Annotated in this window: 49 protein-coding genes (2 of these 49 only partly in view); 31 read left to right on the forward strand and 18 right to left on the reverse strand. The window is 47.8% G+C overall.

All coding sequences use genetic code 11. The annotated features are described in order from the left end of the window. The 9 genes in view from LQ567_RS11900 to LQ567_RS11940 are tightly spaced (at most 51 nt apart) and all read right to left on the reverse strand, a layout consistent with a single transcriptional unit that may run on beyond the window. Positions 1–114 carry the 5' end (the start) of a cell envelope integrity protein TolA gene (locus LQ567_RS11900; protein ID WP_231004732.1) on the reverse strand. The gene continues 1506 nt to the left of window position 1, outside the view, so only the first 114 of its 1620 coding nucleotides appear in the window; the start codon lies at positions 112–114; the stop codon falls past the left edge of the window. A 51-nt stretch (positions 115–165) separates the two neighbouring features. Next, positions 166–1503 (reverse strand): DUF5458 family protein, encoded by a 1338-nt coding sequence (locus LQ567_RS11905; RefSeq protein ID WP_231004733.1) that lies wholly within the window; start codon positions 1501–1503, stop codon positions 166–168. Between the two features lie 24 nt (positions 1504–1527). Next, the gene (gene tssD / locus LQ567_RS11910; RefSeq protein ID WP_231004734.1) at positions 1528–2007 is read right to left on the reverse strand and encodes a type VI secretion system tube protein TssD; all 480 of its coding nucleotides are present in this window, start codon (positions 2005–2007) and stop codon (positions 1528–1530) included. Positions 2008–2026: 19 nt separating this feature from the next. After that, the gene (locus tag LQ567_RS11915; RefSeq protein WP_231004735.1) at positions 2027–2476 is read right to left on the reverse strand and encodes a type VI secretion system contractile sheath small subunit; all 450 of its coding nucleotides are present in this window, start codon (positions 2474–2476) and stop codon (positions 2027–2029) included. Positions 2477–2512: 36 nt separating this feature from the next. Beyond that, positions 2513–3169 carry a hypothetical protein gene (locus LQ567_RS11920; RefSeq protein ID WP_231004736.1) on the reverse strand — a complete coding sequence of 219 codons (657 nt, stop codon included), beginning with the start codon at positions 3167–3169 and terminating at the stop codon, positions 2513–2515. Positions 3170–3180: 11 nt separating this feature from the next. Further along, positions 3181–5160 carry a hypothetical protein gene (locus LQ567_RS11925; protein WP_231004737.1) on the reverse strand — a complete coding sequence of 660 codons (1980 nt, stop codon included), beginning with the start codon at positions 5158–5160 and terminating at the stop codon, positions 3181–3183. 15 nt (positions 5161–5175) lie between these two features. Beyond that, positions 5176–5802, reverse strand: coding sequence for a PAAR domain-containing protein (locus LQ567_RS11930; RefSeq protein ID WP_231004738.1), 627 nt, complete (start codon positions 5800–5802; stop codon positions 5176–5178). Positions 5803–5811: 9 nt separating this feature from the next. Then, entirely contained in the window at positions 5812–6414 is a 603-nt protein-coding gene (locus tag LQ567_RS11935) for a DUF4123 domain-containing protein (protein WP_231004739.1), read from the reverse strand. Between the two features lies 1 nt (position 6415). Further along, complete coding sequence (locus tag LQ567_RS11940; RefSeq protein ID WP_231004740.1) at positions 6416–8329, reverse strand: type VI secretion system Vgr family protein; 1914 nt, start codon at positions 8327–8329, stop codon at positions 6416–6418. Between the two features lie 310 nt (positions 8330–8639). Between LQ567_RS11940 and LQ567_RS11945 the strand changes: the two genes are divergently transcribed. From LQ567_RS11945 to LQ567_RS11975, 7 genes are read left to right on the forward strand one after another with little or no spacing between them, the layout of a single operon-like run. Then, entirely contained in the window at positions 8640–9509 is an 870-nt protein-coding gene (locus tag LQ567_RS11945) for a hypothetical protein (RefSeq protein WP_231004741.1), read from the forward strand. A 40-nt stretch (positions 9510–9549) separates the two neighbouring features. Next, positions 9550–10401: a TssN family type VI secretion system protein gene (locus tag LQ567_RS11950; protein ID WP_231004742.1), complete on the forward strand. Its 852-nt coding sequence runs from the start codon at positions 9550–9552 to the stop codon at positions 10399–10401. Positions 10402–10424: 23 nt separating this feature from the next. Next, positions 10425–11576, forward strand: a complete 1152-nt coding sequence (locus LQ567_RS11955) for a hypothetical protein (RefSeq protein WP_231004743.1) — start codon at positions 10425–10427, stop codon at positions 11574–11576. Positions 11577–11630: 54 nt separating this feature from the next. Then, on the forward strand, positions 11631–12152 hold the full coding sequence (tssO, locus tag LQ567_RS11960; RefSeq protein ID WP_231004744.1) for a type VI secretion system TssO: 522 nt from the start codon (positions 11631–11633) through the stop codon (positions 12150–12152). 26 nt (positions 12153–12178) lie between these two features. Then, entirely contained in the window at positions 12179–13270 is a 1092-nt protein-coding gene (locus tag LQ567_RS11965; RefSeq protein ID WP_231004745.1) for a PKD domain-containing protein, read from the forward strand. 11 nt (positions 13271–13281) lie between these two features. Next, a complete protein-coding gene (locus LQ567_RS11970; protein WP_231004746.1) occupies positions 13282–13710 on the forward strand; it encodes a GPW/gp25 family protein in 429 nt (142 codons plus the stop codon). 36 nt (positions 13711–13746) lie between these two features. Beyond that, positions 13747–15579, forward strand: a complete 1833-nt coding sequence (locus LQ567_RS11975) for a hypothetical protein (RefSeq protein ID WP_231004747.1) — start codon at positions 13747–13749, stop codon at positions 15577–15579. Here the strand turns inward: LQ567_RS11975 and hemW are convergent. Next, complete coding sequence (gene hemW / locus LQ567_RS11980; RefSeq protein ID WP_231004748.1) at positions 15576–16694, reverse strand: radical SAM family heme chaperone HemW; 1119 nt, start codon at positions 16692–16694, stop codon at positions 15576–15578. The genes LQ567_RS11975 and hemW overlap by 4 nt on opposite strands. Before the next feature lie 91 nt (positions 16695–16785). Between hemW and LQ567_RS11985 the strand changes: the two genes are divergently transcribed. From LQ567_RS11985 to LQ567_RS12010, 6 genes are all read left to right on the forward strand, one after another. Next, the gene (locus LQ567_RS11985) at positions 16786–18591 is read left to right on the forward strand and encodes a POTRA domain-containing protein (protein WP_231004749.1); all 1806 of its coding nucleotides are present in this window, start codon (positions 16786–16788) and stop codon (positions 18589–18591) included. A 117-nt stretch (positions 18592–18708) separates the two neighbouring features. Further along, the gene (locus tag LQ567_RS11990; RefSeq protein WP_231004750.1) at positions 18709–20616 is read left to right on the forward strand and encodes a S9 family peptidase; all 1908 of its coding nucleotides are present in this window, start codon (positions 18709–18711) and stop codon (positions 20614–20616) included. 442 nt (positions 20617–21058) lie between these two features. Continuing rightward, the gene (locus LQ567_RS11995) at positions 21059–24160 is read left to right on the forward strand and encodes a SusC/RagA family TonB-linked outer membrane protein (protein WP_231004751.1); all 3102 of its coding nucleotides are present in this window, start codon (positions 21059–21061) and stop codon (positions 24158–24160) included. Between the two features lie 10 nt (positions 24161–24170). Continuing rightward, positions 24171–26042, forward strand: coding sequence for a RagB/SusD family nutrient uptake outer membrane protein (locus LQ567_RS12000; RefSeq protein WP_231004752.1), 1872 nt, complete (start codon positions 24171–24173; stop codon positions 26040–26042). An 857-nt stretch (positions 26043–26899) separates the two neighbouring features. Beyond that, on the forward strand, positions 26900–28189 hold the full coding sequence (locus LQ567_RS12005; RefSeq protein WP_231004753.1) for a MutS-related protein: 1290 nt from the start codon (positions 26900–26902) through the stop codon (positions 28187–28189). A gap of 151 nt (positions 28190–28340) precedes the next feature. Further along, positions 28341–28880, forward strand: coding sequence for a GNAT family N-acetyltransferase (locus tag LQ567_RS12010; protein WP_231004754.1), 540 nt, complete (start codon positions 28341–28343; stop codon positions 28878–28880). 78 nt (positions 28881–28958) lie between these two features. On the opposite strand, the gene LQ567_RS12015 is transcribed toward LQ567_RS12010, so the two are convergent. Beyond that, positions 28959–29654, reverse strand: coding sequence for a basic secretory family protein (locus tag LQ567_RS12015; protein ID WP_231004755.1), 696 nt, complete (start codon positions 29652–29654; stop codon positions 28959–28961). Positions 29655–29876: 222 nt separating this feature from the next. Between LQ567_RS12015 and LQ567_RS12020 the strand changes: the two genes are divergently transcribed. From LQ567_RS12020 to LQ567_RS12050, 7 genes are all read left to right on the forward strand, one after another. Continuing rightward, complete coding sequence (locus LQ567_RS12020; protein ID WP_231004756.1) at positions 29877–31205, forward strand: DUF4271 domain-containing protein; 1329 nt, start codon at positions 29877–29879, stop codon at positions 31203–31205. A gap of 61 nt (positions 31206–31266) precedes the next feature. Beyond that, the gene (locus LQ567_RS12025) at positions 31267–32019 is read left to right on the forward strand and encodes a uroporphyrinogen-III synthase (RefSeq protein WP_231004757.1); all 753 of its coding nucleotides are present in this window, start codon (positions 31267–31269) and stop codon (positions 32017–32019) included. 100 nt (positions 32020–32119) lie between these two features. Then, the gene (locus LQ567_RS12030) at positions 32120–32938 is read left to right on the forward strand and encodes an outer membrane protein assembly factor BamD (RefSeq protein ID WP_231004758.1); all 819 of its coding nucleotides are present in this window, start codon (positions 32120–32122) and stop codon (positions 32936–32938) included. Then, entirely contained in the window at positions 32913–33254 is a 342-nt protein-coding gene (locus tag LQ567_RS12035; RefSeq protein ID WP_090393568.1) for a DNA-directed RNA polymerase subunit omega, read from the forward strand. Before LQ567_RS12030 ends, LQ567_RS12035 begins: the two co-directional genes overlap by 26 nt. A 210-nt stretch (positions 33255–33464) precedes the next feature. Next, the gene (coaBC, locus tag LQ567_RS12040; RefSeq protein WP_231004759.1) at positions 33465–34676 is read left to right on the forward strand and encodes a bifunctional phosphopantothenoylcysteine decarboxylase/phosphopantothenate--cysteine ligase CoaBC; all 1212 of its coding nucleotides are present in this window, start codon (positions 33465–33467) and stop codon (positions 34674–34676) included. Next, entirely contained in the window at positions 34673–35086 is a 414-nt protein-coding gene (locus LQ567_RS12045; RefSeq protein WP_231004760.1) for a DUF4296 domain-containing protein, read from the forward strand. Before coaBC ends, LQ567_RS12045 begins: the two co-directional genes overlap by 4 nt. 30 nt (positions 35087–35116) lie before the next feature. After that, positions 35117–35935: an aminotransferase class IV gene (locus LQ567_RS12050; protein WP_231004761.1), complete on the forward strand. Its 819-nt coding sequence runs from the start codon at positions 35117–35119 to the stop codon at positions 35933–35935. Between the two features lie 111 nt (positions 35936–36046). On the opposite strand, the gene LQ567_RS12055 is transcribed toward LQ567_RS12050, so the two are convergent. Both LQ567_RS12055 and mqnB read right to left on the reverse strand, forming a co-directional pair. Then, positions 36047–36856 (reverse strand): 1,4-dihydroxy-6-naphthoate synthase, encoded by an 810-nt coding sequence (locus LQ567_RS12055; protein ID WP_231004762.1) that lies wholly within the window; start codon positions 36854–36856, stop codon positions 36047–36049. 52 nt (positions 36857–36908) lie between these two features. Further along, positions 36909–37556: a futalosine hydrolase gene (mqnB, locus tag LQ567_RS12060; RefSeq protein ID WP_231004763.1), complete on the reverse strand. Its 648-nt coding sequence runs from the start codon at positions 37554–37556 to the stop codon at positions 36909–36911. A 205-nt stretch (positions 37557–37761) separates the two neighbouring features. Between mqnB and LQ567_RS12065 the strand changes: the two genes are divergently transcribed. The 7 genes from LQ567_RS12065 (at position 37762) to LQ567_RS12095 (ending at position 43496) form a co-directional block, all read left to right on the forward strand. Further along, complete coding sequence (locus LQ567_RS12065) at positions 37762–38169, forward strand: 6-pyruvoyl trahydropterin synthase family protein (protein ID WP_231004764.1); 408 nt, start codon at positions 37762–37764, stop codon at positions 38167–38169. Between the two features lie 24 nt (positions 38170–38193). Further along, complete coding sequence (locus tag LQ567_RS12070) at positions 38194–38604, forward strand: 6-pyruvoyl trahydropterin synthase family protein (protein ID WP_231004765.1); 411 nt, start codon at positions 38194–38196, stop codon at positions 38602–38604. A gap of 14 nt (positions 38605–38618) precedes the next feature. Then, positions 38619–39215, forward strand: a complete 597-nt coding sequence (gene folE / locus LQ567_RS12075; RefSeq protein ID WP_231004766.1) for a GTP cyclohydrolase I FolE — start codon at positions 38619–38621, stop codon at positions 39213–39215. 29 nt (positions 39216–39244) lie between these two features. Continuing rightward, a complete protein-coding gene (gene fabD, locus LQ567_RS12080; RefSeq protein WP_231004767.1) occupies positions 39245–40135 on the forward strand; it encodes an ACP S-malonyltransferase in 891 nt (296 codons plus the stop codon). 148 nt (positions 40136–40283) lie between these two features. Continuing rightward, entirely contained in the window at positions 40284–41120 is an 837-nt protein-coding gene (locus tag LQ567_RS12085) for a sulfite exporter TauE/SafE family protein (protein WP_231004768.1), read from the forward strand. Positions 41121–41124: 4 nt separating this feature from the next. Beyond that, a complete protein-coding gene (locus LQ567_RS12090; RefSeq protein ID WP_231004769.1) occupies positions 41125–41517 on the forward strand; it encodes a DUF1634 domain-containing protein in 393 nt (130 codons plus the stop codon). Positions 41518–41750: 233 nt separating this feature from the next. Continuing rightward, a complete protein-coding gene (locus LQ567_RS12095) occupies positions 41751–43496 on the forward strand; it encodes a glycosyltransferase family 39 protein (protein ID WP_231004770.1) in 1746 nt (581 codons plus the stop codon). Positions 43497–43738: 242 nt separating this feature from the next. On the opposite strand, the gene LQ567_RS12100 is transcribed toward LQ567_RS12095, so the two are convergent. Both LQ567_RS12100 and LQ567_RS12105 read right to left on the reverse strand, forming a co-directional pair. Then, the gene (locus tag LQ567_RS12100; RefSeq protein WP_231004771.1) at positions 43739–45694 is read right to left on the reverse strand and encodes an LTA synthase family protein; all 1956 of its coding nucleotides are present in this window, start codon (positions 45692–45694) and stop codon (positions 43739–43741) included. A 10-nt stretch (positions 45695–45704) separates the two neighbouring features. After that, positions 45705–46604: a lysylphosphatidylglycerol synthase transmembrane domain-containing protein gene (locus LQ567_RS12105; RefSeq protein WP_231004772.1), complete on the reverse strand. Its 900-nt coding sequence runs from the start codon at positions 46602–46604 to the stop codon at positions 45705–45707. Between the two features lie 219 nt (positions 46605–46823). On the opposite strand from LQ567_RS12105, the gene LQ567_RS12110 reads away from it, so the two are divergent. Both LQ567_RS12110 and LQ567_RS12115 read left to right on the forward strand, forming a co-directional pair. Next, complete coding sequence (locus LQ567_RS12110) at positions 46824–47774, forward strand: NAD(P)H-dependent flavin oxidoreductase (RefSeq protein WP_231004773.1); 951 nt, start codon at positions 46824–46826, stop codon at positions 47772–47774. 40 nt (positions 47775–47814) lie between these two features. Next, on the forward strand, positions 47815–50604 hold the full coding sequence (locus LQ567_RS12115; RefSeq protein ID WP_231004774.1) for a Plug domain-containing protein: 2790 nt from the start codon (positions 47815–47817) through the stop codon (positions 50602–50604). Between the two features lie 89 nt (positions 50605–50693). Here the strand turns inward: LQ567_RS12115 and LQ567_RS12120 are convergent, their stop codons facing one another. The 3 genes from LQ567_RS12120 to uvrA all read right to left on the reverse strand — a co-directional run bounded on the left by LQ567_RS12120 (position 50694) and on the right by uvrA (position 55716). Further along, the gene (locus tag LQ567_RS12120; RefSeq protein WP_231004775.1) at positions 50694–51185 is read right to left on the reverse strand and encodes a hypothetical protein; all 492 of its coding nucleotides are present in this window, start codon (positions 51183–51185) and stop codon (positions 50694–50696) included. Between the two features lie 143 nt (positions 51186–51328). Further along, positions 51329–52537: a hypothetical protein gene (locus LQ567_RS12125; RefSeq protein ID WP_231004776.1), complete on the reverse strand. Its 1209-nt coding sequence runs from the start codon at positions 52535–52537 to the stop codon at positions 51329–51331. Between the two features lie 317 nt (positions 52538–52854). After that, on the reverse strand, positions 52855–55716 hold the full coding sequence (gene uvrA / locus LQ567_RS12130) for an excinuclease ABC subunit UvrA (RefSeq protein WP_231004777.1): 2862 nt from the start codon (positions 55714–55716) through the stop codon (positions 52855–52857). A 368-nt stretch (positions 55717–56084) separates the two neighbouring features. On the opposite strand from uvrA, the gene LQ567_RS12135 reads away from it, so the two are divergent. Both LQ567_RS12135 and LQ567_RS12140 read left to right on the forward strand, forming a co-directional pair. Further along, a complete protein-coding gene (locus LQ567_RS12135; protein WP_231004778.1) occupies positions 56085–56654 on the forward strand; it encodes an RNA polymerase sigma factor in 570 nt (189 codons plus the stop codon). A 364-nt stretch (positions 56655–57018) separates the two neighbouring features. Further along, positions 57019–57671, forward strand: partial view of a Gfo/Idh/MocA family protein gene (locus LQ567_RS12140; protein WP_231004779.1) — the start only. It continues 772 nt past the right edge of the window; the window shows 653 of its 1425 coding nt (coding positions 1–653); its start codon is at positions 57019–57021; its stop codon lies beyond the right edge, outside the window.

A 57671-nucleotide genomic window follows, 5' to 3' on the forward strand; every position in this document is an offset into this window, starting at 1 on the left:
CCGGCCCACGATGATCTTTTCCCCGTTAATGTTCTGGGAGCTGGCATGCGCATAATAAAACGAACAACACAATGCGATCAATAAACACTTTTTAAAATAACCGGTTGTATACATATACGAAGTTTGAAATTTAGGAGATAGCGTTTCCGTTATCGGCTTTCAGCATCAGGAATCATCATAATCGGTATCCCAGGTTTTGCCGTCTTCATTTTTTTGTCCTTCCATTTTGATCAAAAAATTTTTTGCAGGGAAATAGGGCTTCATGTAAATATCCAGGTGAATATTGTCTTTTTTTACGGCATCCTGCTCAAATCGGCGGATCGTAAAATTTTCAACCAGCTTACGCGGACCCGAAATATTATCCAGGAACAACACCATCTGCGTCATCAGTTCTCTTCTTGTATTGGCGTTAAAGTTTTCAAAGGCCCTCCGGTTCAGGAAATCGATCAGCACCTTGGTCACATAATCAAATACACGAACCACGGAATACGTCTGCAAACCCATATTATCTCCATTGAACAAGGTTTTCGCGGAAAAAGCCATTACATGCCCCTGTTCCTTTACCATCGGTATCAGGCTCATTTTTTCCAGGTGGGCAATCTCGCTTTTCTTTAACTCAAAAGCCACCCCATTCACCCCGCGGAGTATCCCAAATTTTTTCCCCGCAGCCACCTGACTCATCAATGTTGCATACAGCCTCCCTGCCAACGCGGCCGAAGGCGGCATAAAAAGTGCTTCGTCTTCCCCGGCTGCTGTATGGCTGCCTCTTGCCACCAGCCAGTTACAGGTCATCATTACGCTGGATAAAAACTTTTCACCGCCGGCATGCTGTACCCGTTCAAATAACTCCATTACATCATCGGGCGCATCGAGGTGTTCAAAATCGGTTACGAGCATTACCTTATGTTCATGCGCCAGTTTTCCCCAAACTTCAATCACACTCCGGCTGCCCAGGTATCCGGGAATGGCCAGCAGGCTATAATGATCCCGGAGATCAAGCCGGTCATAGTTCTTTTTAAATTCTTCCCGCACGAAGTCAATAAACTTCGGAGCATCCGTGTCCCTGAGTTGTTCCAAACCCGCATTCAGGAATGTTACGTTGAGGATACGGTCCTTTTCCGTATTCTCAAAAAAAGCGTGGAGGGCACGGTACATACATTCCAGCTTCCTGCTGTGTTCCAGTACGGTCTTTATATTCTGCTGATAACGGCTCAGTTCCTCAGCAGCGGCGGCTTCGCAATAACTTGCCAGGGCGTCTGCATCCATCTTCTTATCCAGCAATACATCCCAGGTACGGAGGCCGGCCAGCAGGCTGGCCCGTTCTTCCCGGAAGCCCGCTTCGCCGAGAAACAAATCCATTTGTGCCTTCCGGTCCGGGTTCAGGTAGTGCACGCCCTCAACAACGGACGCCAGCACCTCAAAGAGTTCCTTCGGGACCAATGGCACTTCGGCTGCCTCCGGCATTAACAATGATTCTTCTGTATGATCGGTATGCGCTGTCATTTACTACCAGGTTCTGTTCAATGTTTAATCGGGAATAAAGGAATTAACGTTCCCTCCGGAGGCATTGTTATTGGCACCGGCCGATTCACCGGATTTGCTGCCGCCCGAACTACCGCCCCAGAATTTGGATTTGTCAAATACTTCGCCGTCAATCTCCATTTTACTGCACGAAATCAGCAGCCCGATGGTCATGGGATTTTCCCCGGATCCCGTAAAGGTTTCCGAATAGTTCAGGCAGTACCCGTTGGAAAACTGAACCCTTCGCATGGCTGCTTTTGTATCCCGCTTCATAAAGATGATTTCGCCTTCCTGCGTCATGGTTGGAGACAGCATCCATTTAATGAACAGGGTATCCAGGGAGGATTCAACAATAAGGCTGATCATTCCTCCATCGGTTCCCACCCTGGGTTTACCGTACTGATCGGTTGATTTCTTAAAATCATATGCAGCGCTCAATACGTTGTAGGTCTTGCCGGAAATTTTTAATATCGCATAAAATGACATACAAAAATTTTTTATTCATTTATAAATGTTGTTCCAGTATCGCTATCATCTTTTTTATGGCAGCATGCATATCCGATCGTTTTTCTCCGGATGCCAGCACCTGTCTTAACGCCGTGTTCGATGTTGCCATACGGGCAGCTTTCAGATAAGCGGCTGCCTGAAACAGGGAATGCCGGAGCAGTTTGCTTTCATTGCCGATCTGGTCCGGTTCAAAATCCCCGAGCTTGCGAAAACGCAGGGTTTCCCGGATATGACCACCCTCCGTATTCTCCAGCGCCACGGTAATCTCCGGCTGATAATGCGCAAATACCATTTCCAGGTTCTGCAAGCCGTATACTGCTATGGGCTTTAAAGGCGCCTGGTCGGTTAATAAGCCGGCGATCAGCGTCCGGTTCGGCGCAATATCCGCAACTGTTTCCGTGGGCTGCTGCCTGTTGCTAAAACGTCCTTCATCCAATTCGTCGGTCATGATCCTCGCTGTTTTTACGTTATAAATAATGTGGCCCTATTGCGTCCAACCCGGGAGGTATACAGACGGCATTGAAAGTACTGTAGTACCGGTGGTAATGTAATCGGCCGCACCGGAAGCCTTCAGCCGTTCCATTGCCTGATGAATACACTGGGTGGGCCGTTGCTCGTTCGGATGCCAGGTATAGGGATCGCGGATGGATACCCGTACCTGGATCAAAAAAACGGTACCTCGCCGGAGTGCTCGCATCAAATAGGCCCGCTCGTCCGTTTCCCGGTTGTCGTAGGGATTATAATCTCCCTCCAAACGCCAATGCACTTCATCGATATTCCCATTCGCATTCAGCCAGTCTTCTGAATCATAATCTTCCTGGCTGATGGGTGGCGGATGTCCGTCATCTACCCCACGTCCGATAATGCTTCCGGAATCATCGTGGGGCCGGGCCTGCATCTGCCTTCCAATGGCATCAAATATTTTCGACCGGATCCTCGGATTGGCATTGAACAGATCACTCAGCTGCGGTTCAGCATAGTCGCTGCCACCGCCGCGCCGGTAATGCCGCAGGTGCGCCCGGGCATTGGGTTGCGGTGAGATCCAGGTCCAGTAATTCATAATCGAATTATATACCTGCTCATCCGTTGCGCCCGTACAAATGGCCTGGGCCTTTAAATAATCACCTAACCCGTCGAACATAATTCCCTTTTTTAAGACTCCTGCTTCCTGATGGCCGGAACAGCGTCCTGAGACGCCCCTGCACCACCCTGTATGTACTCATTCTTTTCCAGGTTAAAAAAATGCGACGATCCCGAATTGACCATATAATCCAGGTACCCTGTTTCTTTGTCAATAACATGCAATACCGGCCCATATGCTTTTTTCAACATCTGGTTATGACTGTTATAAATAAAATACAAACTGTTTGCATCTTTGTGAACCGGGTAATTGTTCCGGTTTAAGAATCCCTTCACCCGCGCAAGTTCCGCATCAAAATTTTTTATCGAGGTTTTCAGCCCGGGTTCCTCCGCCGTGCCTTCATCAAAATCTCCGAGAAATGTTCCTGTTAGTTGCTTCAATGGTGCAAATGCCGCATCACCCGTCAGCTTTGAAAGAAACCCATTTAAGCCTCCAAGCGGCAGGTACTGTAACACTTCGGCATAAAATTTTTTCTTGGTGGGCATCATCGGCAATAACAAGGCTGCAACCGCCGTTCCCACGCGGGCTTTGTCTTCCCCCGAAATATTGGGATCACCCAGGTCCAGATCCTGCTTTTCGGTTATTGCAGCAATGCATTCCCGGCAGGTATTGATCATGGTTACCGACTGATCATATACAATGGCGGCTGCAGATTGCGGATCCGGTTCTTTCCCTTCTTTTTTTAATGCCGCCTCCTTCTCCTGGGCTTCCGCTGCCATCTGGGCCACTTTTTCCAGGTATGGATCCACGCCCAGCAACGAGACGGTATCGTTTTGCGGTGCCCGGATCTTTTTCACCTCAGCCTGCTTCATCAACCGGTCAACAGTTGCATTGGAGGTTTCGGATCCTATAGAAAACAGCCGGAGCATATCCGTAAGCTTGTCTACCAGGGGACAGAGAAAATTTAAAATCTTTTCCTTCTTAATACGGCTGGTATCCAGGCTGGTACCCTGCGCGGCATGCTTAATTTCATCGATGAACTTTTCCAGCCGGTTTACCGATTGCCCCGGTATCGCATCAAAGCCCTGCAGCAGCTGATCAAACTTTGGAAGATCGCCGGGCTTTACCAGGTCCGGCGCTACATTCACCAGGTTTTTAACCGCATTCACACATTCTTCTATCAGACCGCGGATCTCTTCCTTCGTTTGTTTTAATTTATTCAAATGCCCTTCATTGTCTTTCCCCGTTCCAAAGCCATCAATGCTCAGCAGGTTTCCCAATGCTGCTACCAGCCGCATTTTAATTTTACCGGTAAACACCGAAAGCGGGTTGGCATTACATTCGGCAATCAGTTTGCGCAATGTATCGTTGGGCTCAAAATACTCGATCACCTGCGCCGTCAGATCAAACCGGTTGCCAAAAGCATATTTCCGGCCTTTCCCTTTAAAAGCCGCGGGTTCATCAAACGTATGCTGATAGCGGTATAAGGGCGTAGCTACATAGATCACCGATTGTACCCACCATTTATTTTTAAACCCATCATCCTGGCTCAATTCCCCGATACATTCATTGGCCACGTTACCACCCTGGCCCAAACCCACAAAGTGAAAACAGGAGCTATAACCTTTCCAGGAAGCCGTTTTTGCCTTTATCTGTGTACACAGCTTTTGCCCTTCCTTTTTACGGCCTTCTGCATCAGCAGCATCGAAATCAAAAACCAGTACCTCATTATCAATATGCAGTTTGTCGGAAAGTTCGTTCTTCATTTTCCGCATATACGCATCCCAGTCATTATAATCCTTATAATAGGTATATTCCTTATCACATTTTTTTTCAGGCTCCTTCTCTTCTTTAAAAAACAGGTTAAGTCCCGGTATGGCAGCAGCAGCCGATTCTACCTTATCAACTACACCCTGTACTTTATCGGCCATACCACCCAGCATCGCATCGGCCGCTACAGCACCTGCAGGCCGGTAACGCACCAGCACCAATAGCTGCCGGATATCGTTCAATTCAAAATCCTGTTTGGTATCGGCTCCTTTTCCCGGCATATACGCTGTTTATTTTTATTTGAGAAAAGCCACAGTACAATCAGCAGTTGTATATCCCTGCAATGGTTCCGTTGTTCCGCCCGCAGATGTTTTGCCTTCATGGATCTTGCCGTCGCTTGTCCGGATCTCATAACGTTTTCCGGCAACCCCTTTTTGTGCTTCATCCTTCAGCGTGAACCGGGCGGTAAAATCTTCACGGGTCGTTTTCTCCGCAACGGTGCTGCCTTTTTTTGCAGCTTCCTTTAATGCCTGCGTATTGGCAATATCCTTTGCCCGGGCTGCGCCAACCATTCCGCTTTCCATTAACCCGCCGCCCATACCAGCCCCGGCTCCTGCGCCACCACCGCCGGTTTCACCGATCAGCACCGTAAAGCAGCCCAATATGATACTTCCTCCATGAGCGGTGGTATCGCCCATCCGTGCTGCTGGTCTTCCACCGATCAACACACCGGAACTACCCAGCATAATTACATCGGGCGGCCCGGTGCACACACACATATCACCCATTGTTGCCGCCGGCATACCGCCAATCAACACATTGGGTACACCCGCCGGCAATACCGGACCACCCACATGAGGCACCAGCCCGTTAACCAGCGGGCACACATGCATATCTCCGATCCTTGCTGCAGGTTTTCCCATTTATAGTATTTATTCAATAAAAAATCTTCTGCGTTTTGGAGGTGCTTCAGTATTAATAACATCCGTTTGCGCTTCCGGCTTTTCATCCGGCGTCTGCGTATCCTTTAATGCTACCGGATCGTTATCCGGAAAGATGGCCGCTTTTTGTACCGGTTCCCTGCTTAACCGGTATCGCACGTCCGGCATCCAGCAATCCAGCCACACGCCGTCTGCACCCTCCGTATAAAACCGATCAAAAAACTCAAAAAAAAGCATGCGCTCCTTTTCACTCCATGCCGGAAATGCCTGCAACAATACGCGGGGATCCCAGATCCTGAAATAAACAGGGTCCTCCGTGGTTTCCGGATAAATGAACCGCTGCAGAAACTGCACCACCGCCACTCCCGGCTCGTCCGTTTCAAGCACCATACAATGATCCAGCCGTATGAGCCCACTTTCCCTTCGCAGATCATAGAAATCGGAATCTACTTCAAAGAGATAAGGCGCCGCATCCCAGATCTGCTCATCATCCGTACCAGCAAACAAGGACCAATAACGCGGATACCGCTGCAGGAGCCGGATCAGCGTATACTCTTCATTTAATGCCGTATCGTAACATAAAAACCGCACCACATCAGTTTATTTTAACAAGTGCTCCGGTCAGGGACGCAATTCCATCGCCTTTCAGATCCAGCATGGCACCCGCCAGTTTTGCCTGCCCCGATCCGTTCAGATCCAGTGCTGCGCTGGCATCCACTTTTATGTCTGCGGCCGACAGTTCTGCAGACACCTTACTTTCCATCGAAAGCTTATCATCGGCCTTTATATTTACATTTGTAGCCTTTATATTAATCTCAGCCGATTCGAGGTTTAGCGCCTGTTTCGCCTTGATATTGATGGTACCTTCCGAAGTAATATCCATTACGGTTCCGTCTTTTTGCATATCGATCTTAAGGATTACCGTACCGCCGCTTTTTACACCAATGGTAGCGCGGCCATTTTCTCCATCCAGGAATACCACCGAAAAATTATCGTCATCATTACCACTGGAGATCTTGATAATTTTTTGCTCCTTGCTTTTCAGCATATATAACCGGTTACCAATATCATTGTCAAAATCATCGGCCAGCATCATCTCTCCTTTCTCATCATCCATTTCCAGTCTTCTGCCCGTTTTGGTGCCGATCCGTTTTACATGATTACCCTTTTCCGGTACGTCGGGTTTATGCTTTTCAGTATATAAGGCGCCAATCACATAGGGCCGCTCTGCATTGTTATCTGTAAAATGCACCATCACTTCATCATCTACTTCCGGAAGAAACCGGAATCCCTTACGGCCACCTGCATGCGGTACTACCAGCGGGATCCATGGACTTTTTTCATCATCGCTCATCCAGGGAAATTTCACCTTCACCCGGGCCATGCCGGCGTCGTCCTCGTTATCGGTAACAATCCCCACCTGGGAAACCGCCCGGGGAAAAACGGAGGCATTTGCATAGGGCGGAATTTCCGACTCAAAGGGCACCGCTGTAAAGTGATTGCTGTAGTGATCTGCGCGCATAGCGCTGTGATGAATCTGTGTGATGATGAACCGCTTCCCACCCGAGTCATCCTGGTCCTTGATCTGAATGATCCGCCCGATTGCCAGCTGGTTGTTGCGGGTACTGCCGGTTATGGCGGCCGAAGCCGTATAGCGGGACTGCTGGTCGATCCGGAAAATATAGTCCATCAGCTCCTGGTCAAAACCAGACGCTACAAAATCATCGCCCCGGGTTTCCAGCGCCTTCTTCCCCGCGTCCTGGGCCGCTTTGAGCATGGCGTTATCCGGTACCGCTTCTTCTTTCGAAGACCGAAGGGTTTCCCCCTTAAAACTATCCGTACCCACCACGGCCCTCGGGTTTCGCAGCACATGGGCATGAATATTCAGGTTAAACACATCATCCGGAGCAAACAGCTCAATGGGCTGCCCGTCCGGCTTTTTTCCAAATACAAAATTTTCACCGTCATAATAAGCCCACTCGCCAAAACGCATTGCCAGCGAAGTGGTAAAATCAAATAAGGTTTGATTGTATTGAACGGTATAATGCAGGGGACGGGTATACTGGGGGTCTTTTTTTACCAGCGACTTGAGCGCCGAGTCCATATACGCCTTATCCATCACATCTGAAAGCGTTTGTTTATAAAAGGAATGATATTCCGGTATCTTGCTGATCTTACAGAACAGGCCCGAGCCACTGATCTGGAATTCGTAATAATGTTCATCCACGAGCGATGAATTCACGGATTCCACAACCCCTTTGAACCGGTGGCGGGATGCATCGCTGCTGTCCTTGAACTCAATCTGGAGCTCCTTTCCTAAAACCGCCTTCTTAAAGTCAATAATCGCATCCAGGGTGGCATGATCATCGGCTGCCCGCATCGAAAAAGAGAACTGGTTAACCTTTACCAGCGCCTCATCCAGCAGCAGATTGGAAAACAAAACGGGCTGACTGTTTTGATACCCCTGGATGATAATTTCCGTTTTACTTAAAATGGCGTCGTTCGACATGTGTTGTGATTTAAGCCGGCTTTTAAACAGATGAAATGAACCTTCCACTGTATATTATAAGGTACGTTAAACGGATTGGATACCCGCAGCATACCTGTTGTCCTTTCCTAGATTACACCGCTTGCTATTGCCTAGTTTACAGAATAGGTTTTATTCTTCGTAAAAATAGATCATTGCCCTGCTACAAACCATCGCTATTATTAGGTATAGCTGCCCCCCGGCTTTTTTTCTACTTTTGGTTATCCAGATGAAATTGATCTGGTCATGATGTCGCAATTAAAACAACATGAGCTCCCGGGGTCACCATATTATGAAACCTCCGTTTCGCGCAGAAGCCATATGCGCGGGGCTGATTGAGTCAGGAGTAGACCTGGGAAAAATCACCGTCCATGCAAAAGGTGGTTTTAAAAAAAGCTTTAGTAGTGACGTGTCTGAAATGGTCGCAACCGAAACTGACTGTTCATTTGAGATGGTTGTGAACCGGGATGGCATCTATGATAAGCTTCCCGAGGGTCTTTTTCATCAAACGAGGGGAAACAGCCGGGTACGCACTGTTCAGGATGCTGTAGACGAGCACAAGCGGTTCAAAGAGGAAGAGCGGCAGGCCCGGAGTTTCTTTGCCCCGATTGAGCAGCTGCTGTTCCGGTACCAGGTTTTTGTGGAAGCCGAAGAGCGGGACGCATTGTTCACCTTGCAAAGCGGGAGGAGGGACCCGGCATGGTTCCGGTTTTGGAATTTTAATGACCCACTCCCGGAGGAAGAAGCGGGCCGGATGCTGCAGCTGATGCCGTATCTCCAGTTTATTAAAGGAGATCCCGCATCCACGGAGGCCGCACTGGGGTATATCCTGAATAAGAACGTAGCGCTGAGGCAGGAGGAACATACAAGCGGTATTGCCATGCAACGCCCGGCAACACTGGCCGAAATGCATATGGGAATCAACAGCGCGCTGGGGCAGAACACCCATGAGCTTTTTCCGTGCTGGATCTTCACCATTGAAGGAGCATCGAGCAATGAAATGCAGCCATTTGTTAAACAACCCGGCAAAACGACCATTCTTCAAAAATTTGAGGACCTCTTTATCCCGTTCGAAATGGACGTGCAGTTTGAATTTGAAATCCGGGAAGAAGCGGCGGGCAAAGACCTTGGCGCGGTATTAGGCTACGGAGCCCATATTTAGCCGGGGACTTTATAAACATTTATTTCAAAACTTCAACAATATGGCGTTAAAGTTTTTTATACTCTACGCAGGGATTTTTCTTTTCTCTTCACTGGCGATAATACCCATTATCCGGCAAATGAGCAGCACCTTCAGCAATATGGGTAAAAAGCCGTGGATCTTTAGTTTTATCACAGCGGCCCTTTCCTCCGGTATCGCATTTGCCATTACTTATACCACCCAAAACCTGTTTACCACGTTCTGGCTGCTCAGTGCCGTTTTCCTGCTGCTGGGTATCCTTTTTTTATTACTGGTACATAAAAAATATTTCCGTGCCCGGCGCGACAACCGGAACAAACAATTATTTGCAGAATTGCTCTTTGGTTTTTCCATCCTGTTCCTTTGTGTAGCCATCTTCTCTTCACTGCAATATTTTCTGAAGGACCGGAACTTTATGTACTTCCCCGTATTGCTTTGCATGCTGTTCTTTTTTATTCCCATTTTGCTGCTTCACACGTTTGATGCCGCCATCAGTATCCCTTCGCCGGATTATACTGCCTGGAACTACCCGCAGCAGGAAATTGAAATGCCGGATGAAAAAGAAGGGGAGCACCTGTATGTGATCTGGTTTGAAATCGCCAAAAAAATCACCGGCGATCAGCAGCGTACTTTTTTCAGGGGAAAGGCTCCGGAGGATATGCTGCTGGGCGATCTGTTCTATCATTTTATTAACGAGTATAATGAAGACCATAGTGAAACCCCCATTGAATATACCAGCCAGGGAAAAGCAGCGGAATGGATGTTTCGCACCCGACCAAAATGGTACCGCTTTTCCAGGGTGCTGAACGCTACCACAACGGTGGCTCAGAATCATATAAAAGAAAATACCATTATTATTTGTGAACGCGTTTAATCATTCTTTTCAAAAGCTAAAACATGGACAACGGATTTAATTTTTTACGTGTGAACTGGTCGGATGGTATGAAGCTGAACAAGGAACTGTTTATTGCGCAGGATAATGCCGCTGCGGCTACTGCCTACCAGCTTCGTGCAACCACGCTTTCGCCCATCCGGTACGGGTTGATCCCGGATGAAAAAAATTTCAATGTGCGACTGGCCATCGACAATCAGCATACCCTCAGGGTATCGGTGCTTGCGCTAAAAGCGCTTACACGGTCCGGGGTACCGGTTATCATCGATGCCTTTACAGATGCCGCCGCAACCGACGGAGTGCCGGCCGTGTCATTGGAGCTCAACAGCAGTCAGCCCGCTACCGGATGGGTTGTATTACTGGCGAAACCATTTGAAAGGAATCCTGCAGGCACCATTGACCCCGATGAAACGCCGGCCCGTTTTCCTTTTGTGAAATCCGGATACAGCGTACAGATCGCCGATGAACGGAACATTCAGCAATACGATCAGCATCCCCTGGCGATCATCATTGGCAAGATCATCATAAACGGGAATGGCGCGCAAGTTGACGAAGAATACATTCCCCCCTGCATGGCACCTGCAGCCTCACCGGACCTGCTGGGCCTGCATGCCGAACTGGATCAGTTCCTGGCCGGACTTGAGCAATCCTGCTCTATGATCGTGCAGAAAATTTATAAAAAAAGTCAGCAGAATGCCTTGTCCGAACTGGCGCGCTTCCTCTGCGACCGCATGATGCTCTTCCTCGGCCAGGTGATAACGGAGTACCGCTGGAGCATCATCCATGAATCACCGGCAAAAATGCTCAGCCATATTGCGGCACTGGCCAGGGTTATTAAAAACACCATCGACCTGCGCATCGGATCGGGGAAAGACGAACTGATGAGCTACCTGTGCGAGTGGTGCGAACTGAACCAGGGAGAGCTGGAAGGCTTGCTGAGTGAAATGGCATTGCTGCGTTACAACCACTATGATATCAATGAAAATATCCGGCAGGTTATACAGTTTGCCAAAGTGATCGGGAAACTCTTCACCACGCTGAGCAACCTGGAATTCATCGGCAAACGAAAGGACTCCGGATTGTTTGTAAAAGAAGAGCAGTCTTTTCCGGTGAATGATACCAATGCGCCCAAACCCAAGCGAAGATTTTTCGGTTAGCAGCCGGAGCTGTTCACTATTGATCCTATAATCAACTTAAAAAAAGAGCATTTCATGAAACCCAATAATACCAACGAAAGAAGCAGTGCATTTGCCCGGTTCCTGCTTTTCTTTTTCCTGACCGTTGCGCTTATTGTTACTACCATATTTTTTGGCATCCGGATCCCCTATGCGGAGAACGAAAAACTCCGCGAGCAACTGGCCATCATCGAAAAAGAAAACCAGTTCCGCGATCATTTTGCAACAGATATGTTACAAACGCAATCCCTCTTGGACACGGTTAACATGGACCCCGCAAAATCGGGATTGATCGATGGGCGTATCACCCAAAAGATCCAGGACATGGATGCGCAATTGAATAAGAATGAAACCAGTTCAAAAGAAATTTACACGCAGATCATCAAATCGCTGAATAATACACAAACCGATAAAAAGGGATTAAGAGCCGCCAGCAGCAAAGACTCTGTGGTGGCGATGTACAACGCACAGATCCAGGAGCTGAAGAACTCGCTTACGAAATGGCAGGATTCCTATAAACAACTGGAGATGCAGAACCTGCTGCTGCGTCAAAAATAGCCGGATGATCTTAAATCTTTTACTGTATGCATTTTGTATATACCAAACAATGGGGCCGGCTGGATTTCAGGGTATGGATCTCCCTGATCATGGTGGCGGTAGTTACGTTGGCGCTGCTTGGTTATAAAGTAGCCACCAATGTTTCCTGTCCCGAATTTGAGCTAAAGACCACCAGTAATATCAACCATATTTCGGAAGGGCCGCATACGTACTTTGTAAATGAACAAGTGCGCTTTTTTGCCACCCGCAATGATGCCAGCCTTATGGTTACCTGGAACTTTGGTGATAAATCGGCTACGCAGATCGGCGCATCGGTAACCCATAGCTTTATCAAAGAAGGAAACTATCTTGTTACCGCTATTATTAACGGGCGTTGCTCCGAATCCATAAATATCCGCGTGATCCAAAACAGTACATTGATCAGCACCAGCAACAGCCCCCAGATTAACCGTATTGTTTCAGATGATGTGGTTGCCACCGGCGATAAAGCGGTATTCAATACCACTGCTGAATCGGCCAATTATAACTGGAGTGTACAGGAGCTGCCTGAAATGGGACAGCAGGCTACCAAGGCCGCAACATTCATTTTTACAAAAGCGGGCACTTTCACGGTGATCCTGAAACTGGACCAGGGGACTTCCTATCAAAAAATCATTCAGGTTACCGATCCGTTGGGACCCGCCGACAATACCACATCCAGCATACCATTGCCGCCAGGACCGGCTGAAGTAGGGCCACCCCCGCTTCCGGTGGAGGCACCTGAGAAAAAACCGGAAGAAGCAAAACAGGAAGCGCCGAAGCCTGCTTCCCAGGAGCCCGCGCCCGCCGCAGCAAAAGTGTACGATCAACTGCCCGAGCCAGCCATACAGGCGATGCTTGAAGAGGTTGCGGAGGGTAAAAAAACGATCGCAGATTTTAACAACATTCTTTGTAACGGAGCCGGTACCAAGGTAATGGCCAACAACCAGTCCACCAGCTTTGCGGCACTCTGCAACGAACTGAAAGAAAAAAAGGGGCTGCCATTGTTAAAAAGAAAAAAGAGGATCCAGTCCTTTAAGGTAGTAAGGGACCCGGCAAATGGCAATTGTGTAAAAATCATCTACATCACCTACAAGTAAATGGTATACGCGTGAAAGAATATTTAAAATTACCGCTGCGGTTCGACCAGTTTTTCGACCGGAAAAAGCTGCCGTCCTGCGGACTGGTAGATTCGATCTACCGGAACCTGCACCTGATCATCACCACCGCCCAGGGAGAAAACAAAACAGATACGGCATATGGGGCTTCCTTCTGGGAAACCGACTACGATATCCACCTTGATAATGATTCACGGAAAGAACTGATCGTAGACAATCTGAAAAAACAGATCGCTCTTTATGAAAAAAGGCTGAGCCATGTAGACGTAAACGTAGAGGTAAAACTCGCCGTGCTTAAAACACAAAGCGCCGATCTTCCAAGAAGAAAAATCGAAATCACGGTGAGCGGCCAGATCCAGAAAACCCTGGAGCCTTTCCGTTTTCAAACCGGTTTGTTCATCGGACCGCTTACGTTGGATTAATGACTGCACACTGTATTCACACAACCCGATTTAACTATGGAACTCTTAAAAAAAGAACAGATCCGCGACCGGATGATCCGCCTGGCAGCCGCACAGTGGCAGGTACCGGAGAATGAAATCGAAGCCAATTTTGATCCCCTGCTGATGCTGATCTTTGATGTACTGGCCGGAGAAGTGGAACAGATCGGGTACCAGATCAATGATGTAAAAAGCCGCCTGCTCAACGAGCTGTCTACCATTATGCTTCCCCATGCTTTGTTAAGGGCGAAACCGGCCTCCTGTATCCTTGCGGCAACACCCGCAGAACCCACCGCGGTGCTGGACCAGGAACATTGTTTTACTACGATAGCCGTTACACAAACACCCGGGGCACCATCCTCCGAAACCGAGCTCTGCTTCACCCCCAACGGTGCGGTTAAATTGTTCCGGTTAAATGCCCTGTTCCTGAGAACCGGCGGCCGGGTATATAAACTGGGAGATGCCGGGCGCAAATCACTGATGCATGAAATGTCCCAGGACAAAGCCCCCGTTAACGAAATTCATTTTACCCTGCATACAAAGGACCGGTTTGAAAACCTGCAGGGGCTGCAGCTCTTTTTCGATCTTAAAGGCCACTCAGAGGCCACGAATTTTTACTTTGCCCTTCAGCACGCCCGGTTGTTTATTAATGAACAGGAAACCCCGTTCACCAAAGGTTATTACCAACAGCAGCAGTACGAAACCAGTTTGAAAGACAGCCTGGAAATGGAGGGCCATTACAGCCGGAAGATCCGGAGGGAAGTAGCCGGTATTTATGCCCAGCAGTTCATTACGGTACAGCAGGAATCCCTTGCTTCCACTCCACCGGACGCACCCGTTTTACAAAATCTGCCCGATAAGCTGCAGGAAGAGATCCGAACAAAAGAGGTGATCTATATCACCCTGAAGCTGAACCGGTATTTTCAGCAGGAAGTGCTGGAACGGTTGCTGGTGGGCGTAAATGCATTCCCTGCCTTAAACCGGAAACCGGAAAAAATTCATTTTAAAACCGAGAAGTGGATCAATATCATTCCCCTGCCGGTTAAGGGATCGTATCTCGATATTAAAAGCATTGAAGGCGCAAACGGCAGCAGGTACAAGCTGCGGCCGGATGCAGGTGAAGATCCGATTCATGAAGGGCAAGCCATTGTACGAACGGCAAAAGTAGGAAAAGAAAGCAGCCGGGATGTGCGCAATACCATCAACAGTTTGCTCGAAAGTATCCGGGATGAAAGCGCCTATTTTAGCAGGACCAGCAATGACCTTATTGCTTCCCAGCTTCATGAGATCTCCAAACTGCTGACACGTTTACAGGACCGCCTGGCGGTTTCAAAGGACGAAAAGCCGGCCTTCAACTATGTTCTTTTAAGATCAAAGAAAGAACAGGAAACAGTATTTGTAGAATACTGGTCTACCACGCCCACAGCAGCAGCAGCTGTAAAATCGGGAGCCAGCTTCAAACCGGTTATGCATGCATTAACCGGGGGTCTTTGTTTTGCACTCACCGCCGTTAGCGGAGGCGTGGAAACCTACAGCGATTATGCACAGCAACAAATGTTGGTACGCCAGCTCGCTTCCCGGGGAAAAATCATCAGCCAGGAAGACATCCGGCTTTTGTGTTACGAGCTTTTTGGTGCCCGGCTTCAAAAGGTGCTCATTCATAAAATCATGAACGTGCTCCGGGGACCGAAAACGGGTATTTCCCGCACGATCGGGATCGAATTGCATCTGAAAGAAGGAGATTATGCCGAAGATGAATTAGCCTATCTTCAAAAACAACTGCATTACCAGTTGGAGACAAACGCCGCCTTTGCGTTTCCGTTTGAGGTCAGCGTGGTATACATCGACTAGTTCACAAACAGGTCAGCAGCAATCCCATCCGCAAACAGCTTGCCTTCATTGGTCAGCCGGATGCGGGCATCATCAATGGTCAGCCATCCGCGTTCCCTGTATATCCCTGCCTGTTTCAGAAGCTGTTGCCGCGCAGGGCCATCCAGCGGTGCCAGTGCGATTCCCTCACTTGTACGGAGTGCAATCATCACATATTCATTCTGCCGCTGCGCCGGCGTAAGCACTTCCTCTTCATAGGGAATATGCCCCGAATGGATGGCGCGGATGTATTGCTGGTTATGCGCAACGTTCCAGCGGCGAAGTGTACCGTTAAAAGAATGTGCCGCCGGCCCAAATCCGTAATAAGGCACTCCCTTCCAGTAGGCACTGTTATGACGGCTCCGGAATCCGGGCTTTGCAAAATTGGAGATCTCATAGTGCTCATAGCCCGCGTGCTGCAGCCAATCCATCAGCAATAAAAATTGCTCCGACTGCAGCTCACCATTCACATCCTCTCTTATGTGTTTCCGGACCATTTTGTCCAGCGGCGTTTGCGGCTCCACGGTAAGCGCATAGCAGGACAAATGCGGAATGCCGGCCTTCAACGCCGTGTCCACATTTTGTTTCCAACGCTCATTGGTCAACCCGGGAACGCCATAGATCAGGTCGATGGTTATATTGTCAAAATACTGCACGGCTAGTTCCAAGCCGCCAGCTGCCTGAGCCGCATTATGGGCCCGGTTCATCCATAAAAGGTCCGGTTCAAAAAACGATTGTACGCCAATACTCAGGCGGTTAACTCCCGAACGCTTCCAGGTCTCCAATTTATCGGCAACCAGGTCATCCGGGTTGGCCTCCAGGGTTATTTCTGCATCCGCTGTAACGGGGTAATGCTTCCTTATCTCGTTTAACAGCAAATCGATGTCTGCCGCCGGTAACAAGCTGGGTGTTCCGCCGCCAAAATAAACCGTTTGCACCGGTTCCCGTTCAATAAAATCGGCGGCTGCACTAAACGCGGTTTCCTTTGCAATGGCCTGTACAAGCGCTTCCCGGTAGTGCAGCGAGGTAGAAAAATGGAAATTACAATAATGACAAGCCTGTTTGCAAAACGGGATATGGATATAGATGCCAGACAATGAGGATGATTTATTTGTTTACTATTTTTAATTCGTACACAGCGCCCGAACGATACTTCGTTCACAAAAATGGCGTTTATTTGTGTTCCGAATGACAAAGGTACAACACCGGTTAACGCTGCTCCTGTTATTTTTATGGATGGGCTTCCAGGCTGCATCTCAAAACCGGTATGCACTGGTGATTGAAGGGGTTGACCGGGATCCGGGTTTTATCACCGGTTCCCTTGGCATTAAAACCGATTTCATCAACCAGGAAGATTGCCGGCAGTACACCGGCCAGTTGCTCCCGCTGTTGCAAACAAAGGGTTATATCACCGCATCCGTTGATTCCCTGAGGCTGGATTCGGCCTCCGCGTATATGCAGCTCTTTGTGGGTATGCGGTATACCTGGGAAGCCCTGTCCACTACCGAAGAAAGCCGCAAATGGCTGGCACAGGTAGGCTATGACCCGCACCTGTTTGAAGACCGTCCGCTGGATTACGAGCTCCTGGGAAACATCCAGCAACGCATGCTCAATTACTTTGAAAACCATGGCCATCCTTTTGCAAAAGTATACGTAGATGCACTGAACATCCGTGGTGACAAAGTATCCGGGCAACTACAGGTGCATCCCGGGCCCCTGTACAGGGTTGACAGTATCCGGATGACGGGCAATGCAAAACTCAGCAACGACTATCTTCAGAATTACCTGGACATCCGGAACGGATCCATCTACAACAAGGAAAAACTGCAACGCATCAGTACCGAGCTTAAAAAGCTGAACTACATAGAAGAAACCTTTCCGCCCCGGTTTTATTGGGGGGGCACCGGAGGCCTTGTGGAAGTATTCCTGCAACAGAAGAAAAGCAACCAGGTTAATTTCATCGTTGGCTTTTTACCCAACAGTGACGCCGCTTCTTCGAAAAAGCTACAGATCACCGGGGAGGGACTGCTGAATCTGAAAAATGCGCTCGGTGGAGGAGAAACCATCGGGTTGGTATGGCAAAAACTGCAGGCCGCCTCTCAGCGGCTGGATGTTGCTTTTTTGCAACCCTACCTGTTCCGGTCGCGCTTTGGACTCGACTTTGCGTTTAACATGCTGAAAAGGGATTCCAGCTATCTCAACTTTGAATACCGCGCCGGTACACAATACAGTATCAATACCCGGCAAAATCTCAAACTCTTCTATAACCAGTTTTCTACCATTATCAGTACCATCAATAAAAACCAGCTGCTTCAAACCCGGCAGCTGCCCCCGGAGGCCGATGTAAAAATTTCAAATATCGGTATCGAATACCAGCTCAATACCACCAATTATATATTTAACCCCGTTTCCGGATTTGATATAAAATTTATGGGAACAGGTGGTATCAAGAAGATAAAGAAAAACAATCTGGTGCTGGAACTCGAAGACCCCGAGGATCCTGCATTTGATTTTGGCAGCCTGTACGATACGGTAAAACTCCGGTCCGTTCAGGTTCGCACGATCTTATCGGCCGCCCGTTATATGCCGCTGTCTGCACGCGGCGCCAGCACTATTAAAGCTGCGGTACAGGGCGGCTACCTGGCCGGTGAAAATATTTTCCGCAACGAATTGTTCCAGATCGGCGGTTACCGGCTGTTGCGTGGCTTTGACGAGCAGAGCCAGTTTCTTTCGCAATACGCCATCGGAACCCTGGAATACCGTTACCTTGTTGGTGAAAATTCTTACCTCAATGCATTTGCCGACGGCGGATGGGGATATGACGGCAGCCGGGGCGTTCGGAAAAACTACAACTTTCTTGGAGTGGGCATCGGCCTCGCGTTTGAAACAAAGGCCGGTGTATTCAACCTGGCCTGGGCTGTGGGAAAACGCAATGACACCAATTTCAACCTGCGGCAGTCGAAGATCCATTTCGGGTTCATCAGTTATTTTTAGGGTAAGCGGTCAGCTATTAGCCACCAGGCGCTCATTTTCAGATGCCGGATGCTGGTTTCCCGATTCTCAATGCTCATTCTGAAACAAAGCAAGTACCTTCGCACAAAATTTTTTCACATGAGAAAATTATTCTTCATTCTATCCGCATTTTCTATGCTGAAAGCCAATGCACAATCATCGCTCAGCCCGGAAGCACTGCTAAAGCTGGGCAGGGTCAGCGCCGTTGGGATCTCGAAAGACAAACAGTCGCTGATCTATAAAGTATCAACCCCCAATATTGCCGACAACAAGTTGGATTCAAAACAATACTCCATCCCGCTTGCAGGAGGGCAGCCAACAGAATTGACCAGCTCAGAAAGCTTGCTCGAGAACAACCGGATATCACCCGATGGAAAATACATCCTCAGCAGCGAGGCGGTAAAACTAAAAAAAGTAATGGGGCCAGATCTTTACCCGGAGCTGGATAAAACATCTGCACAAGTATACACTTCGCTCAACTACCGTCATTGGGACAAGTGGTTTGATGGCGGTTTCGATCATGTTTTTTTTGCGCCTTATGCTAACGGGCAGGCCGGCGAAAAAAAAGACATCATGCCAAATGAGCCCTATTTCTGTCCGCAGCAGCCTTTTGGCGGGGACGAAGATTTTATATGGTCGCCCGATAGCAAACAGATTATTTATGTAACCAAGAAAAAGTTCGGCACCGAATATGCGGTAAGCACGAATACCGATATCTATGCATACGACATAGCCTCCGGTGTTACCACCAACCTTACAGAAAGCAATAAGGGATATGATGTGGCGCCCGCTTTTAACAAACAGGGCAAAATGGCCTGGCTGCAAATGAAGACCGACGGTTATGAAGCCGACAAGAATGACCTTGTTGTAATGACCAATGGTACTACGGTAAATCTTACCGGCCACAATGACCAGATCAATATATCTTCCTTTATCTGGAGCAACGATGGTAAAAGCCTGTTCTTTATAGCACCTGTAAACGGAACGGAACAGCTGTTTACGGTAAACGATATCGGTCTTACCCGTATGCTTCCCCGCATTCAGCAATTGACCCGGGGCGATTTTGACATTACCGCCATCGTAGCGCAAACCGGTGATGCGCTTATTGTTGCAAAGGAAGACATCTCGCGGGCCTCGGAGATCTACAAACTCCATATCAAAACCGGTACGCTTACCCAGCTGACGCATGTAAATGATGAAGCCTTTCAGCAGATTTCCCCGGTTAAAACAGAGCGGCGATGGATCACCACCTCCGATCAGCAAAAGATGATGGAATGGATCGTTTATCCGCCCAACTTTGACCCATCCAAAAAATACCCAACCCTTTTGTATTGCCAGGGAGGACCCCAGTCTGCCACCACGCAGTTTTATTCGTACCGGTGGAACTTTCACCTGATGGCCTCCCAGGGTTATATTGTAGTGATCCCCTCCAGGCGCGGAATGCCGGGTTTCGGCACGAAATGGAATGCCGATGTAAGCAAGGATTGGGGCGGAAAAGTGATACAGGATTACCTGGATGCCATTGATGATATATCAAAAGAACCTTATGTAGATAAAGACCGCAGAGCCGCGGTAGGTGCAAGTTTTGGAGGCTATTCTGTTTTTGCGCTGGCTGGCCGTCATCAAAAGCGGTTTAAAACCTTTATTGCCCATGACGGCGTTTTCGACTTTACGGCGATGACGGGTACTACGGATGAACTTTGGTTTGAGCAATGGGAAAAAGGCGGCTATTACTGGGAAAAAGAGAATAAAGCCGCACAACGCTCCTATGCGGCGTCTCCGCTAAATGCAGTAGCCAACTGGGATACGCCCATCCTGATTGTTCAGGGCGGTAAAGATTACCGCGTACCGATTGAGCAGGGTCAGGGCGCTTTCCAGGCAGCACAGCTAAGAGGGATCAAAAGCAAATTCCTGTTTTTCCCCGATGAAAATCACTGGGTGCTGAAACCACAGAATGCCCTGGTATGGCAACGCGAATTTTTTGGGTGGCTCCGGGAAACGTTGTAACAGGATTTCCTCTTTACATTATTGAATGATTAGAAACCCGGGATGACAGTCCCGGGTTTTTACATTGGTACTATTCCGCTGTTAACAGGGGTTACCACCATGACCGCCCCATACGGTTGCCATTCAGCCATATAGGTTTCAGTGATTTCATTGCTATGAAAAAAGATATCCGGGAAAGAAAACGATTTACAACGTTTTCGTAAATCCTTTATATGGTTCAGTGCTTTTTATTCGTTATTTATTCGTTAGATTTGTATTGCTTGAGCATGCGAAATGTAAAATCGAAATAACGATTGTATTTTTTTTAAAATGATTTATTGAAAGCTGATGGTATACCCCAACCGGGTATATGGATCATCATGCAATTGAGTTCACAAAATGATTCTCCACTATTAAATTAAACCAAATTTAAATCATGAACAGCTGTAGAAAATGGATAATTGTGTTTTTGACACTTATCGGCATGTGGAATGCGGAGCTGTCGATCGGGCAAACCAGCCGGACAGTTACGGGTACTGTTGTTAATCAGAATGGCACCCCCATACCCGGTGTAACTGTCCTTATTAAAGGCTCTGTAACCGGTACCGTTACCAATCAAACTGGTCATTTTACATTGAATGTGCCTGAAAAGGCCGGCGCCACGCTCGAATTTAGTTCGGCCGGGTACAAGGCCCAGGAAAAGATCATCGGTGATAATGCAACCGTTGAAATCGTAATGACGGCAGAAACAATGGGCCTCGACGAAGTAGTAGTGATCGGATACGGAACAGCCAGAAGAAAGGATCTTACCGGAGCAGTGGCCTCTGTTCAAACAAAAAAACTGGAGAAAGAAGCGCCCCGTTCGATACAAGACCTCTTAAGAGGAAATGCCGCCGGTTTAATTATTGGACAAGGGAACACCGCAAAGGCAGACGCAACGTTGTTGATAAGAGGAAAAGGAACGCTTAAAGCAGGAAACAGTCCCCTGAACGTTGTGGATGGCGTTATTTATGACGGCACATTCGCCGATCTGAACCCGAATGATATTCAGTCGATTGATATCCTGAAAGACGCCAGCGCAACAGCCGTTTACGGGGCAAAAGCGGCCAATGGTGTAGTGCTGATCACTACTAAAAAAGGGGTATCCGGCAAACCCAGGATTACCTTCAATGCCAATGTTGGATTTGTAGAAAATGCCGGCATGCCGCGGGTCATGAACGGTGAAGAATTCATCACATGGCGGCATGACTATGAAGTAGGCAGAAGAACGACGGCGTATCTTGATCAATATCCGCAGATGTTTGAAGATCCACGAACATTAACGAATATTAATACACTGGATTGGTACAATTATGATCAGAAAACGCCGGTAACATCTGTAACCGACGAACAACTACTCAGATCCTGGTTATCCCGTCTTGAGTTAAAAGCGCCGGAGATTGACAACTATATTAATAACAAAATCACTAATTGGCAGGACCTTGTTTTTCAACGGGGATTTCAGCAGGATTATACCGCAGCAGCTTCCAATAAGAATGACAATTCCAGCTATTATTTTTCGCTGAATTATGTGAATCGTGAAGGCATTGTGGTTGGGAACCGTTTTACAAATTTCCGTACGCGATTAAACCTTGAGTCAAAGGTTGCGTCCTTTTTAAAAGTAGGTGCTAATACCAATTTTGCGGTGCGGGACGAGGGGTTTCTCCAGGCCGACTGGGCCCAATCGGCGGTTATTTCTCCTTACGGATCAAACAACCTGGATGATCCCAACAGCATTTACAGAAGGCTTCCCACTGGTGATGCAACCCCTGTAAACCCGTTCCATGACAACCTTTACCGGGACCGGAAGGACGCATATAATACATTAAACTCCAGCCTATACGGAGTTCTTACGCTTCCTTTCGGCTTTGAATTTCAATCCAATTTCACGCCATCGTTTACCTGGAGGGAATATTATAACCACGAGTCTTCCAAAAACCCTGAATGGAAGTCTAAAGGAGGAAGCAGTGAACGCACTTTTGAAAAAACCTATAACTGGCAGATCGATAACGTACTACGATGGAAAAAGCAATTTGATATCCATAGTTTTGAGGTAACCCTTTTACAAAATGCGGAAAAAGGCCAATATTGGAGAACGAAAGCAACGGCCTCAAGCTATACACCAAGCGATATCCTGGGATATCACCGGTTGCAGGCGGGTTCGGTTCCGCTAAACGAAAGTGACGATACCTACAGAACCGGGGATGCGTTAATGGGCCGCTTGTTCTATTCGTTAAAGGACAAATACATGCTGACGGCCTCTGTCAGAAGAGATGGATATTCTGCGTTCGGAGCGCAAAACCCGCGCGCCACGTTTCCGGCCCTTGCCCTTGCCTGGGATTTCTCAGAAGAACAGTTTATGAAAAGCACTGGAAGCTGGCTCGATTATGCAAAGCTGCGGCTTTCATGGGGCAGAAACGGGAACCGGGATATCGGTCAGTATGATGCCCTTTCCGATATGACCTCAGGGCTGCATCCCTATATTGATCAAAATGGGACCGTATATGTGGCCTCACAGCTTTATGTAAACCGGATGGCTAACCTGGGATTGAAATGGGAGAACAAGGCCTCCTACAATATCGGTTTAGACTTTTCAGTGTTAAAAAGCCGGCTGAGTGGTTCTATTGATGTATATACAGCCACTACCAATGACCTGCTCGTAGACAGAGCATTGCCGGAAATCATCGGTTTTAACAGCGTTGCCGCCAACCTTGGCCAGCTAAACAACAAGGGATTTGAATTCAGCCTGAACGGAATCATCATCCAGAAAAAAGACTTCGACTGGAACAGTTCTTTCATATTCATGTTGAACCGAAGCAAGATCGTGCGCTTGTACGGCGATATGATTGACATAAAGGATGCGAATGGTAACGTGATCGGCCAAAAAGAAGCCGATGATATCAAAAACCAGTGGTTTATCGGCCAGGATCCGGATCGCATCTGGAGCTATGAACGTGTTGGTGTGTGGCAGGTAGATGAAGAAGCGATCGCCAAAAAATACGGGAACCAGCCCGGGGATTTTAAATACAAGGATCAAAATGGAGATAGTGTAATGACCAATGCCGATAAGATCTTCCAGGGATATATAAACCCCCGTTATCGCTGGACCTGGCGAAATGAGTTCAATTACAAACGACTGACTTTGTCACTTTTCATTTATTCCAACTGGGGACAAATGGATACCTACAACAGAGCGGCTAACAATAATAGTTTCCCCGACCGCGCCACCGATTATGTACAGCCGCGATGGACACCGGAAAATCCTATCAATGACTTTGGCCGTATCGGCTCTAAGAATATTGGTTCCAATTATGTTGACCGGTCCTTTATACGCCTGGATAATGTAGCCTTGTCATATTCCATGCCGCAATCCTTTTTAAGCAGGATAAAGGCACAACGCGCATCTATCTCCGCTTCGGTACGCAATGCTGCTTACTGGGCACCTCATTGGACATTTGGAGATCCCGAATCTGGAGGCCAGCCTACCCCGCGTACTTATAATTTAAGCCTTAATCTGACACTTTAATCTTTTTGCCATGATTCAAAATAAAATATATAAAAGCTTACCGCTCCTTTCATTTATGGCACTGACAATGGTTGCCTGTAAGAAAGACTGGCTGAAACCCAAACCGCTATCCTTTTACGAGCCAGGAGTTGCTTTATCGGATGTCCAGGGTATGTACTCTACACTTACAGCCTGCGAACGGAACATGCGGCACGAATACTTTGGAGATGCAGCGCCTATCCTTACAGAGATCATTCAATCGGAAGTTGCCGTAGAAGGCACCACCGACAAGGCCGGTCCGCAAATGGATATGGATATTTCATTATTGCCCGATGCGCAATTAAATCACAACGATTACACCAAAATCGGCTGGTACTGGTATGAAGGGTATAAGGGCATAAAATATGCCAATACCGTTATTACAAGGATCGACAACGCAACGTACAAAGATGAGAACGAGCGGAATGCCGTTCTTGGCGCGGCTTACTTCCAGAGAGCCTACCGGTATTTTAAACTGGTACATCAGTTTGGCGATGTCCCTTTCCTTGACAAAGAAATTGACGAGCCCAAATATGATTTTTACTCCTCCGACCGTTGGGGAATCTTAGCACATATTAAAAAAGATCTTGAATTTGCCTATCAATGGGTTCCTGAAAAAGTAGACCGGGGCCGTACTTCAAAAGCAGCCTGTGGTGTACTGCTGATGAAAGTGTGTATGGCTTTGGCCGATTTTGACAGAGCCATACAGGTGGGAAATGAGATTGTGGCACTTCACCCGCTGATGAAAAGCAGATTCACGGCCAATAAGAACAAACCCAATACCAACCTGATGTTTGACCTGCACAGTGTGGAAGCCAAGCTGGACATGTCGAATACCGAAGGGTTAATGTATGTAGTGTCTTACCCCGAAGTAGACGGATCAGACCGCATTCAAACCATGCGCAACGGCGTTCCTTTCTGGAACAGTGGTAATCTGAAAACGCCTGATGGTAAAGCCGGAACAAGTGTGCCCATTGCTGCCGGGGAAACAAACCTGGAGTTAGACCTTAATAAAACGTATGGCAGAGGCATCGGCAGATTGCGCCCCACCTGGTATTATACCAACGAAATATGGCGTACAGATAAAGAGGCCAACGACATGCGGGGTATCTTAAATAAGGATAGCTGGCGCAGGATGGAAGATCTCAAATACAATCATCCCGATTTAAAGAAAAATAATAGCCCCTGGTACGGCAAAAACTTTGTAAAACCGGCCGCCATGAGTGTGGAAGATACCATCCGGCTTTGGTTCTCCTGGCCCCATTACAAACTCTTTGTTCCGGATCCGTTACAAACCCAGTGGGCAGGCGGCGAAACACCCTGGTACATCTACCGTTCGGCAGAAGTATACCTGATGCTGGCGGAATGTTATTATTGGAAAAGTGATCTGGGATCAGCAGCCACTGCATTGAATGAAGTGCGTACCCGCGCCGGAGCCGCTCCTTTAGCGGCCAACGATATCAATATCGGCGAAATCCTGGATGAGCGTGCCCGCGAACTTTATTATGAAGAGAACCGGCATATCGAACTCGTACGGATCGCCTATACCTATGCAAAAACCGGCAAGCCCTGCGAGATCTTTGGCGGACACGTTTATAAACTGGAGAATATCAGCGGCCCAGGAGGTACAAACTCAAACGTAAAACAAATGGGTGTCAATTTCTGGTATGACCGGGTGGTGTCCAGAAGCAATTTCTACAACAAAGGGGTAAAACATAAATGGGCCGAATACAAAGTAAGTGTACACCATCTTCTTTGGCCGGTACCTGCAGGCGTCATTAATACCAATTTAAAAGGCATCATCAATCAAAACATCGGTTATCCGGGTGCAGAGAAAAATGTTACGCCGTTACCTGTAGAATAGTTTTCATCCATCATACAGTACCTGGAAGTAATTACAAGCAAATACACTTCCTGTGTATCGGGCCGTTCAATCCTGAACGGCCCTGTTTTTTGAAGCAATTGTATACGGCTTCTACACGCTGATACAAAGTAAGCCGGTTCTCAAAACAACAGCATAGCTGCCCTTGACAGCCAGATAAGGGACCATTCAAACGAAGCTCCACCGGGCTCAGCCGTATACCGGCCGCAAATCGAAACAGACCCCTGTAAAAGGTTCGCTGTTCCATAACCGCACTGCGCTTTATAAATCATTTGCTCCAGACTTCCTCGTTACGGTCGTTGACCATAGCAGTGCGTTCCATACTGCCGGTAGGGTTGCTTAAAGCCATTTTGATTACGCTTTTCATCGTTTTTAATTTTTGAAACAGAATCAATGAATATTGCCCGCATAAAGTTGGGGGATTCAGGTGCCGGTTTCTTTTTTTGATCCCTTCTGATCCCTTATGACTCCTTCTGATCCCTCCTGATCCCTTCTGACCTCGAAACGCATGTTTTCTGTATCCCTTCTGTATCGTTTCTGTATCCTGGCTATATCCTTTCTATATCCTGGCTGTATCCTGGCTGCGGTGTTCGTATATGGTTCCGCTATCCGGGCCTGGGGTAAGAATGCGGAAATGTGGGGGACTGTTTGAGCGCATTATGTTTGCCGGACGTAAAATATTGTTACGTCTTGTACGGTTTGATCAGCTAAAAAAGTATTCCGGCCACTAAAGCACCAGCAATGTTTTTCAGAGCCGATGATTTTATGAAACACTTAAGACCGTATACAATACGAATCCGATCACAATCCAGTAATTTCAATACAAAAACGCTGTTCCATTGACCATCAACCATTATATAACCGATCTGAATATTGTAACAGACATCCTGCCGGTGTTCAACTATACCAATAACCGGTTTTCCGAACAGGTGCTTACAGGCCTGCTTACCAAAACGCTTCCTTCAACAACGCACATTATTGAGCGGCAGCAAATATTAGAGGGTTTTGTAAAAAACTACCGGCTGCTGCAATCTTACAATTATGCCAAAGCAGAATTTGCCGAAGTGTACCAGTTCCTACAACAGGTGGAGGGCCCGGTTCCAAATCATTTGCTAACGCTCTTTACGAATAAAATTGAACAACAGGTACTGATCAGCCGGTATGCGCAGTTCGTGCTTTTCCTTGACCGGTTGTTACAGAAATGGATCGCAGCCATCAACCGTACCTTTTTTCCCAATGCGTATCGTGCCGATCTTGAGGCGATGGAACAATTATTAACCTTTTTTGATCTGCGGCATTACGCGGAACGTTTAAAAGAAGACCGGTTTGGAACAAAGGAAGTACGGCAACTCTCTCAGAAAATTGCAGCCCGCAAACAGGACGGCAGCTGGAACCTGTTCTGGGCGCGGTTCTTTTTGTTTGAAGCCTATACATCCATCAGTATTTCCATCGTACGGAGAGGATTTACCTTCCCGGTTCCAGGCGCAAAAGCCCTAATGATCCGGGATCTTTATCACCCCCTGCTAAAGGAGCCTGTAAAAAATGATATCCATATAACAAAGCAGGTCTGCCTGCTCACGGGTCCGAATATGGCCGGCAAATCCACCTTGTTAAAATCCATCGGTCTTTGTGTGTTTTTGGCGCATACGGGTCTTGCCATACCGGCATCCTTTGCCGAAATCCCTTTCTTTGATCATATTTCCATTTTCATTAATCACCGGGATGACCTGCAGAACGGCTACAGTCATTTTATGTATGAAATCAAAAACCTGAAGGAGGTGCTGCAGCAAACCGCCGACGGCAAGCGCTGTTTCTCTATTTTTGATGAACTGTTCAAGGGTACGAACCAGGAAGATGCGCTGGCGATTACCACAGCAACGATCGAAGGACTGAGCCGTACCGATACCTCCTGTTTCCTGATCTCTACACATCTGCATGCTTTAAAAGAAACGCCTGCTATAGCCGGCAATGCTGCACATGTATATCATATTACCTGTGTTATTGAAAACGGCCGCCCAACGTTCACTTATAAATTAGGAAGCGGCTGGTCCGATCTGAGGATCGGCCGGTTATTATTTGAAGCGGAAGGACTGTATGAGCTGCTGAACAAACAACCAACATCAGGATAGCGTATCCAACGCTCCAACAGTTCCCTCCTTTGGTTGTGGATTCAAAACGATGGGATATAAGGGCCTGCGTACGGCATATGCACAGCCGGAACAACGCGAAAACCTTACCGTAATTTTTTATCTATCTTCACGCGCTATTCAAATCGTTTATATGCCTGGTCACCCCTTCACCCCTCCTTTCTCCATCCAGCCCGTTCTCGAGAATGCGCAGGTAAAACTGATCCCATTAAAAGCGGAAGATTTTGAACGCCTCTATGCCGTTGCCTCCGACCCGGCCATCTGGCAGATGCACCCCAATAAGAACCGGTACCAGCGGGATGTATTTGACACCTTCTTTGAAGGCGCTTTGCAAAGCGGGGGCGCTTTCCTTTGCCAGGCGATGCCTGCAGGCACGTTAGCCGGATGCACCCGGTTTTATAACTACGACCCTGCCGAACACAGCATCTTTATAGGGTATACTTTTTATGCCACCCGGTTCTGGGGCACCGGTTTGAATGCGGAAGTAAAACACCTCATGCTGGATTATATTTTCCGGTTTGTACGTACCGTTTATTTCCATATAGGTGCTGAAAATTACCGTTCACAAAAAGCCATCGAGAAGCTGGGAGCCATAAAACTAAGGGCAGAATGGGTAGCGTATTATGGCGAGCCCGACCGGCTTAATTTTGTTTATGGTATACACCGGCCATAAACAGCAATAAGCTGCCGGAACAAGGCCGGCAACGGCTACGGCATTTCTACACATTAACCATCGGCTGTATGCGCCAGGCTACAGGGCAGGGTTTTTTGAATATTCCAGCCATAAATCATCTACCGGCTTACCGGTAACCTCCCTCCAGCTGTCGGCCGTATAACTGTGATTACGCAGCGCCGTGTTCAGCGCCTTTACAGTACCCTTTTTTACCCGGGCTTCGATCCATGCGAGGAACCGCGCTGTTACCCGGTATCCATCCGAATATTTCTGACGGTCTGAATACTCCGGAAGTTTCCAGCCGGCACCTTCGTTATCAATGCCGTATTTAAACCGTATATAATCAGCAATGCCTTCAGTGATCCACCAGGGGCCAACGCTGCGCCCATAATCCTGTACAATATGCATCACTTCGTGGGTTACCACATCTATATCGCCCGGATGCTTTACAAACCATACCGGGTCATATACCACTTTTCCGCCACCCGTAGCAGCCACACCATGATAGGCTGTGTCCACCTTAAAATATACCTCCTTTGCCGCACCGTTGTTAAAATCCCTTACCAGCACGGGGTACACGGTAAAGAACGCATCCACCATTCTTTTTTTTACAGCATTGCTAAAGGTTGTTTCATTCGAGGTAAAATGCAGGATGAACCCGCCCTTCTCAAAGCGGCTGCCTTCATAGTTAAATGCAGAATCGCTGCCGCCGACAACCGAAGCGTTTGAATGGCTCAGCATAAAAAGCCCCGCCAGCAATAACCAGTATTTCATAAATAATCTTTGCCAGAAAAATATTACAATTCCCGCAATTGAGCAAATCCACACCTGCGTTTGTTGCTTCCTGTTAACCAGGGCCCTTGCGCCCGGTAAACCTCAAAGCAGGCCCTGGCCATCTTTTTCAGTAATATTGGGGGCAGCTTGTTATTTTTGCGTTTCAAAGATGCCTTTATTTTGATCCGTTTATTCATCATAGTTTTTCTGAGTTTCTTTTGTATGAGCGATCTGTCTGCTCAAAAAAAAGACAGTGCAAAAGAGCAGCCGCAAGCCGCAAAGCCCGCGGCTCAGCCGGGTACCAATCGCAAGACCACCAACCGGCCGGCAGCTAAAAAGCCGGCAGCTGCCAAACAAACGCCGCCGGTAACAAAACCTGCGGCTGCTGGAAAAAAGGCAACACCAGCTCCGGTAACACAAAAACCAGCCGGCAATCCTGCAAAAACAACGCGTGCTTCCACTTCCCCGGCAAATCATAAACCGGTCGTTCAAAAAGATACCGCGCGGAAAAAGACTATCACCGTAAAAGCATCCGTTCCGGCTGCGGCGAAAAAGGATACGGCGGCTTCAAAAAAAACAGTGCGCCATCCTCAGGCGGGTGCCCGGACCGATTCTGTAAGAAAAGCGACAACGGCCATTCCTTTAAAAAAAGATACGGCCGGAAAAGCAGCAGCGGCCCTGCCGCCATCGCCGCCGGTTGTCATCGATTCTACGCGGATCAGGGCCGCCATGGCAGACAGTCTTAAAAAAGAGGCCCAATATGCGGCAAAGGTTCAGGTGTTTAACCGTACCCGGCAGATTCTTGCGGAGCATCCGTATTACGCCTTTTCCAAAGCCCCGGTCGTTACGCCCTATAGTAAACGGGTAAAACAACCGGGAGAAGAAATTTACTTTTATACGCTTGCCGGTATCATGCTGCTCTTCGCCGGATTTAAAACGGCGTTTTCAAAGTACTTTGATGACCTGACCACCCTGTTTTTCCGGCGCACGCTGAAACAGCGCCAGCTGCAACAACAGCTTAGTCAGAATACACTTCCATCATTCCTTTTTAACATTTTATTTGTTTTTGTTACCGGGTATTATCTTGCGCTTATGGCGGAGCAACTTACGGTAAAACAACTGCCCTATCCTTTTTGGCAGTTGTTTGGCTTTGCTGTTGCTGTTGTATCCGTGGCCTACCTTGCCAAGTTTTTCCTGCTGAAGTTATTTGGCTGGCTTTTTAAACTGCAGCATCTTACCGATGCCTATATCTTCCTTATTTTCCTGGTGAGCAAGATCCTGGTACTATTCCTGCTTCCGGTGATCGTGATCACATCGCTGGGCGGTACGGGTATTAAAACCATTATCTGGACACTCAGCTGGCTGATCATAGGCGCGCTTTTCCTCTATCGTTTTACCGTGGCGCTTCAAATGATACAGAAAAGTAACAAGGTGAGTCTCTTTCATTTCTTTATTTACTTTATTGCCTTTGAGCTATTACCGGCCTTTGCAATCTACAAGTTTATTTTACAGTTTTTAACGGGGAATAGCGTACCTTTGCACCCAATTTAGGTGAATTTTAATGTCAAGTAACGTAGCAACAAAACCCGTGGCGAAGCCTGAAGCAGGAAAAATGCAGCATATACTTATCAGCCAGCCAAGACCAAAGAGCGAAAAATCCCCCTATTTCGACCTTGAAAAAAAGCATGGTGTTACCTTGGATTTTGAGACCCTGATCATGCTGGAACCCATCTCCGGAAAAGATTTCAGACGCCAAAAGATCAGCATCCCCACTTATACGGGGGTTATCTTTACCAGCCGGAATGCAATTGATCACTTTTTCAGAACCTGTGAGGAAATGAAGATCAATGTATCCCAGGATACGAAATACTTCTGTATTACAGAAGCCGTGGCGCTGTACCTGCAAAAATTCATCCTTTATCGTAAAAGAAAAGTATTTTACGGTACAGACGGCAGCAATAAAAGCCTGCTGGATGTGATCAATAAACATAAAGAGAATCTCAATTTTCTTTATGTATGTTCTGAAAACCAGCAGGATAATGAAATTATCAGCTGGCTCAAACAACACGATTGTTCTTTTGACCTGGCATTTATGTACCGCACAAAGAGCAATGATGTAAAAAAATCACTGGGCAATAAAAAGTTTGATGTGCTTTGTTTTTTTACGCCCAGCGGTGTAAAGAGCTGGTTCGACAATTTTCCCGACTTTGAGCAGCACGAAACCGTGATCGGCACCTTTGGCGATAATACCAAGGAAGCAGCGATCAGGGCCGGCTTAAAGCCGCTGATTGTGGCCCCTTTGCCTAAAACACCCAGCATGATTACCGCCCTGGATCAGTTTTTGGCCAGCAATTCCAATAAATAAGCCAACAAACTTCTCTTTATCAAAAGCTTAACGACTCATTTTTTGGGTAGCTAAGGTTTTTATGAATATTTGCATGGTTATAGTTAACTTTGCAAACTTTATGAGGTTTTTCGTCATTATCTCCGCCTTGTTTTTAATGTCGTCCTGCGGGCCGGGCATGAATAAGATTTTAAAAAGTAAGGATGCTGCCTATAAGCTCAAGATGGCAGATGCTTTTTATGCCAAAAAGAAATACAATAAGGCGCAGCTGATCTACGAAGACATTTTACCTTATTATAAAACAACGCCCCAGTTCCAGGACATTTACTATAAGTATGCATATTCTGCTTATTATCAGCACGATTATGCAATGGCAGAGAATTATTTCAAGACCTTTATGGAAAGCTTTCCCAACAGTCCGAAATTTGAGGAAATGGAGTACATGCGGGCATATAATTTTTACAAACAGTCGCCCAAACCGGAATTGGATCAAAGCAATACCTTTAAGGCCATTGGTGCCATGCAAACTTTTATCAATACGCACCCCAGCTCGGTGCGGCTGCCTGAAGCCAACCGGATCCTGGATGAGCTGAGAAGCAAGCTGGAAATAAAAGACTATAAAAGCGCCAAGCTGTATTATGACATGGGCTATTACCGGGCTGCCGGCGTAAGTTTTGCCGCCCTCCTGGAAAACTTCCCGGAGTCACAGTTAGCGGATGAATATAAAATGATGTCGGTAAAATCCTACTATCTTTTTGCCGAAAACAGCGTTATTGATAAGAAAACGGAGCGTTTCAGGGAAGTGATGGATGAATGCAAAGAATTCATCGACCGGTTCCCAGAAAGTAAATATAAAGCCGATATTGAAAAATATATGGCAATGTCACAATCTCAAATTCAAAAATTTAGTAATAATGAGCAAATTAAGAAGGCATCTTAGTGTTGGTACTCCCAGTAGCGTAGAAACCAAAAGCCTGCAGGAGATAAAAAACAAAACCGGCAATATATATGAATCTATTGCCATTGTTAGCAAAAGGGCCAACCAGATCAATATTTCCATAAAGGAAGAATTGCACAATAAACTGGATGAATTTGCCAGCCATACCGATACGCTGGAAGAGATCCATGAAAATAAAGAGCAGATCGAGATCTCAAAGGCATACGAAAGAATGCCGAATCCCGCCCTGCTGGCTACCCAGGAATTCCTTGATGATAAAATTTACTACCGCAAGGCTGAAGACGAATTGTTCAGCTAAGCGTACATGTATTGATAAGCGCCGTAACGGATCTGGATCCGTTACGGCTTTTTTTATGCCCGCCCCAGGAATTTCATTTCCCTCAGGATGTCCATCTCCGTACATCCGCCAACACGCCAACGAACCAGTTTTCATATACCAGCCAACCGCAACGCCACTCTTATCATTTTATTACATCTGTATTCCGACCCGATGGCTTATTTTTGATGCATGTTAGAAGGCAAGAAAATAGCCATTGGGATCAGCGGCAGCATTGCTGCGTACAAGATCGTTCACCTGGTACGCCTGTTGGTAAAAGAAAAGGCCGTTGTAAAAGTGATCATGACACCAGCCGCCCGTGATTTTGTTGCGCCGCTTACCTTATCTACCCTTTCAAAAAATGAAGTGCTTATCGACATCGCATCCGGCAATACCTGGGCCAACCATGTGGAGCTGGGCCGCTGGGCCGACCTGCTGTTAATAGCACCGCTCAGTTGCAATACGCTGGCAAAAATGGCATATGGACATTGTGATAACCTGTTGCTTTCAGTATACCTCTCTGCCACCTGCCCGGTAATGGTATCCCCGGCAATGGATGACGATATGTGGCGCCATCCTGCCACCCAGAAAAATATCGAAGCGTTGAAAGCATTCGGGCATACCGTACTTACGCCCCGTTATGGTGAACTGGCCAGCGGACTCATTGGCGAGGGTCGCATGGAAGAACCGGAAGCGATCCTTGAAGCGATAGACGCTTTTTTTAAACAGGCTTCGGGCACGGATCTGAAAGGCAAAAAAGTACTGGTAACCGCCGGCCCTACTCAGGAGGCGCTGGACCCGGTGCGTTTTATTGGCAATCACTCTTCCGGAAAAATGGGGTATGCCCTTGCAAAAGAATGTTTGCGGCGGGGTGCAGCGGTAGTACTGGTACTGGGTCCTGCTCCTGCGGTTCTGCAACAGGATCTTTCGGGCATCACACTTGTAAACGTGGTATCCGCAGAAGAAATGTACCAGGCCTGTATGGATCATTTTCCTTCGGCTGATATAGCATTAATGGCAGCTGCGGTTGCAGATTACAGACCCGCAACCGTAAGTGATACCAAAATAAAAAAACAGGACAGCGATCTGGCGCTAACCCTGGTTAAGACCAGGGATATCCTGGCTTCCCTGGGTGCCGTAAAAACCGGTAACCAGGTGCTCCTGGGGTTTGCCCTTGAAACGAATAATGAAGAAGTACACGCGCTTGAAAAACTGCATAAAAAGAATGCCGACTATATCGTGCTGAATTCATTAAACGACGGGGCCGCTTTTGGTGCAGATACCAATAAAATAACCATTTATTCAAAAACAGGTGAAAAGACCAGCTTTACGTCCAAGTCAAAAACGGCCGTAGCACAGGATATCATAGATACTATCGTAAAAACGGGCATCACAACAACATGAAAAAATTATTACCGCTCTTGGTATGGAGTTTAACTTTTGCTGCCTGCGGATTGGGGCGGCCCAAAGACGTTTTGCCACAGGATAAAATGCAGGCCGTTTTATGGGATATTGCCCAGGGCAGCGAATTTGTAAACGGCTACGTGTACAACCGCTATCCGGACCTGAACCGGGCGGTTGTAAACCAACAGGCCTTGAAACAGATCTTCACCCTGCATAAGATCTCCAAAAAGGAGTTTGAGAAGAGCCTCGAATATTACCAGCGTAAGCCCGACATCTTTGTGGCCATGCTGGATTCGATCAATGCACAACAAAAAAGAGCCAAAAAACCGGAAACCCCGGCTACAGCCGATACGGCCCGGGCGCCGTCGCCTGCAGGGGAACCGGCTTCAAAAAGAGCCCCCGCTCCTTAATACGCCGCGGCTGCGGCTTCTATCTACTGGATGATGCGTTATATATGTTTCAACGGCGTTTTTGCAGATGCAGCACTCCCCGCTATTGACGCCGCTAATAAAAGTTACCGCTACGGAGATGGTTTTTTTGAAACCATCCGGGTACATCACGCGCAGGTACCTCTGTGGCAGCTACACCGGGAGCGGATCCTCCGCAGTCTATCACTTTTAGGATACGCCTTTGCGGCAGGTGTAACCATTGAGCATCTTTATGACCAGCTGCTGGAACTCTGCGCGCGCAACCAGTGTACAGCACAGGCCCGGGTACGCATTTCCTTCTCAAACGGCAATGGCGGACTCTTTGATCCATCCTGTGTGCACTACCTGATAGAGGCGCACGCCTTTACAACGCCGGTTGCAGACGAAGGCCTCTCCCTTGGGATTTATCATGAACTGCAAAAAGACGCACATTATTTCTCCTCCTTAAAACTGTCCAATAGCTTCATCTATAGCCGTGCAGCGCAGGCTTGTAACCGGCTGGGCTGGAACGACTGCGTGATTCAAAATAAAGACGGGGCCATCATCGAAACAGTGATCTCCAACCTGTTCTGGATCAAAAACGAGGAAATCTTTACGCCACCGGTTACCGATGGCTGCGTAGCAGGTGTATTCCGCTCATACCTGCTGGCCACAGAACCGGGGATCACCGAACGGTCCTGTACCCTGAATGCATTAGAAGAGGCCGACGAACTGTTTTTAACCAATGCGCTCCGGGGTATCCGGAAGGTGGGGCAGTTTAATGGAAAAACATATGCCGGCGATCAAACAACGGCCCTGCTTTCCCGCCATCAGCAACGGCTCTTTCCATAACAGCTTTATTCAGTACAGGTGTTTCATAAAAATATTCCGGTACGCTGGTGCCGCTGCATCCGTATTATGCGTTACGGGAATCAGCCACCGGCAGCCCATCCTGCACAAGGCTCAGGCATTGGTGTGCAGCCGGCTATAGACATCCGACAAGGTATCTACAGCGGCCCGGCCTTCGCTGCCCAGGTCCAGGCTATAGTTATTTACATACAGGTCGATATGCTTACGCATAACGTCCTCGCTCATTGCCTGCGCATGTTCTTTTACATAAGCAGACACTTCCGGATACCGGTCAAATGCGTATTGAAGACTTTTATGGATCAGCGCATCCACCTGATTGAAAACAGCGCCGCCCAGTGATTTTTTGATCACAATGCCCCCCAGGGGAATGGGTACCTTCATTTTCTGCTCCCAGTATTCCCCCAGGTCGGTAACCTTTACCAGGCCTTTATCCTGGTAGGTAAACCGGTTCTCATGAATGATCACGCCCAGCTCCGCTGAACCCGTTACCACAGCATCTTCGATTTCATGAAACACTCCAAATGATTTATGATGCGCATCCGGATAGGCAAAGCTAAAAAGCAGGTGCGCCGTGGTGTTTACCCCGGGCAACACAACAGTTGCATCATTGATCTCAGCTTCCGTGAAAGGCTGTTGCCGGCGGCTGATCAATAATGGCCCTACACCTTTTCCCAAGGCGCTGCCGGAATTCAATAACGCATATTGATCCAGGGTTTTAAAATAAGCGGGAAAACTCAGCTTGGTTATATCCAGCTTCCCTTCCAGCGCCCAGCGGTTCAGCGTTTCGACATCTTCCAGCACGGCTTCAAACTCCACACCTTCCGTATCGATCTTTCCATTGACCAGTGCATCAAAAATAAACGTATCGTTCGGACAAGGCGAAAATCCCAGCTTTAGTTTCATATATACTTCTTATTCATTTAATAAACAGGAACCGATAAAAAATGTTTACCCGTTATGAAGTAAACTGTGTTAACAACCGCTCCGTATGTTCGGCAAGATTGGCAATGGCCGCTTTCAATGCCCATTGCGTCTTATCTCTTTCACCCACGTAATTAGATACCGCTCTTACCTGGAGAAAAGGCTGGTTCTCCAGGAGGGCCACGTAATGGAAGGCGGCACCCTCCATTGATTCTATTTCCGCACCCAGGCTGTCTTTAAAATGCCCGATGGTATCTGCAGCCGTTGTAACCTCATTAATTGTAACCCCGTTTGCCGGTTCCAGCCCGGTAAGCTCCACTAACCGGCTATGGGTATTGTAAAGCCGTCCCCCGGTAAACGGGGCAGCGTCTGCATCGGCCAGCTGCAGGTCAAATACCGATTTCCTCCGGCCGGCTTCCACCACGCCCAGGTCACCAAAACACTCGCTGCGGATCACCGCTACTGCGCCCGGTGCATACCGGTGCACAAAACTGCCGCCAATACCGGCCTGCAATACCAGGTCATACCGTTGCCGGGCCAGCTGCCGCGTGAGCCCATATGCGGTGCTTACACCGCCAATACCCGTAATGAGCACATCCACCTGCTCCTGCGCTTTCAAAAAGGAATTTAACGGCTTTATTTCCAGCTCAGTGGCCGCCACCAATAATATTTTTTTCTGCATATGTCCGTTACCGATTGCTTTACTTATCCGTTTTAACAGCTTTTGCTGCCTGATACCGGCAAAAATGTGCTGCGCTGCTAAGTTCGGGCATTTTTATAATTGAGGGAAATGTTACCTTTGCAGTCTGTTTTTTTTGAAGCTGGTATTTTTTTCAGGCAACACCCGCTTCAAAGCCGGAAAAAACCGGCTTATTTATTTATGATATATGGTATATCTCACAAGAATTGAACACTTTAATGCCGCGCACAAACTTTTTAACCCTGCATGGACCGAGGCGCAGAATGAGCAGGTTTTTGGCAAATGTGCCAACAGGAACTGGCATGGGCATAACTACGAACTATACATTACCGTAAAGGGGGAACCCGATCCGGATACCGGTTTTGTGTATGATGTAAAAAAATTGAGCGAGATCATTAAAGATCATATTATTGAAAAACTGGATCATCGCAATCTGAATGAGGACGTTGATTTTATGAAGGGAAAATTGTGCAGTACGGAAAACCTGGCCATTGCGATCTGGAATGAACTGACACCTCATTTACCCGCCGGCGTATTCCTGCATTGCATAAAACTGTATGAAACGCCACGGATTTATGTGGAGTATTTTGGTTAAGTTTGTACGTACCATTCGTCCAGTATGAAAGTATCCGTTTTCAGGAAGGAGCATTTTAACGCAGCACACCGGCTCTTTAACCCGGCCTGGGATGACGCTACCAATGAACGCATTTTTGGCAAGTGTTCCCTGCCGCATTATCATGGTCATAATTATGAACTGGAAATAAAAATAACCGGGGAAGTGGATCCTCAAACCGGCTTTGTAATGGACCTGAAAGTGCTGAGCGAGCTGGTTGCAAAAAATGTGATTGAGAAATTCGATCACCGGAACCTGAATCTGGATACCGATGAATTTAAACATACGAACCCAACTGCAGAGAACATTGCAATTGCGATTTACAATATTCTCCGGCCACATATTCAAAGCGATCATGATCTGATGATCCGCCTGTATGAAACGCCCAGAAATTTTGTAGAGTATCCATCATCTTAAATTGCCCGGAAACTATGGCTTATAAAAAAGAAGATATATATGATGAACCGGTAACGGATGCGCTCACACAGCATTACAAACAGGTAATTGAGCAGCTGGGAGAAGATCCGGAACGGGAAGGCCTGATGAAAACACCCGAGCGGGTAGCCAAGGCCATGCAGGTGTTAACACAGGGCTATCATATGGATGCGCACGAGATCATCAACTCGGCTAAATTCCATGAAGATGTAAGCGAAATGATCATCGTAAAGGATATTGAGCTGTACAGCCTTTGTGAGCATCACATGCTTCCTTTTTTCGGAAGGGCACATGTGGCTTATATCCCCAATGGCTGGATCACCGGCCTGAGCAAGATCGCCCGGGTAGTAGATGTTTACTCACATCGCCTGCAGGTACAGGAACGCCTTACCGTACAGATCATGAATGCGATTAAGGAAACATTAAACCCGCTGGGTGTTGCCGTGGTCATTGAGGCAAAGCACCTCTGCATGATGATGCGAGGCGTTCAGAAACAAAACTCTGAAACCACCACCTCCGCATTTGACGGCGAATTTCAAAAGAACTCAACGCGGAGTGAATTTTTAAAGCTCATCAGCGCACGATTAAGTTAAAGAAAACGAACCAAAATAAATAAGTGAATATGAAACAGGCAGTGGTATTTCCCGGACAGGGATCGCAGTTTACCGGGATGGGAAAAGAGCATTATGAAAACAATGCATTTGCAAAGAAATTGTTTGAGCAGGGCAATGAAATCCTGGGATTCCGTCTTTCCGACATCATGTTTACAGGAACTGCAGATGAACTAAAGGAAACAAAGGTTACCCAACCCGCTGTTTTTTTACATTCCATCGTAGCCTATAAGGTAATGGAGAACAACCGGCCCGATATGGTTGCCGGCCACTCCCTGGGTGAATTTTCGGCATTGGTGGCCAATAACGTACTGGCATTTGAAGATGCCCTGCAACTGGTGGCCGTAAGAGCCAATGCGATGCAGCATGCCTGTGAACTGCAACCCTCTACCATGGCTGCGGTATTGAACCTTCCGGATGAAACAGTAGAAGAGATCTGCAAGGCCATCCAGGATGAAACAGGAGAAATTGTTGTGGCGGCGAACTACAACTGCCCCGGACAACTGGTGATCAGCGGAACGCTTAAAGGAATTGAAATTGCTGTTGAGCGTATGAAAGCAGCCGGGGCCAAACGGGCACTGGTGCTGCCCGTAGGCGGTGCGTTTCACTCACCCCTGATGGAGCCTGCACGAAAAGAGCTACAGGAAGCCATTGAAAAAACAGCCTTTCACCAGCCGATTTGTCCCATCTATCAAAATGTTGTAGCCAAACCGGTAATGGACAAAGAAGAGATCAAAGAAAACCTGATCGCCCAGCTTACCGGTGCCGTTCGATGGACACAGAGCATACAGGAAATGATTGCCAACGGTGCCACCCGCTTTACGGAAGCCGGCCCTGGCAAAGTACTACAGGGCCTGATCCAGAAGATTAATAAAGAAGTTGAAGTAAATGGGGTAAATTAACCCCATTTTTTTTTTGCGGACCTGTATCCGGATGCCCATTAAACCCGGCCACCGGCATCGTTGTCCATCTGCCGTCCATCAATCCGCAACAGCCCCCTTTACGATTTCTTCCTACCTTCGGAATATTCGTTCACGGATCTTTTTTCAAATGACCATACTTGCATTTACATTGATCATGTTGCTGGGCGCCTTTATGGCCGGATTGATCGGCTCCTTATCTGGTCTTGGAGGAGGCATCATTATCATTCCGTTACTTACTATCGGACTGGGTGTTGATATTCATTATGCGGTTGGTGCGGCCCTGGTTTCGGTCATTGCCACTTCATCCGGATCGGCAGCGGCCTATGTACGGGAAGGCATCACCAATATGCGCCTGGGTATCTTCCTGGAAATTGCCACCACTACCGGTGCTGTTTGCGGAGCCCTTATTTCCACGATTGCCCCCGGCTCCTTCATTGCCGTATTATTTGGGCTTACACTGATCTTTTCCTCGATCAACTCCCTGCGCAAAAAGGAAGAACAGGTGCTGGAACAAAGCAGCCCGCTTGCCCGGAAATTAAAGCTGGACGGCAGTTACCCCGACACCAACGGCCACCCGATCCGGTATGGCACCAAGCATGTATTGGGCGGTTTTGGAATGATGGGGATTGCAGGCATGATGTCGGGTCTGCTGGGCATCGGATCCGGTGCCTTTAAAGTAATTGCGATGGACAACATCATGCGCATCCCCTTTAAGGTATCTACCACTACCAGCAATTTTATGATGGGCGTAACCGCCATTGCAAGTACAGTGATCTATTTACAAAAAGGGTATGTGCAGCCCGGCATTTGTATGCCCACGATGATCGGCGTACTCTTTGGTTCCATCGCCGGATCCAGGATCCTTATCCGGTCTAACCCAAAAAAACTCCGCCTGTTCTTTGCGGTGATTATCCTGTTACTGGCAATCAACATGATCTATCACGGCATTGCCGGCAAAATTTGAACCTATGGAACAGAAAAACCGGTTTACCGATAAAACCTTGCAGACCATTGTAGGCAACCTCCTTCGTTACGGTGTATGGCTGGCCCTGAGTGTGGGCGCCATCGGCGGTACCGTTTACCTGATAAAACACGGGCACGAAACCATTCACTACGGCAGTTTTACCGAAAGCGATAAAAGTATCGGCCAGCTGATTCATGAAATGATCTCCGGTGTGCGGGAAGGCAGTGGTACCGCTATTATATTTTCAGGCATCATCCTGCTTTTTCTAACGCCAGCCCTGCGGCTGGTATTATCCTTTTTCTCTTTTCTTATTGAAAAAGATTATCTGTATGTACTCATCACCCTTGTAGTAATGTTGATCATCGGTATCAGTATTTCGCTGGGGTATAGTCATTAGGAGGGCAACACAAAGAATACAAGAACCCAAATGCCATCAAAACTTCGTGCTTATTAGCGCCTTAGTCACTTAGTGGCCATTCACCGCGGATGATAAGAACCATTTCGTCCAACTTTCACCACACACTTTTACCATACTTCCTTTTTACGGCCAGGCGCAACAACAACATAACATACCCATAGGAAGTGCTTCACGCTTATTTAGTATTTTCGCAGAAACAGACAGTTCCCATTATGCCTGCACATACAGACACAGCCTCCTCCCTTTCCTCCGGCAGTACGGAACTTACCCGGACAACCGGCGGCGAAAACAGAATGCTGGCGGGTTTTATGCTCCTGTGGTTTATCATCAATAGTCTGCAGGCTGTTTTCCTGGGTATTGATGGAGATGAAGCCTATTACTGGATGTTGTCGCAACACCTGCAATGGGGCTATTTTGATCATCCTCCGGTGGTTACTATTTTTATCCGGCTGGGGGAATCGCTGGGACATGGCCCCTTCTTTACCCGGCTTGGAACGATCCTCTTATCCACTTTTTCCATTCCGCTCATTTACAAAGGACTTCCGGAACCGCTTCAAAAGATCCGCTGGTTTATCCTGCTTTATGCGGCTACCCTGGTATTGAACGTATATGCATTTATAACCACGCCCGATGCAGCGCTCTTCTTTTTTGCTGCTTTATTCTTCCTGAAGTACAAACATTTTCTGAGTAACAACAATTTCGGCAACAGCTTCTGGCTGGCCATTGCCATTACCGGAATGTTTTACAGCAAGTATCACGGCATCCTGCTGGTAGGGTTTATTGTATTATCCAATCTGAAGCTGCTGGGCAATAAATATTTCTGGTTGATTGTGCTGATGGTTTCGCTGTTTTTTTTACCCCATCTTTACTGGCAATACCTGAACGACTGGCCTACCGTGCGTTTCCATCTGATTGAACGCATCGCCAAAAAATACCGGATCAATTATACCACCGATTACCTGCTGGGGCAGATCCTGATCTGGGGGCCGCTCATCTCTCTGTTGTTTTATGCTATGATCTTCAAACTAAAGATCCGGGGCGCATTGATGCGGGGCCATCTGTTTATGTTTGCCGGCACCCTTGCATTTTTCCTGTTTTCCTCATTCAAAAACACAGTGGAACCGCACTGGACGATGATCGCGGGCATTTCTTATGTAGCCCTTTTCTTATCATTGATCAACAACGGAAGCGAAAAATTCCGGCGCCTGTTCTTAAAAACAGCTTATTGCAATATCGGGCTGATACTCCTGGCGCGTATCCTGTTCCTGATTCCAAACGGACCGGCCAACCAGATCAAACACTTCCGGTCGTTTTCTTATGCCCGGCTATGGGCAGACACCGTTTATCAAAAGGCCAACGGCACACCCGTCGTATTCTCCAACTCCTATGCACTACCTTCGCTTTATAAATTTTACCATCCGGATGTGCAAACTACCGGCTATAATGACAAAGGCTACCGCAAAACAAATTTTAATATTTCAGACGACCAGTTTTTAAATGGTAAGGACGTGTACTATTATACACAGAACCCAGATCTGAAGACCGGTACCGGCCTTACCGTTGGTACAGCTTATAATACCGGCCGGCTGCTGCCGCTTCCTGCATATCATAGTTTGAACGGACTGCGGATAACGGTGGTGGATCCGCCAAAGGAAATGAAACCCGGCGTGCCGCAGGAGATGACGCTAACTATTACCAATAAGCGTGAGCAGGCGCAGGTGCTGGAACCCAAACTCCGGCTGGATTATGCTTTTTTAATTGAGAAATACAATTTTATTAATGCCGACACCAGCTTTGCCCTCCCGGAAAAAACACTCCGGCCCGGAGAAAGTATTCAATTGAAGCTGCCTGTTAAGGCGCCGCAGCAGGCAGGAAAATACCGGTTGCTCTTTTCATTTGTAAACGACTTTATAACCGGAAATTTTGCCAGCAATTTTTACGAGGTTACCGTGCAATGAAATGAGCGATTTTAGATACCAGACTTCAGACTTCGGTTGATTCCATACAGTATCGGGGATTTGACGCATTCAGTTATCAATTTTCAGTTAATTACGGTGCTGAATATAGATCTGCCCTGTCACATCAGGTGTAAAACAGTATCTAACCTGAAACAGGCGTTCAGCATTCAGTTTTTAACCGATCATCGAACATCAAATGGAATCCAACGTGAAACTTTGAACCTGAAACCTGAAACAAAAAACTATCGCCCCGGCGCAATCAGCTGGTTCCGGATCAACCGGTTGTTGTACTGCTGGATAAATGCTTTTACCCGCTGTTCCAAAGCCGCGGCCTGCGTTACAGAGTCTTTCAATAAATCGGTTTTCATCAGCCGGTCTTTTTTGAAATCATACAACCCGGTCGCTTTTTTCCCGTCAAAAAACAGTAGCTGGTCGCCCTCGATCCAGCGATGCCCGCCGGAATACTGATAGGTAAATCCCGGTCCCTTACGCTGCAATACATTTTCACCAAAGGCCAGGTAGGGTTTATTATAATGCAGGTATCCCAGCACCGTGGGCATAATATCCAGCTGCTGGATCACACCCGGATCGATACCCCGGAAGCTGCTATCGCCCGGCGCATATAAAATAATGGGTATGGCAATATCGCCCCAGGCATTCTGGTACTCGGCATGATAGGAAACCGTAGCATGATCTGCGGTAATCACAAACAGCGTATTCTTAAACCAGGGTTGGTGTTGCGCTTTGGCAAAGAATTTTTGCAATGCCATATCGGTGTAGCTGATGCACTCCATTACCGGCAACGGCCCTTTTTTAAATTTGCCTTCATACTGTTTGGGTACCTTAAACGGATGATGGGAGGATACCGAAAAAATGCCGGAGAAAAACGGTTGCGGGAAACTGCCCAGCTTTCGCTCAAAGAACTGGAAAAACGGTTCATCCCAAATGCCCCAGATACCATCAAAATCAGCATCATCGTTGTACTCCGTTTTACCGAAATAGTGATCAATACCGATCATCTTCGTGTAGGATAAAAAGCCCATCGATCCGTTGGGAGCACCATGAAAAAAAGAAGTATGGTATCCTTCCTGCGCCAGCAGTTTGGGCAGGCTTTTGGTACTGTCCGACACATATGGCGTTAATACAAAGGGATCGAGTCCGCTGGGTATACTCGAAAAAATAGAGGGGATCGCGTCAATCGATTTACGGCCATTGGCAAACGAATTCCAGTAGATCCTGCTCACCCCCGCAAGTGAATCCAGGAAAGGTGTAAAGCCGGTATAGGTACCCTGATCCAGGTCCCGGTTATAGAAACCCACCGATTCTTTTCCAAAGCTTTCCAGGATCATAATCACTACGTTCCTGCGTGTAAAGGGCAGGGAGTCTGTGCCCGCCGGATCATGCAGGGGCGAATAGATACGCCCTACTTCGTTATCCGGAAAATAATGTACTTCTTTCAGCGGTTTTACACCCATGGTGCGGATAAATACAAAAGGCGTATTCAATACCAGGTATACCTCATGCGAACGTTTTACATAAGCACCGGCATCGCCTACCGTTATAGGGCGTGTACTGTGCCGGAATCCGCCCCGGATGCCCCCGATGGCCAGCACCACGCTCAATACAAATATGAGAGCGGCTTTAAAATAATATACGCCCCTGCCAGCAGGCGGCGGGTTATCCCGCACCTGTACCTTACGGTATAGCCATACCATTAGCGCGATAAGGCCGGCAAAAAGCACCACCACGTACCAGTAGTCGATCAAAAAATTAAACGCAAGTCCGGATTTATTCTGTTCGTGTGAAAACTCGCTGAAAACACTGGTAGTGGTCCGTCTTAATGTAAACCGGTAATAAATAAAATCGATACAGTTCAGCAATAACGCAATCCCGTTTGTAATGTAGAATACCCACTGCAATACCCGTTGAAACCGTTTATGCGTGCGTAACCGGTACGGCAACGGAACAGTCATTAAAAAAATAAGCAGCCCGTTAAAATAAAACATGGCGGCTACATCAAACCGCAATCCACCGGTGAGGATCATACCCCAATCCTGCAAGCCGATACCCGGGAACAGGGCCGTATTCAACATATAGAACAGAAAGCGGCAGATAAAAAACAGGAACAATACCAGCAGGATGCGGTATAAAAATATTCCATAATAGCTCAGCGTCCAGGTTCTTTTCCTGCCGTTCATATAACCCAAATTAATGTGAAGGCTCTTTTGCCGCGTCCGGAGCCGGTGGTGTTTTTTTCCGCTCCTGTCCGAACAAAATAAAGATCGCCGAGAGCGCCATTGCCATCGTGATCAGATAAAAACTTAAACTTACAGATACCGCCAGGTCCTTATCCAGTCCAAAGGTACCGGCGCCCCATACAATGGCTACCTCCCGCGCGCCCAATCCCCCCACGCTAAACGGAAATAAAGAAGCCAGCGAGGATAAAAGGAAAATGGCAAAATAAGGCCAGTAACTGGTTTTACAGCCCAGTGCCGCCAGGATAAATGCTACCGTGGCCAACTGGAGCGACTGCGTACAAATACCCAACAAGTGCGTGGTAATAAAGCGCCGGCTCATGCGGTTAAAAAACCGGTGCAACACCCAATAATACATCAACGAGCCCATTCCGAAAGCCGCCAGGATCCAGGGGCTGTACTGCCTTACCTCGGGCATTGCCAAACTGAAACAGGAAACCAGGAATCCCAATGCCCAAAGCCCGGCCAGCCGGTCGAAAAATACAGCGGAAAAAACTTCCTTGTGCGTGGTATCATACCGTTGTTTCAATACAATGATCTTATACCCGTCTCCACCCAACCCGCTTGGAAGAAATAAATTGTAGAACATGCCCAGCAGGTACAGGCGCAGGTTTGATTTTACAGAGATGGGCAGCCCGATATTCCTGAAAAAATAAAGCAGACGGAAAGAAGTTACCACCTGGCAGATGATAAAGGCGGCGACAGCGGGGATCAGCCACCAGCTGTCCGCTTCCTTCCACAACCGCCGCACCGCAGTCAGATCAACCTTGGTATACACCAGCCACAAGGCCAGAACAGTAAAGGCAACTTTTAGTACCGGTTTTAAAATATTCCAGACCTTTTTTTTATCCATATTTCCAGTGCAAACTTCGGCTAAATTGTTAAATTACCAGTTGAAAATTTGTAAAATCAGTATCTTCCGTAAATCGGCAACAGACGAATGGCTAAAGACGGATTGGGGTATGGATGCGGGATGTGGATCGAAGATTCAATCCGGAAGGGTACATCAGACCTCAACACTCCGGCAGCATGTGTTCAGCCGGCGCTCAACTAACAACATTAAACCTGGAATTTGAAACCTGGAACAACAAATCGCATCACTACACTCTTCCGCATTACGTATCCCATTATTCAGGCCGGCATGGTATGGACGAGCGGCTGGCGGCTGGCCAGTGCCGTGAGCAATGCCGGTGGCCTGGGGCTGATAGGCGCAGGCTCCATGTACCCGGATGTATTAAAAACACATATCCAAAAATGCAAGGCAGCCACTGCACAGCCGTTTGGGGTTAATCTCCCCCTGCTATACCCCGACCTGGAAGCGCATATACGGATCATTATCGAAGAAAAAATACCGGTTGTTTTCACCAGTGCCGGCAATCCCAAAACATGGACGGGTATTTTAAAAGAAGCCGGTATTACCGTAGTGCACGTGGTAAGCAGCAGCAAGTTTGCATTAAAGGCCCAGGATGCCGGCTGCGATGCCGTTGTAGCCGAGGGTTTTGAAGCGGGTGGACATAATGGCCGGGAGGAAACCACTTCAATGGTATTGATACCGCTGGTAGCGGAAGCCGTACAGGTGCCGGTAATTGCCGCCGGTGGCATTGCAACAGGCCCGCAGATGCTGGCCGCCTTTGCACTTGGTGCCGAAGGCGTGCAGGTAGGTAGCCGGTTTGCTGCCAGTGAAGAAGCTTCCTGTCATACAGCCTTTAAAAACAGGATCATTAACACGGGTGAAGGCGATACGGAACTTTCCTTAAAACAACTCACCCCCGTGCGTTTGCTAAAAAACGATTTTTACCGGCAGGCAAAAGCACTGGAGCTTAAAGGAGCCGATCCGGCAACGCTGCTGGAGCTGCTGGGCCGTGGCCGTGCCAAGAAGGGCATGTTTGAGGGCGATCTTGAAAACGGGGAACTGGAGATCGGCCAGGTAGCAGCAGCGATCCGATCGGTTCAGCCGGCTGCCGAAATTGTGCGGGATCTATGGACCGGTTTCCAAAACGGCCTGGCCAAGCTCCATAACTGACAATGGTTATTTAAGAATATTTTTTATACCGATGCAACGATTGAACGATTTGAAAAACCAGCGGCGCTCCTCTTTGTATTGCAGCCAAAAATGGCTGTTGCTGTTTTGCCTGCTCCTCGGCTTGTCTTCAACCGGCTTCAGCCAGCCATTCGCCTCCCTGAGCAAAAAAATAGCGGCCTACGACTCCATCAATACACTTACGCCGCGGGAAAAGTTGTTTATGCATTACGACCGCCCCTTTTACAAGATCAAAGACACCCTATGGATGAAGGGCTATATACTGGCGGCCGGCGATTATACCATCACCGACAGTACAGGCATTGCATATATAGAAATCATAAATACGGCCAACGAGGTGGTTAAAAGAACAGCAGCGCCCTGCTACTGGGGGCGCTTTCAAAGCAGTATTGCGCTTAATGAAGACGATTTTCCGCAGGGAAGTTATACACTCCGTGCCTATACCAACTGGATGCGCAATTTCGGCGATTCATTGCTGTATGAAAGCCGCTTTACGGTGATCAATCCGATTGCCGGCGAATGGAACGCCCGTGTCCGCGAGGTAACCTACTCCGGCAACCGCATTTCGCTATCGGCGGAACTGACCACCAATAACCTGAACCCGATCGCTCATAAAAAAATTATGGTCCGCGTGCGCTCCAAAAACCGGAACCTGCTCCGGCTACAGGGGCAAACAGATGGAGCAGGCAACCTGTATATCGATACATTACTCAAAGGCGCTATTGAGCACCGCGACCTGGTTTTGGAGATCGCAGACAAAGAAGACCTGAAATTACAGATACCCGTCAAAACCGCCGGCTCATCGGCGATCGATCTTCAGTTTCTGCCGGAGGGCGGCAGCTTTATTGCCGGCCGGCCGCAGCTCCTGGGATTTAAAGCACTGAACGTATACGGAAAAGGCATTGATGTAAAAGGCGTGATCCGGAACGAAGAGGGAAAACAGGTAGCTTCCTTTGCCGCCGTTCATAAAGGCATGGGCGTTGTCACCTTTACGCCGCAGCCCGGCGGCCATTATACCGCATTTCCTGAAAACGGGCAGCCGGTAAAACTTCCGGATCCGCAGTCATCGGGTACCCTGCTGCAGGTTATCAATGATCCCGTGTCCGATAGTTTCCGGGTAATCATCGGCGGCACTCCAGACCTTAACGGAAGGAAGTATTTTTTTGCAGCTACCACCGGGGGGCTCTGCTTTGCCAAAGGACCGCTTACTCTTTCTGAAAGACCTCATCGCCTTTCGATTGCAAAACGGATGCCGCCATCCGGTATCACCCGGCTGGTGCTTTACGACAGCCTGATGCGCCCGGTGAACGAACGGGCTGTTTTTATCTGGCATAAAGATCCCCTGCAACTGGCACTTACCCCAGACAAGCCGGTGTACCATACAAAGGACAGCGTATCGCTGCTGCTAACCGTAAACAACGGAAAACAGCAGCCTGTTGCGGGCAGCTTTTCACTTGCAGTGATCGACACCAGCCAGGTACAGATAAACAACCTGTCTGAAAACATCATCAGCTACATGCTGTTGAGTTCTGAACTGAAAGGAGCAATCGAAGAGCCCTATTATTATTTCCAGGATCCCACGCCCCAGGCAGTAGAAGCATTAATGCTTACCCAGGGCTGGGTACGGTATGAATGGCCGCCTCAAAGTTTTAAATTTCCGCGGGAACATACCTTCCGCATCACCGGGAAGGCCACCAATATTTTTAACAAGCCGTTTGTGAATACCAAGGTAACCGCATTTGGCACCATTGGCAAAAGCAGCATTTTTGCGATGGACACTATAACCGATCAAAAAGGTGTATTCACCCTGGAGCAGTTTCCCTATTTCACCAACGATAGCGTGAGCATGGTGATCAAAGGCGTTAATAAAAAAGGCAAGGCCTTTAACATCGGCCTTGAGGTAGACGAACCCGTTTATCCCCCTTATGCCGGTGCCGCATCCGCATTTGAGCATCAGAATATCTTACTGGATACCGCAACAGCCCGGTTTGTAAACAAGCAAGTGGCCATCCGGAAGCTGATTAAAAAGAATGGGGAATACCTGGATGAAGTAGTGGTAAAAACCAATGCCGGTATTTCCGGTTCAAAGAACCTGAATAAAAGCGGCGGCGCAGACCAGGTGATCAATGAAAAAATAATGGAGAAAACGCCCAAGGCTACCTTGCTGGATGTTTTATATAAACAGGTAAAAGGGTTCCGGCAGGGTTCACCGCCCAAAAGCCTCCGGCAAATGTATATGATCAACAGCAATATGGTCCGGTTCATTATTGACGGTACCGATCTGAATTTCTTCTATCAGCCCAGCGGCGGAGGGTCCAACGACTACCTGCTTTTTCTGGATTCGTATTTAAAATATTTTTCAGCGGAGGATATCCGGGGTATTGAGGTGATGAACCATCCCCGCTATAACGCGTCCTACCGATCCCATTACCTGAGCACGGCAGAATTGATGAGCACCGGCCCCGCCAGTATTGACTTCTCCTTTGTTGAAATCACTACCCGCACGGGGTCGGGACCGTTTTTAAAGAAAACACCCGGCATGTACCTGTACCGGCCGGTGGTACCGGTTATTGCAAAACAATTTTACAGCCCGCGCTATGCCACACCCGATGATAAAACGATGATGCCGGATATGCGTACCACGGTTTACTGGAACCCGGAGATCATTACCAACCAGAAAGGCGAGGCAAGGGTTTCTTTTTTCACATCCGAAAGCACGGGCAATTATATGATCCTGGTACAGGGCATCAACCTCACCGGTGGCCTGGGCGTATTGTATCAGCCACTGGAGATCCAGAAACCAGGAAATTAAACGGCAGCGGAACATACCGCCTTCCTGATGCAGCGGTATGTTTTCTTAAAAAAAAGGTATGCTGATTATTACGGCTATGCCCGCCGGTGTTATGGTGCACAGGGCACTTTGTGCAGCCGTATTCCATCGTTAAACCGGATGCTGTCCCGGTTGCTGAACAACAGCTTGCCCGCTTTCTCCTCCATTGCACCAATACCCTCTGTTGCTGTACTATCACTAAGCAGGAAGGCTACCTGGCGTACGGAGCTTTTACCTTCAGACATAAAGGTATAATCGGCTATCAGGGTATCGCCGCTTAGCCGTCCCTCGATGGTTCCGTGATTTTTATCCTTCTCATAAAAATTATAAGAAAGCGTACCGGTTACTACATTGGGGAATACCTCTGTTTTGAGAAAAAAGGAATCCTTTCCGCTCTGACCGGTATAACACCCGCTGGCCGGTATCATTACATGATTTTCAGGCGTGCCAGCCGAATCACCAGCTTCAGCAGTGTGTGCCGCTTCCTGCTGTACATTGTTACAGGCCAGCCCAACGAAGAGCAATACGGCCCATTTACCGGATATAGTAGTTGTTCTTTTCATATTCACAGGAAAAATGATGTTGTTGTTTAGATACCGGGAGCGAACGGCGATTACCCCCATCCCCTCCGGCCGATGGCCTATATCGGCGGCGTTATTGGAGTGTAACGCTGCCAGCACATTTCATAACCAGGACGCCGTATACACTACCGATTCCTTCCTCTGTTTCCACCGCTGTTACCGCCCTGGAATCCACCGCCACTGATATTGCCCGTAGTAATTTTATCATTCCAGCCATAAGGGACCAGGTCCTCTACGCTTGAGGTAAACGTACGCACATTGTTGTTGCGGTCATATACTTTTACCGTTTTACCACGGGGGATGTATATTGAAGAGGCATGCCCTGTAAGCACTCCCAGATTGGCAGGGCCAAAATTCCCGTCGGCAAGCTCCCGCGACGCACCCGAGAATCCGGCATCTTCATAAATGATCACCCGGTTACCCTGGGGTGGCTGTCCGCCGTTTGCCCCGCTGATGTTCCCTGTTGTAATCTTATCATTCCAGCCATAAGGGACCAGGTCCGGTACACTGGATGTAAACGTACGCGCATTATTGGATCGGTCATATACTTTTACTGTTTTACCACGGGGGATGTATATCGAAGAGGCCTGACCCGAAAGAAGGCCCAGGTTAGAGGGACCAAAGTTTCCATCCGCCAGCTCCCGCGATGCACCGGTGTATTTGGCATCTTCATACATGATCACACGGTCGCCCTGGGGCGGTAATCCGCCATTTGCCCCGCTGATATTACCTGTTGTAATTTTATCGTTCCATCCGTAAGGTACCAGGTCGGCCACACTGGAAGTGAACGTACGTGCATTGTTGGAACGGTCATATACCTTTACGGTTTTGCCACGGGGAATATAGATGGAAGACGCCTGGCCGGAGAGAAAGCCCAGATCGGAAGGACCAAAATTCCCGTCGGCAAGCGCCCGCGACATTCCCGAGTATTTTGCATCCCTGTAAACGATCACACGATCGCCCCGGGGCGGCAGGTTATTGCCCGAGTCATCTCCAGGGTTGCCTGATCCCTGCCCGCGCCACACTTTCACCGAAGAAACCCTGTTTTTCCAGGCAGCGGGTAAACAGGAAACATCGCTGGTAAAAGTTTCGGACCGGCCGCCAAAACGGTCGTTCTCAAATACCTGGAGCGACATTCCCCGCGGAATGCGAAAAGACGACAAGCGATTGTCGCGGATACCCAGCTGGGCCGTTCTGTAGGAACCTGGAGACAGGGAGCTTTTCCGGCCCAGGTATAAACAGTTCTCAGATAAGGTAATAACATTATTGTTTTGCGCAACGGCAGCGACAGTCGTTGCCATTAAAAGAAATACGAAGAGGTATGTCTTTCTCATATGATAATGATTGGTTTTGTTTTTAGGTATCTGTATAACGGGCTCAGCGCACCGGTGGCTGCGTATCAACCATGCAATCAACAATCCAAATAAGACGAATACTTAAAATTACGAACTTTTAATATACTTCTGAAAAGTTCCGGTCTTCGTCCGGGCACCGTGTATCACAGCCCGGATGATTACGGGTTACTGGCATAGCCCGTCCTTACCGGGCGTTCATTTCCCCTTGATGTGAGTGTGTACAACAACAGGATCAGCCATCATCGCCGACCCCAGGGTTATATCGCCGTCCCTGTTATGCCAGCAGAACGGCCCTTTTACAAATACTTCCCCGTGTAACTGTTTTTTACTTTCCTGATGCCTGAAGGAATGCCTTCATATACCAGTTCACCGCCGCCATCACCGGCTTCAGGCCCCAACTCAATCAGCCAGTCGGCGCTTTTGATTACATCGATATTATGTTCGATCACCAATACCGTATGCCCTTGCTCGATCAATGCATTGAACGAAGCCAGCAGTTTTTTAATATCATGAAAATGCAAGCCGGTAGTGGGCTCGTCAAAAATAAAAAGGACTTTGTGATTGTTTTTGCCCTTACCCAGAAAAGATGCCAGTTTTACCCGCTGTGCTTCCCCTCCGGAAAGGGTATCGGAAGACTGTCCCAGTTTTATATATCCCAATCCCACATTACTCAGCGGCTGTATGGCTTCCTTTATCTTTTTCTCATCTTTAAAAAATTCCAGCGATGCATCCACGCTCATCTCCAGCACATCGTGAATACTCTTATCCTTGTATTTTACTTCCAGTACTTCCTCCTTAAAACGCTTGCCTCCACAACTTTCGCAAACCAGGTGTACATCGGCAAGAAACTGCATCTCTACTACCTGTTCACCTTCACCCTTACAGGTATCGCAGCGGCCGCCATCCACATTAAATGAAAAATGTTTGGGCTGAAATCCGCGCATCTTGCTGAGCGGTTGTTTGGCAAACAGGTCGCGTATTTCATCATACGCTTTGATATAAGTTACGGGGTTACTGCGCGATGATTTTCCAATGGGGTTCTGATCCACCATTTCGATCTGCTGCACACTGTCCACATCGCCGGTAATGGCTTTATGAAATCCTATTTTATCACCGGAAACCACCGGCTCTCCCTTCATTTTCTGTAATGCCGGGTACAGGATCTGTTTCACCAGTGTGGTCTTTCCGCTACCGCTGACCCCGCTTACCACGGCCAGCACATTTAACGGGAATGTTACGGTGATATCTTTCAGGTTATGATGCCGGGCGCCTTCTACTTTTATAAAGCGCGTCCATTTGCGCGTTGTTGCCGGTGGCTCAATGGAAAAGGTACCGCTCAGGTATTTACCGGTAAGACTGTCCGGATCTTTCAGCAATTCTTTATACGTACCTGCGGCCACCACTTCGCCACCCAGATGCGCTGCAAGCGGTCCCATATCGATGATATGATCTGCATGACGCATCACCATATCATCATGCTCTACCACTACTACTGTATTGTTCAGGTCGCGCAGCTCTTTCAGCACGTTGATAAGATTATCGGTATCGCGTGAGTGCAGTCCGATCGAAGGTTCATCCAGTATATACAGCGAATTGGTAAGGTTACTGCCCAGGCTGCGGGTTAGCTGGATCCGCTGGCTTTCGCCGCCGCTCAGGGTATTGGCTACACGGCTCATCGTTAAATACCCCAACCCCACTTTCAAAAGGGTATCCAGGCGGTTCGATATTTCCAGCAATATCCGTTTGGCTATTGCCGCTTTATGTGCCGGCAACTTTAGCTTATCGAACCATGTCTTCAGATCCCTGGCCGGCATTTCACCCAGCTCACCAATATGCCTGTCGCCCACTTTTACATACAGGGCTTCCTTGCGCAGCCGGTACCCGTTACAATCCGGACAGGTGGTACGTCCGCGATAGCGGCTCAGCAACACCCGGTACTGTACTTTATAAAGGTTCTGCTCTACTTCCTTAAAAAAATCATTGATACCATAAACGGAGCTATTGCCTTTCCATAACAACTCATATTGTGCTTTCGTAAGATCGGCAACCGGCTTATGAATAGGAAAATCATACTTGGCTGAAGCCCTGATAAACCGGTCTTTCCATTTGCCCAGCTTTTCACCCTTCCAGGGGGCTACTGCGCCTTCAAATACACTCAGCCGTTTATCGGGAATGACCAGGTCGGCATCAATGCCCAGTACCAGGCTAAAGCCTTCACAGGTAGGACAGGCGCCCAGCGGATTGTTGAACGAAAACAAATTAGGATTGGGCTCCTCAAATACGATCCCGTCCAGCTCAAACCGGTTATTAAAATCATGCAGCTGCGCTTTGCCATCAGGGGTAATGGTTTGTATAAAAACGGTGCCCTCCCCTTCGTAGAACGCCGTACCGATCGAATCGCTTAAACGGTGCCGGTCGTCTTCATCCAGTTCTCTTGCAATGATCCGGTCTATCAGTATAAATACCTGCGGAACGGATTGGGCCTTTGCTCCGGTTTTAGGTATCGCAAGCAATTGCGAAACGGCAGCATCATCCTGTTCCAACAGGTCTTCAATATCCAGTACTTCCAGGTCTGACGAACGTTTTGCCCCTCCTGCCGCCACCCGCGTAAATCCTTTTTGCAGCAGTATATTCAGCTCTTCACGTACATTCCGGTTCGAGTGTAGTTTAAACGCCACCAATACAAACACCTTCGTTCCCTCTTCCTGCTTTTCAATAGCAGCCACCACATCCGATACATCATCTTTCTTTACTTCTTTGCCAGACACGGGTGAAATAGTAGTACCCGCCCTGGCAAAAAGCAACCGGAGATAATCATAGATCTCCGTCATGGTGCCCACCGTACTTCGCGGGGTACGCGTAATTACTTTTTGCTCGATGGCGATGGCCGGGCAAAGATTTTTGATATAATCTACATCCGGCTTGTTCATCCGGTTTAAAAACTGCCGGGCATAAGCGCTCAGGCTTTCGGCATAACGCCGCTGGCCTTCGGCATACAACGTATCGATGGTGAGCGAAGATTTGCCCGATCCGGACACCCCCGTTACCACAATAAATTTATTTCTGGGAAAACCTACGGTTACATTTTTCAGGTTATGTACCCGGGCGCCTTTCACAAAGATTTCATCCTTCTTTTCCACGGTTTTTGCCTTCGCCATTCCAATTACATTTTTAGAGGGCACAAATTTAGCTGTTAAATACCTGAAAAAATAGCCTGATTTTAAAGCCGGCGGCGATTTTAACAGACCCCGTAAACGTACGACAAAGGCATGAAAAGCCTTATAATTTTTTAAATATCAATAAATTACAGATAATGTTAAAAAATTTTAACATTATTTTGAAGGTTTTGGGGGCAAAATCTGGATGGAAAGCACCGGCTATAAACGTTGAAACGCCTATTTTCGCAACACTCGTTTACCCGGGAAAAGGAAAAAGCGTGAAAGATGGGGTAAATTCGGAGGTTATTGAACTAAGTTTTAATCTAAAAAAGGTGGAAATGAAAATTTCCGCGCTAATTGGACAACGGATGATAACTTACTTAAAGAAGACTGATAACGAGCTCATAAATCTATTTTCGAAGGGACATACTTCTGCATTGGATTCCTTATTGAATCGCTACCAGGAGAAATTGTTTAGCACTGTACTGTTTCTGGTAAAGGATAAATATCATGCTGAGGATATTTGCCAGGATGTTTTTATAAAGATCATCGAAACATTAAAAAACGGAAAGTACAAGGAGGAGGGCAAGTTTTTACCCTGGGCGATGCGTATTGCCCACAATCTTTGTGTAGATTACTTCAGAAAGCTGAAGCGCATTCCTTTTGCAAAAAACAGTGTAGATCATGAGGTATTGGATACCATCAATTCCGCTGAGCAAAATGTTGAAGAAAAAATCATCACCGTCCAGAATATCGGCAAAGCCCAGGACATGCTGGAGCAATTGCCGGAAGAACAGCGCGAGGTGATCATCCTGCGCCACTTTGCAAACCTGAGTTTTAAGGAAATAGCAGACATGACCGGGTGCAGCATCAACACGGCGCTGGGCCGGATGCGCTATGGCCTGCTGAATCTCAGGAAAATGATGACAGGGAAATAAAGAGCATGTCATCTTGTAACTCCTGATGGAAAAAGAAATTCAGTAATTGCTGTTTGGTAGTTGATTGAATTTATTTGCCGAATACCATCCGGTTGTTACAAGATGACGACTAATTGAGCCGCTTTGGAAACAAAGCGGTTTTTTTATGCCCCTTACCGTTTGCCTTGCCGGCCCCAAATAAAAACAGGTTCTTTTTATTTCAAACGTTGTAGTAAAAAATGGCGCTTCCATTTCCCCAACCTGTGCCTGAAAGTTGCTATTTTAGTTACCCGTAACAACGATAGATGCCTGCACGGTTGCTTTACAGAACGTTGTTGTTCCAGGCATTGCCATCAGCTTTAATACCTGTTTTAATTTTAAGAATATGCCGAATTCAAAAAGCAGAAGAAACTTTATCAGGAACTCCGCTACCATTTCAGCAGGAGCGTTCCTGTTACCCCGGGTACCCATGATTGTACCTGCGTCTTTTTTTACCAAGGACGCCCCCAGCAACAAGGTCAATATTGCACAGATCGGCTGCGGCCGTATTGCAACCACCCACGACCTGGTAGAAACCTTTAAACATGATTCGGCGCGGATCGTGGCCATGGCGGATGTAGACCGTTACCGGCTGGAAGCCGGCAAGCAAAAAGTGGAACAATGGTATGCAAAAAAAACCGGCAAGTCCAATTATATCGACATCAAAATGCATGACGACTACCATGAGCTGCTGGTGAATAAAGACATTGATGCGGTCATCATCAGTACGCCGGATCACTGGCATGCACAGCCGGCCATGGAAGCCGCACTCGCGGGCAAACATATTTACCTGCAGAAGCCAACCTCCCTTACCATTGAAGAAGGCCGCTCCATGAGCGACACGGTACGCCGGTCGGGTGTTGTTTTTCAGCTGGGAAGCCAGCAGCGTTCGGTAAGTCCCTGGCCACAATTTAAAAAAGCCTGTGAGCTGGTACGCAATGGCCGCATTGGTAAACTGCATACGGTGCATGTGGGATTACCGGCCGACCCGCCCGGTGG

This window comes from Niabella pedocola, from assembly GCF_021044425.1.
In the GTDB taxonomy this organism is placed as follows: Bacteria; Bacteroidota; Bacteroidia; order Chitinophagales; family Chitinophagaceae; genus Niabella; species Niabella pedocola.

Excerpts from the sequence above, each read along its gene's own strand:
- LQ567_RS11905 (WP_231004733.1), bottom strand. The coding sequence starts at position 1,503 with ATGACAGCGCATACCGATCATACAGAAGAATCATTGTTAATGCCGGAG.
- LQ567_RS12000 (WP_231004752.1), top strand. The coding sequence starts at position 24,171 with ATGATTCAAAATAAAATATATAAAAGCTTACCGCTCCTTTCATTTATG.
- LQ567_RS12105 (WP_231004772.1), bottom strand. The coding sequence starts at position 46,604 with ATGGATAAAAAAAAGGTCTGGAATATTTTAAAACCGGTACTAAAAGTT.
- mqnB (WP_231004763.1), bottom strand. The coding sequence starts at position 37,556 with ATGCAGAAAAAAATATTATTGGTGGCGGCCACTGAGCTGGAAATAAAG.
- tssO (WP_231004744.1), top strand. The coding sequence starts at position 11,631 with ATGAAACCCAATAATACCAACGAAAGAAGCAGTGCATTTGCCCGGTTC.
- folE (WP_231004766.1), top strand. The coding sequence starts at position 38,619 with ATGGCTTATAAAAAAGAAGATATATATGATGAACCGGTAACGGATGCG.
- LQ567_RS12090 (WP_231004769.1), top strand. The coding sequence starts at position 41,125 with ATGGAACAGAAAAACCGGTTTACCGATAAAACCTTGCAGACCATTGTA.
- LQ567_RS12065 (WP_231004764.1), top strand. The coding sequence starts at position 37,762 with ATGGTATATCTCACAAGAATTGAACACTTTAATGCCGCGCACAAACTT.
- LQ567_RS12030 (WP_231004758.1), top strand. The coding sequence starts at position 32,120 with ATGAGGTTTTTCGTCATTATCTCCGCCTTGTTTTTAATGTCGTCCTGC.
- LQ567_RS12025 (WP_231004757.1), top strand. The coding sequence starts at position 31,267 with ATGCAGCATATACTTATCAGCCAGCCAAGACCAAAGAGCGAAAAATCC.
- LQ567_RS11990 (WP_231004750.1), top strand. The coding sequence starts at position 18,709 with ATGAGAAAATTATTCTTCATTCTATCCGCATTTTCTATGCTGAAAGCC.
- LQ567_RS12100 (WP_231004771.1), bottom strand. The coding sequence starts at position 45,694 with ATGAACGGCAGGAAAAGAACCTGGACGCTGAGCTATTATGGAATATTT.
- LQ567_RS11925 (WP_231004737.1), bottom strand. The coding sequence starts at position 5,160 with ATGCCGGGAAAAGGAGCCGATACCAAACAGGATTTTGAATTGAACGAT.
- LQ567_RS12015 (WP_231004755.1), bottom strand. The coding sequence starts at position 29,654 with ATGAAATACTGGTTATTGCTGGCGGGGCTTTTTATGCTGAGCCATTCA.
- LQ567_RS12050 (WP_231004761.1), top strand. The coding sequence starts at position 35,117 with ATGATGCGTTATATATGTTTCAACGGCGTTTTTGCAGATGCAGCACTC.
- LQ567_RS11955 (WP_231004743.1), top strand. The coding sequence starts at position 10,425 with ATGGACAACGGATTTAATTTTTTACGTGTGAACTGGTCGGATGGTATG.
- LQ567_RS12125 (WP_231004776.1), bottom strand. The coding sequence starts at position 52,537 with ATGAGAAAGACATACCTCTTCGTATTTCTTTTAATGGCAACGACTGTC.
- LQ567_RS12020 (WP_231004756.1), top strand. The coding sequence starts at position 29,877 with ATGAGCGATCTGTCTGCTCAAAAAAAAGACAGTGCAAAAGAGCAGCCG.
- tssD (WP_231004734.1), bottom strand. The coding sequence starts at position 2,007 with ATGTCATTTTATGCGATATTAAAAATTTCCGGCAAGACCTACAACGTA.
- LQ567_RS12120 (WP_231004775.1), bottom strand. The coding sequence starts at position 51,185 with ATGAAAAGAACAACTACTATATCCGGTAAATGGGCCGTATTGCTCTTC.
- coaBC (WP_231004759.1), top strand. The coding sequence starts at position 33,465 with ATGTTAGAAGGCAAGAAAATAGCCATTGGGATCAGCGGCAGCATTGCT.
- LQ567_RS12070 (WP_231004765.1), top strand. The coding sequence starts at position 38,194 with ATGAAAGTATCCGTTTTCAGGAAGGAGCATTTTAACGCAGCACACCGG.
- LQ567_RS11975 (WP_231004747.1), top strand. The coding sequence starts at position 13,747 with ATGGAACTCTTAAAAAAAGAACAGATCCGCGACCGGATGATCCGCCTG.
- LQ567_RS12095 (WP_231004770.1), top strand. The coding sequence starts at position 41,751 with ATGCCTGCACATACAGACACAGCCTCCTCCCTTTCCTCCGGCAGTACG.
- LQ567_RS12055 (WP_231004762.1), bottom strand. The coding sequence starts at position 36,856 with ATGAAACTAAAGCTGGGATTTTCGCCTTGTCCGAACGATACGTTTATT.
- LQ567_RS11940 (WP_231004740.1), bottom strand. The coding sequence starts at position 8,329 with ATGTCGAACGACGCCATTTTAAGTAAAACGGAAATTATCATCCAGGGG.
- LQ567_RS11945 (WP_231004741.1), top strand. The coding sequence starts at position 8,640 with ATGAAACCTCCGTTTCGCGCAGAAGCCATATGCGCGGGGCTGATTGAG.
- LQ567_RS11965 (WP_231004745.1), top strand. The coding sequence starts at position 12,179 with ATGCATTTTGTATATACCAAACAATGGGGCCGGCTGGATTTCAGGGTA.
- LQ567_RS11985 (WP_231004749.1), top strand. The coding sequence starts at position 16,786 with ATGACAAAGGTACAACACCGGTTAACGCTGCTCCTGTTATTTTTATGG.
- LQ567_RS11915 (WP_231004735.1), bottom strand. The coding sequence starts at position 2,476 with ATGACCGACGAATTGGATGAAGGACGTTTTAGCAACAGGCAGCAGCCC.
- LQ567_RS11920 (WP_231004736.1), bottom strand. The coding sequence starts at position 3,169 with ATGTTCGACGGGTTAGGTGATTATTTAAAGGCCCAGGCCATTTGTACG.
- LQ567_RS12085 (WP_231004768.1), top strand. The coding sequence starts at position 40,284 with ATGACCATACTTGCATTTACATTGATCATGTTGCTGGGCGCCTTTATG.
- LQ567_RS11950 (WP_231004742.1), top strand. The coding sequence starts at position 9,550 with ATGGCGTTAAAGTTTTTTATACTCTACGCAGGGATTTTTCTTTTCTCT.
- LQ567_RS12035 (WP_090393568.1), top strand. The coding sequence starts at position 32,913 with ATGAGCAAATTAAGAAGGCATCTTAGTGTTGGTACTCCCAGTAGCGTA.
- fabD (WP_231004767.1), top strand. The coding sequence starts at position 39,245 with ATGAAACAGGCAGTGGTATTTCCCGGACAGGGATCGCAGTTTACCGGG.
- LQ567_RS12045 (WP_231004760.1), top strand. The coding sequence starts at position 34,673 with ATGAAAAAATTATTACCGCTCTTGGTATGGAGTTTAACTTTTGCTGCC.
- uvrA (WP_231004777.1), bottom strand. The coding sequence starts at position 55,716 with ATGGCGAAGGCAAAAACCGTGGAAAAGAAGGATGAAATCTTTGTGAAA.
- LQ567_RS11930 (WP_231004738.1), bottom strand. The coding sequence starts at position 5,802 with ATGGGAAAACCTGCAGCAAGGATCGGAGATATGCATGTGTGCCCGCTG.
- LQ567_RS12010 (WP_231004754.1), top strand. The coding sequence starts at position 28,341 with ATGCCTGGTCACCCCTTCACCCCTCCTTTCTCCATCCAGCCCGTTCTC.
- LQ567_RS12135 (WP_231004778.1), top strand. The coding sequence starts at position 56,085 with ATGATAACTTACTTAAAGAAGACTGATAACGAGCTCATAAATCTATTT.